The organism is Bariatricus sp. SGI.154 (assembly GCF_050313795.1).
GTDB lineage: Bacteria > Bacillota > Clostridia > Lachnospirales > Lachnospiraceae > CAMBRQ01.
The window spans coordinates 1-57671 of the sequence record NZ_JBNPMC010000018.1; the positions used below are offsets into that span (position 1 = coordinate 1).

General features: G+C 43.1%; 57 protein-coding genes, 1 other RNA gene, 2 pseudogenes and 1 other annotated feature (1 of these 61 running past the window's edge). Of the genes and pseudogenes, 56 read left to right on the forward strand and 4 right to left on the reverse strand.

What is annotated here, in order from left to right; translation table 11 throughout:
* Positions 1-106: 106 nt before the first annotated feature.
* Together ACQRBN_RS09525 and ACQRBN_RS09530 are read right to left on the reverse strand one after the other, a co-directional pair.
* Positions 107-532, reverse strand: coding sequence for an Hsp20/alpha crystallin family protein (locus ACQRBN_RS09525; RefSeq protein ID WP_427738733.1), 426 nt, complete (start codon positions 530-532; stop codon positions 107-109).
* Between the two features lie 654 nt (positions 533-1186).
* Positions 1187-2569: a citrate/2-methylcitrate synthase gene (locus tag ACQRBN_RS09530; protein WP_427738734.1), complete on the reverse strand. Its 1383-nt coding sequence runs from the start codon at positions 2567-2569 to the stop codon at positions 1187-1189.
* A 338-nt stretch (positions 2570-2907) separates the two neighbouring features.
* Here ACQRBN_RS09530 and leuC point away from each other — a divergent pair, with 338 nt between their 5' ends.
* The 7 genes from leuC to ACQRBN_RS09565 all read left to right on the forward strand — a co-directional run bounded on the left by leuC (position 2908) and on the right by ACQRBN_RS09565 (position 11628).
* On the forward strand, positions 2908-4182 hold the full coding sequence (gene leuC, locus ACQRBN_RS09535; protein ID WP_427738735.1) for a 3-isopropylmalate dehydratase large subunit: 1275 nt from the start codon (positions 2908-2910) through the stop codon (positions 4180-4182).
* Positions 4182-4676 (forward strand): 3-isopropylmalate dehydratase small subunit, encoded by a 495-nt coding sequence (gene leuD, locus ACQRBN_RS09540; RefSeq protein WP_427738736.1) that lies wholly within the window; start codon positions 4182-4184, stop codon positions 4674-4676. The genes leuC and leuD overlap by 1 nt, the downstream gene beginning before the upstream one ends.
* A gap of 24 nt (positions 4677-4700) precedes the next feature.
* Positions 4701-6188 (forward strand): threonine synthase, encoded by a 1488-nt coding sequence (gene thrC / locus ACQRBN_RS09545; RefSeq protein WP_427738737.1) that lies wholly within the window; start codon positions 4701-4703, stop codon positions 6186-6188.
* 302 nt (positions 6189-6490) lie between these two features.
* A complete protein-coding gene (gene pckA, locus ACQRBN_RS09550) occupies positions 6491-8095 on the forward strand; it encodes a phosphoenolpyruvate carboxykinase (ATP) (RefSeq protein WP_427738738.1) in 1605 nt (534 codons plus the stop codon).
* Positions 8096-8414: 319 nt separating this feature from the next.
* Positions 8415-9803 (forward strand): alanine/glycine:cation symporter family protein, encoded by a 1389-nt coding sequence (locus tag ACQRBN_RS09555; RefSeq protein ID WP_427738740.1) that lies wholly within the window; start codon positions 8415-8417, stop codon positions 9801-9803.
* Positions 9804-9885: 82 nt separating this feature from the next.
* Positions 9886-10067, forward strand: a non-coding RNA gene (gene ssrS, locus ACQRBN_RS09560) — 6S RNA.
* Positions 10068-10245: 178 nt separating this feature from the next.
* Positions 10246-11628 carry a SpoIID/LytB domain-containing protein gene (locus tag ACQRBN_RS09565; RefSeq protein ID WP_427738741.1) on the forward strand — a complete coding sequence of 461 codons (1383 nt, stop codon included), beginning with the start codon at positions 10246-10248 and terminating at the stop codon, positions 11626-11628.
* A 53-nt stretch (positions 11629-11681) separates the two neighbouring features.
* Here the strand turns inward: ACQRBN_RS09565 and ACQRBN_RS09570 are convergent, their stop codons facing one another.
* Positions 11682-12548: a LysR family transcriptional regulator gene (locus ACQRBN_RS09570; protein WP_427738742.1), complete on the reverse strand. Its 867-nt coding sequence runs from the start codon at positions 12546-12548 to the stop codon at positions 11682-11684.
* 251 nt (positions 12549-12799) lie between these two features.
* On the opposite strand from ACQRBN_RS09570, the gene ilvD reads away from it, so the two are divergent.
* Together ilvD and ACQRBN_RS09580 are read left to right on the forward strand one after the other, a co-directional pair.
* Positions 12800-14467, forward strand: coding sequence for a dihydroxy-acid dehydratase (gene ilvD, locus ACQRBN_RS09575; protein WP_427738743.1), 1668 nt, complete (start codon positions 12800-12802; stop codon positions 14465-14467).
* A 53-nt stretch (positions 14468-14520) separates the two neighbouring features.
* Entirely contained in the window at positions 14521-15507 is a 987-nt protein-coding gene (locus tag ACQRBN_RS09580) for an ornithine cyclodeaminase family protein (RefSeq protein ID WP_427738744.1), read from the forward strand.
* Positions 15508-15695: 188 nt separating this feature from the next.
* Here ACQRBN_RS09580 and ACQRBN_RS09585 read toward each other — a convergent pair whose 3' ends face one another.
* Positions 15696-16265 carry a xanthine phosphoribosyltransferase gene (locus ACQRBN_RS09585; protein ID WP_427738745.1) on the reverse strand — a complete coding sequence of 190 codons (570 nt, stop codon included), beginning with the start codon at positions 16263-16265 and terminating at the stop codon, positions 15696-15698.
* A gap of 121 nt (positions 16266-16386) precedes the next feature.
* Here ACQRBN_RS09585 and ACQRBN_RS09590 point away from each other — a divergent pair, with 121 nt between their 5' ends.
* From ACQRBN_RS09590 to ACQRBN_RS09820, 47 genes and pseudogenes are all read left to right on the forward strand, one after another.
* The gene (locus tag ACQRBN_RS09590; protein WP_427738746.1) at positions 16387-17223 is read left to right on the forward strand and encodes a YihY/virulence factor BrkB family protein; all 837 of its coding nucleotides are present in this window, start codon (positions 16387-16389) and stop codon (positions 17221-17223) included.
* A gap of 31 nt (positions 17224-17254) precedes the next feature.
* Positions 17255-17308: a KxYKxGKxW signal peptide domain-containing protein gene (locus ACQRBN_RS09595; RefSeq protein ID WP_427738796.1), complete on the forward strand. Its 54-nt coding sequence runs from the start codon at positions 17255-17257 to the stop codon at positions 17306-17308.
* 87 nt (positions 17309-17395) lie between these two features.
* Positions 17396-17624: a binding site (T-box leader), on the forward strand.
* Positions 17625-17750: 126 nt separating this feature from the next.
* Positions 17751-18770 (forward strand): phenylalanine--tRNA ligase subunit alpha, encoded by a 1020-nt coding sequence (gene pheS, locus ACQRBN_RS09600; protein WP_427738747.1) that lies wholly within the window; start codon positions 17751-17753, stop codon positions 18768-18770.
* Between the two features lie 38 nt (positions 18771-18808).
* Positions 18809-21229, forward strand: a complete 2421-nt coding sequence (gene pheT, locus ACQRBN_RS09605; RefSeq protein ID WP_427738748.1) for a phenylalanine--tRNA ligase subunit beta — start codon at positions 18809-18811, stop codon at positions 21227-21229.
* 18 nt (positions 21230-21247) lie between these two features.
* Positions 21248-22225 (forward strand): signal peptide peptidase SppA, encoded by a 978-nt coding sequence (gene sppA, locus ACQRBN_RS09610; RefSeq protein WP_427738749.1) that lies wholly within the window; start codon positions 21248-21250, stop codon positions 22223-22225.
* On the forward strand, positions 22206-22862 hold the full coding sequence (locus tag ACQRBN_RS09615; RefSeq protein ID WP_427738750.1) for an RDD family protein: 657 nt from the start codon (positions 22206-22208) through the stop codon (positions 22860-22862). The genes sppA and ACQRBN_RS09615 overlap by 20 nt, the downstream gene beginning before the upstream one ends.
* Before the next feature lie 183 nt (positions 22863-23045).
* Positions 23046-24071 carry a tRNA preQ1(34) S-adenosylmethionine ribosyltransferase-isomerase QueA gene (gene queA / locus ACQRBN_RS09620; protein WP_427738751.1) on the forward strand — a complete coding sequence of 342 codons (1026 nt, stop codon included), beginning with the start codon at positions 23046-23048 and terminating at the stop codon, positions 24069-24071.
* 69 nt (positions 24072-24140) lie between these two features.
* Positions 24141-24605 carry a superoxide dismutase family protein gene (locus tag ACQRBN_RS09625; protein WP_427738752.1) on the forward strand — a complete coding sequence of 155 codons (465 nt, stop codon included), beginning with the start codon at positions 24141-24143 and terminating at the stop codon, positions 24603-24605.
* Between the two features lie 267 nt (positions 24606-24872).
* On the forward strand, positions 24873-25292 hold the full coding sequence (locus tag ACQRBN_RS09630; RefSeq protein ID WP_427738753.1) for a MarR family winged helix-turn-helix transcriptional regulator: 420 nt from the start codon (positions 24873-24875) through the stop codon (positions 25290-25292).
* 96 nt (positions 25293-25388) lie between these two features.
* Positions 25389-25607 carry a DUF2148 domain-containing protein gene (locus ACQRBN_RS09635; RefSeq protein WP_427738754.1) on the forward strand — a complete coding sequence of 73 codons (219 nt, stop codon included), beginning with the start codon at positions 25389-25391 and terminating at the stop codon, positions 25605-25607.
* 474 nt (positions 25608-26081) lie between these two features.
* Positions 26082-26510, forward strand: coding sequence for a hypothetical protein (locus tag ACQRBN_RS09640; protein ID WP_427738755.1), 429 nt, complete (start codon positions 26082-26084; stop codon positions 26508-26510).
* Positions 26511-26546: 36 nt separating this feature from the next.
* Positions 26547-26928 (forward strand): annotated as a pseudogene (locus tag ACQRBN_RS09645) (DUF3795 domain-containing protein).
* A 146-nt stretch (positions 26929-27074) separates the two neighbouring features.
* Positions 27075-27845: an alpha/beta hydrolase gene (locus ACQRBN_RS09650; RefSeq protein ID WP_427738756.1), complete on the forward strand. Its 771-nt coding sequence runs from the start codon at positions 27075-27077 to the stop codon at positions 27843-27845.
* 248 nt (positions 27846-28093) lie between these two features.
* Positions 28094-29245 carry a cobalt-precorrin-5B (C(1))-methyltransferase CbiD gene (gene cbiD / locus ACQRBN_RS09655; RefSeq protein ID WP_427738757.1) on the forward strand — a complete coding sequence of 384 codons (1152 nt, stop codon included), beginning with the start codon at positions 28094-28096 and terminating at the stop codon, positions 29243-29245.
* Positions 29242-30009, forward strand: a complete 768-nt coding sequence (cobM, locus tag ACQRBN_RS09660; RefSeq protein WP_427738758.1) for a precorrin-4 C(11)-methyltransferase — start codon at positions 29242-29244, stop codon at positions 30007-30009. The genes cbiD and cobM overlap by 4 nt, the downstream gene beginning before the upstream one ends.
* Before the next feature lie 53 nt (positions 30010-30062).
* The gene (locus ACQRBN_RS09665) at positions 30063-31142 is read left to right on the forward strand and encodes a cobalt-precorrin 5A hydrolase (protein ID WP_427738759.1); all 1080 of its coding nucleotides are present in this window, start codon (positions 30063-30065) and stop codon (positions 31140-31142) included.
* Entirely contained in the window at positions 31135-31872 is a 738-nt protein-coding gene (gene cobJ / locus ACQRBN_RS09670) for a precorrin-3B C(17)-methyltransferase (RefSeq protein WP_427738760.1), read from the forward strand. The genes ACQRBN_RS09665 and cobJ overlap by 8 nt, the downstream gene beginning before the upstream one ends.
* Positions 31859-33841, forward strand: coding sequence for a precorrin-6A reductase (gene cobK / locus ACQRBN_RS09675; protein ID WP_427738761.1), 1983 nt, complete (start codon positions 31859-31861; stop codon positions 33839-33841). Before cobJ ends, cobK begins: the two co-directional genes overlap by 14 nt.
* Before the next feature lie 5 nt (positions 33842-33846).
* Positions 33847-35370: a cobyrinate a,c-diamide synthase gene (locus tag ACQRBN_RS09680; RefSeq protein WP_427738762.1), complete on the forward strand. Its 1524-nt coding sequence runs from the start codon at positions 33847-33849 to the stop codon at positions 35368-35370.
* Positions 35367-36422: a nicotinate-nucleotide--dimethylbenzimidazole phosphoribosyltransferase gene (gene cobT / locus ACQRBN_RS09685; RefSeq protein ID WP_427738763.1), complete on the forward strand. Its 1056-nt coding sequence runs from the start codon at positions 35367-35369 to the stop codon at positions 36420-36422. The genes ACQRBN_RS09680 and cobT overlap by 4 nt, the downstream gene beginning before the upstream one ends.
* Positions 36422-37009 carry a bifunctional adenosylcobinamide kinase/adenosylcobinamide-phosphate guanylyltransferase gene (locus ACQRBN_RS09690; protein ID WP_427738764.1) on the forward strand — a complete coding sequence of 196 codons (588 nt, stop codon included), beginning with the start codon at positions 36422-36424 and terminating at the stop codon, positions 37007-37009. Before cobT ends, ACQRBN_RS09690 begins: the two co-directional genes overlap by 1 nt.
* On the forward strand, positions 36990-37769 hold the full coding sequence (cobS, locus tag ACQRBN_RS09695; protein ID WP_427738765.1) for an adenosylcobinamide-GDP ribazoletransferase: 780 nt from the start codon (positions 36990-36992) through the stop codon (positions 37767-37769). Before ACQRBN_RS09690 ends, cobS begins: the two co-directional genes overlap by 20 nt.
* Before the next feature lie 45 nt (positions 37770-37814).
* A complete protein-coding gene (locus tag ACQRBN_RS09700; protein ID WP_427738766.1) occupies positions 37815-38192 on the forward strand; it encodes a bifunctional adenosylcobinamide kinase/adenosylcobinamide-phosphate guanylyltransferase in 378 nt (125 codons plus the stop codon).
* The gene (locus ACQRBN_RS09705) at positions 38189-38863 is read left to right on the forward strand and encodes a histidine phosphatase family protein (RefSeq protein ID WP_427738767.1); all 675 of its coding nucleotides are present in this window, start codon (positions 38189-38191) and stop codon (positions 38861-38863) included. Before ACQRBN_RS09700 ends, ACQRBN_RS09705 begins: the two co-directional genes overlap by 4 nt.
* The gene (gene cbiB / locus ACQRBN_RS09710; protein ID WP_427738797.1) at positions 38766-39689 is read left to right on the forward strand and encodes an adenosylcobinamide-phosphate synthase CbiB; all 924 of its coding nucleotides are present in this window, start codon (positions 38766-38768) and stop codon (positions 39687-39689) included. The genes ACQRBN_RS09705 and cbiB overlap by 98 nt, the downstream gene beginning before the upstream one ends.
* On the forward strand, positions 39677-40747 hold the full coding sequence (locus ACQRBN_RS09715; RefSeq protein WP_427738768.1) for a pyridoxal phosphate-dependent aminotransferase: 1071 nt from the start codon (positions 39677-39679) through the stop codon (positions 40745-40747). The genes cbiB and ACQRBN_RS09715 overlap by 13 nt, the downstream gene beginning before the upstream one ends.
* Positions 40729-42264 carry a cobyric acid synthase gene (locus tag ACQRBN_RS09720; protein ID WP_427738769.1) on the forward strand — a complete coding sequence of 512 codons (1536 nt, stop codon included), beginning with the start codon at positions 40729-40731 and terminating at the stop codon, positions 42262-42264. Before ACQRBN_RS09715 ends, ACQRBN_RS09720 begins: the two co-directional genes overlap by 19 nt.
* Positions 42265-42269: 5 nt before the next feature.
* Positions 42270-42911 carry a precorrin-8X methylmutase gene (locus ACQRBN_RS09725; RefSeq protein WP_427738770.1) on the forward strand — a complete coding sequence of 214 codons (642 nt, stop codon included), beginning with the start codon at positions 42270-42272 and terminating at the stop codon, positions 42909-42911.
* 1213 nt (positions 42912-44124) lie between these two features.
* Complete coding sequence (locus ACQRBN_RS09730; protein ID WP_427738771.1) at positions 44125-44547, forward strand: Yae1 family protein; 423 nt, start codon at positions 44125-44127, stop codon at positions 44545-44547.
* 174 nt (positions 44548-44721) lie between these two features.
* Positions 44722-45342 (forward strand): helix-turn-helix domain-containing protein, encoded by a 621-nt coding sequence (locus tag ACQRBN_RS09735; protein WP_427738772.1) that lies wholly within the window; start codon positions 44722-44724, stop codon positions 45340-45342.
* Positions 45343-45368: 26 nt separating this feature from the next.
* Positions 45369-45965, forward strand: coding sequence for an HD domain-containing protein (locus tag ACQRBN_RS09740; protein WP_427738773.1), 597 nt, complete (start codon positions 45369-45371; stop codon positions 45963-45965).
* Positions 45966-46268: 303 nt separating this feature from the next.
* A complete protein-coding gene (locus ACQRBN_RS09745; RefSeq protein WP_427738774.1) occupies positions 46269-47936 on the forward strand; it encodes an ATP-binding cassette domain-containing protein in 1668 nt (555 codons plus the stop codon).
* A 10-nt stretch (positions 47937-47946) separates the two neighbouring features.
* On the forward strand, positions 47947-48720 hold the full coding sequence (locus ACQRBN_RS09750) for a hypothetical protein (protein WP_427738775.1): 774 nt from the start codon (positions 47947-47949) through the stop codon (positions 48718-48720).
* Between the two features lie 181 nt (positions 48721-48901).
* Positions 48902-49039 carry a hypothetical protein gene (locus ACQRBN_RS09755; RefSeq protein ID WP_427738776.1) on the forward strand — a complete coding sequence of 46 codons (138 nt, stop codon included), beginning with the start codon at positions 48902-48904 and terminating at the stop codon, positions 49037-49039.
* A gap of 132 nt (positions 49040-49171) precedes the next feature.
* Complete coding sequence (locus ACQRBN_RS09760; protein ID WP_427738777.1) at positions 49172-49768, forward strand: N-acetyltransferase family protein; 597 nt, start codon at positions 49172-49174, stop codon at positions 49766-49768.
* 156 nt (positions 49769-49924) lie between these two features.
* Entirely contained in the window at positions 49925-50365 is a 441-nt protein-coding gene (locus ACQRBN_RS09765) for a GNAT family N-acetyltransferase (RefSeq protein ID WP_427738778.1), read from the forward strand.
* Positions 50366-50486: 121 nt separating this feature from the next.
* Complete coding sequence (locus ACQRBN_RS09770; protein WP_427738779.1) at positions 50487-51533, forward strand: DUF4241 domain-containing protein; 1047 nt, start codon at positions 50487-50489, stop codon at positions 51531-51533.
* Complete coding sequence (locus ACQRBN_RS09775; RefSeq protein ID WP_427738780.1) at positions 51533-51769, forward strand: hypothetical protein; 237 nt, start codon at positions 51533-51535, stop codon at positions 51767-51769. Before ACQRBN_RS09770 ends, ACQRBN_RS09775 begins: the two co-directional genes overlap by 1 nt.
* 398 nt (positions 51770-52167) lie before the next feature.
* A complete protein-coding gene (locus ACQRBN_RS09780; protein WP_427738781.1) occupies positions 52168-52794 on the forward strand; it encodes a DUF1349 domain-containing protein in 627 nt (208 codons plus the stop codon).
* A gap of 83 nt (positions 52795-52877) precedes the next feature.
* On the forward strand, positions 52878-53312 hold the full coding sequence (locus tag ACQRBN_RS09785) for an N-acetyltransferase (RefSeq protein ID WP_427738782.1): 435 nt from the start codon (positions 52878-52880) through the stop codon (positions 53310-53312).
* Positions 53313-53361: 49 nt separating this feature from the next.
* The gene (locus ACQRBN_RS09790) at positions 53362-53862 is read left to right on the forward strand and encodes a hypothetical protein (RefSeq protein WP_427738783.1); all 501 of its coding nucleotides are present in this window, start codon (positions 53362-53364) and stop codon (positions 53860-53862) included.
* Positions 53863-53892: 30 nt separating this feature from the next.
* Positions 53893-54345 carry a GNAT family N-acetyltransferase gene (locus ACQRBN_RS09795; RefSeq protein ID WP_427738784.1) on the forward strand — a complete coding sequence of 151 codons (453 nt, stop codon included), beginning with the start codon at positions 53893-53895 and terminating at the stop codon, positions 54343-54345.
* A 101-nt stretch (positions 54346-54446) separates the two neighbouring features.
* Complete coding sequence (locus ACQRBN_RS09800; protein WP_427738785.1) at positions 54447-54719, forward strand: hypothetical protein; 273 nt, start codon at positions 54447-54449, stop codon at positions 54717-54719.
* 22 nt (positions 54720-54741) lie between these two features.
* On the forward strand, positions 54742-55110 hold the full coding sequence (locus ACQRBN_RS09805) for a zinc ribbon domain-containing protein (protein ID WP_427738786.1): 369 nt from the start codon (positions 54742-54744) through the stop codon (positions 55108-55110).
* A gap of 277 nt (positions 55111-55387) precedes the next feature.
* Entirely contained in the window at positions 55388-55963 is a 576-nt protein-coding gene (locus ACQRBN_RS09810; protein ID WP_427738787.1) for a hypothetical protein, read from the forward strand.
* Between the two features lie 52 nt (positions 55964-56015).
* Positions 56016-56129: pseudogene (locus ACQRBN_RS09815) on the forward strand (transposase); the annotation flags it as partial.
* Between the two features lie 448 nt (positions 56130-56577).
* On the forward strand, positions 56578-57671 hold the 5' portion of the coding sequence (locus tag ACQRBN_RS09820; RefSeq protein WP_427738788.1) for a beta-galactosidase. Its footprint extends 940 nt past the window's final position; only the first 1094 of its 2034 coding nucleotides appear in the window; its start codon is at positions 56578-56580; the stop codon falls past the right edge of the window.

Sequence of the window (57671 nt, forward strand, 5' to 3'; positions counted from 1 at the left end):
TATAAATATTACACAAGATAGGATGATTTATATAAAAGGGAATATTCCCTGACAACATGGGACCGAGCCCCTCTATAATGAAAATAGTGTGTTGGTTAGGTAAAGATTATTCAATTGTAATCAGTTTAGGCTGCTCTTCCTGTTTCTGTATTTCTTTTGGAAATCTCAGATGAAGAACTCCGTCTTTGAAAGCAGCTTTGATATCTTCCTGGGTGAGAGCATCACCTACGTAGAAACTTCTGTTGCAGGTTCCTGTATAACGCTCTTTGTGAACGCAGTTGCCTTTCGCATCTTTCTCTTCTTTGGTCTCATTCTTATGAGCGGTAATGGTAAGATAGCCATCCTTCAGATCCGCTTTGATATCCTCTTTCGCATATCCCGGAAGTTCCATCTCGATCAGATAGTTGCCGTCTTTTTCATGAATGTCTGTCTTCATAATCTGAGCAGATGAACGGTCATAAGAATGTGTAAAGAATGGATCACTGAACATATCATCGAATAAATTGTTAAAACCTCTGTTTGCAAGTAACATAAAACATTCCTCCTTAAAATAGTCCCTTATTGTGATTAGTATATCCAATAAGGTATGTGAATTATTAATTGTTTTATTTGCTATAGTTATTATATAACACATATTTTGGCACTCGTCAAGTGTGAGTGCTAATAAAATTGTGAAAAAAGTGTGAATTTAATTCATGAAGAGTAATTCGTAAGGTGTACGGCAGAGAGGGGCAGTATGGGAGTTCACATCCGGCTCCTCTCTGCCTGATATACTTATGTGTAACTCTTAATGAACTGGGAGTTTTCTTTATTCCCCTACACTTCCAATCTGTTATCCCGCCGACACCGCTCCACACATATTTCCACCGGAATCCCCCCAATGGAGATAATCTTGAGATTTCGGAGATGTCAGGTGCAAGGGCAGGGAAGGTGTGGGCTGTAGCCGTATCATGAGCCTTAGACCCCGTTACAGAAAAAGATACCGTCAGTTCGTACGAAACCAGGACCACAAGTCCTGGTTTCGAGGGCATCTGAGTCGTAAGGCCATCAAGGGCTTACGGCGAATATGCCCGGTTAGAACCGACGGTATCTTTTTCTGTAACGAGGTCTTGGCGAAATGATCCGGTTACAGTTTACACCTTCCCTGCCCTTGCACCGTACATTTTCAAAAATCTATTTTTCTACATTAAATTCGCTCTTCAATCGGAAGAAAACTTCCATGCGCCCCAACGTATTTGTAAGCCGGACGAATAATCTTGCTTGCATTGATTAATTCCTCCAGGCGGTGAGCGCTCCATCCCGGCATACGTGCAATAGCGAAGATCGGAGTGAACAACTCCTGCGGGATGCCAAGCATTGTATATACAAAACCACTGTAAAAGTCTACATTGGCACAGACATTCTTGAATAACCTGCGGTGTTCCATGATCAACTGACCAGCAAGACGTTCTACCAATTCATAGAGAGCGAATTCCTCCATTAATCCCTTTTCTTCTGCCAGAGCTTTGGCATATCTCTTTAGGATTACCTCACGGGGATCAGACAGTGTATAGACAGCATGTCCCATACCATAGATCAGACCGGAGCGGTCGAATGCATCTTTATTCAGGATTTTTTTAAGGTAAGAAGCAACTTCTTCTTCATCCGTCCAGTTCTGGATGTGCGCTTTGATATCGGCGAACATATTCTGCACTTTCAGATTAGCACCGCCATGGCGGGGACCTTTCAGTGAGCCGATCGAAGCAGCGACAGAAGAATAAGTGTCTGTTCCGGAGGAGGTTACTACATGTGTTGTGAAAGTTGAGTTGTTACCACCGCCATGTTCAGCATGGAGAATCAAAGCGATATCCAATACCTTCGCTTCAAGTTCCGTATACACACTGTCAGGACGCAGCATAAGTAATATATTTTCAGCGAGTGATAGTCCTTTTTGTGGATTGCGGATGAATAGCGTTTCATCCCTGCGGAAATGCCGATAAGAATGATAGGAATAAACCGCAATCAATGGGAGTTTGGCAATCAGTTCCAGTGACTGTCGCAGTACATTGCCGGCAGCAATGCTTTCAGGATCGGAATCATATGTATATAATGTAAGGATACACCGCTGCATAGCATTCATGATATTTTCATTCGAAGCCTTCATGACAACGTCACGGACAAAGCGTCCGCCTAACTCTTGTAATTCGAACATAACGTCAAGAAACATGTTAAGTTCCTGCTGTGTTGGCAATTTGCCGAACAAAAGCAGGTAGATTGTTTCCTCGAATCCATATTTCCGTCCTTCTAATCCGGCAACAATATCAGTCACGTCAATTCCCTGATAATATAACTTCCCTTCCGCAGGAATCTGACGCCCATTCACCAGATTATAAGCACAGACATCTGAGATCTCCGTAAGTCCTGTTAACACACCTTTTCCGGCAGAATCACGCAGCCCCCTCTTTACATCATATTCAATATAAAGATTAGGGTCGATCCGATGATTCTTCATCAACTCTTCCTCAAGCCTGTCAAATCCCTCTTTTAAAATTCCATTCTCCTCCACATTCTGCATTCCATTCTCTCCCATAGATACCTCCATCTTCCAAAAAACAAAAAACACCTATTACATTACATCCTTGTAACTAATTGGTGTTGATTAACAAATACATGAATTCTCACCTATTCTACACGAAAACTTGCCATAATACAAGAATTTTTTTCCGCTTTATACATTTTCCTGCATTTTTATACTCTTGCTGCAAACATCACATCTTCCATATGCATTAGTTTCTGCACTGCATACACTGTCCGGAATAAAAAATCCTTGATAGTTCTTACCTTCTTCCAGATTCTTTCTTGCATCACAATATTTACCTGTGTTAGAATAGCACGTAAGATTAATCAGAAGAATAGGAGGTTGTCGTGATGGGAATGACAATGACGCAGAAAATATTGGCGGCTCATGCAGGACTTGACTCTGTGGTAGCCGGACAATTAATAGAAGCGAAATTAGACGTAGTTATGGCGAATGATATTACCGGACCAATGGCACTGCCAATTTTCAGAGAGATGGCTGAGAATGTATTTGATAAGGATAAAGTTGTACTGGTACCGGATCATTTTACACCGAATAAGGATATCAAATCAGCAGAGAATTCCAAATCCATCAGAGAATTCGCAAGAGAGCAGGGACTTACCTGGTACTTTGAGCAGGGGAAATCCGGTGTGGAACATGCGATTCTGCCGGAGGCAGGAGTCGTAGTTGGCGGAGAGTGTATTATCGGTGCTGACTCACATACATGTACATATGGAGCATTAGGAGCATTCTCAACGGGTGTTGGAACTACTGATATTGCAACAGGAATGGCAACCGGAGAATTATGGTTCAAGGTTCCAAGTGCGCTGAAGTTTGTCCTGACCGGAAAACCGGGACCGTATGTCAGTGGTAAAGATGTAATTATTCATATCATTGGCAAGATTGGCGTAGACGGAGCACTGTATAAGTCTATGGAATTTGTTGGAGACGGTATTGCGAACCTGTCTATGGATGATCGTTTTACTATGGCGAATATGGCAATTGAAGCTGGCGCTAAGAATGGAATCTTCCCGATTGATGAGAAAGCAGAAGCATATATGAAGGAGCATTCTAAGAAAGAATATAAGATCTATACAGCAGATGAAGACGCTGAATATGATGAGGTTATTGAGATTGATCTGTCAGAAGTCCGTCCGACCGTTGCGTTTCCGCATCTTCCAGGCAATGCTAAGACGATTGATGAGATCGAGGCAATGGATCCAATTAAGATCAATCAGGTAGTGATCGGTTCCTGTACCAATGGAAGAATGGAAGATATGAGAAAGGCGGCGGCAATCCTTAAGGGACATACGGTTCATGAGGATGTGCGTGTTATGGTAATTCCGGCAACACAGAAGATCTATAAGCAGTGTATTGCAGAAGGGCTCCTGGACATCTTCGTAGACGCCGGATGTGCAGTTAATACACCGAGCTGCGGACCTTGTATGGGTGGTCATATGGGTGTTATGGCAGCAGGCGAGAGATGTGTGTCCACGACGAACCGTAACTTTGTAGGAAGAATGGGACATGTGGATTCCCTAATCTATCTTGCTTCTCCAGAAGTGGCAGCGGCAAGCGCAATCGCAGGATGTATTGCGAATCCAGAGAAAGTAGGTGACAGATAATGAAGGCATTAGGACATGTATTTAAATATGGCGATAACGTAGATACAGACGTTATCATTCCGGCAAGATATCTGAATTCTTTTGATGCACAGGAACTGGCAAGCCATGCAATGGCTGATATTGATCCGGAATTCGTGAATAAGGTGAAACCAGGGGATCTGATTGTGGCGGATAAGAATTTTGGATGCGGTTCTTCCAGAGAACATGCGCCGCTTTGCTTGAAGACAGCGGGAGTTAGTTGCGTAATTGCGGAGACATTTGCCAGAATCTTCTACAGAAATGCAATCAATATCGGACTCCCGATCATCGAATGTCCGGAAGCAGCGAAAGGTATTGAAGCAGGAGATGAAGTGGAAGTGGACTTTGACAGCGGCAAGATCTATAACCGTACCAAAGGAACCCAGTTCCAGGGTCAGCCATTCCCGGAATTCATGCAGAAACTGATTGCGGCAGGCGGACTAGTGAAGTATACTAATAGCAAAAAAGCGGACTAAAGAATGATAGAAGGGTGAAAAAAGATGAATCTACATTACAAAAGTACAAGAAATTCGAATCTTAAGGTAACAGCTTCTGAAGCGATTCTGACAGGGCTTGCTCCGGACGGAGGATTGTTTGTGCCGGAAGAGCTTCCGGTTCTGGATGTCTCTATGGATCAGTTGAAGGATATGTCTTATCAGGAAACTGCATATGCGGTTATGAAGCAGTTCCTGACTGACTTTACAGAGGAAGAATTGAAGAACTGTATTGGTAAGGCTTATGACAGCAAGTTTGATACGGAAGAGATTGCGCCTCTGGTAAAAGTAGATGATACGTATTATCTGGAATTGTTCCACGGAGCAACGATTGCATTCAAGGACATGGCATTATCCATCCTGCCACATCTTCTGACTACATCTGCGAAGAAGAATCATGTGGAGAATGAGATTGTAATCCTGACTGCAACTTCAGGAGATACCGGCAAGGCGGCTATGGCAGGATTCGCGGATGTGGAAGGGACCAGAATTATTGTATTCTATCCTAAGAATGGTGTCAGCAAGGTACAGGAACTCCAGATGGTGACGCAAAAGGGAAGTAATGTAGACGTTGTTGCAATTCACGGTAATTTTGACCATGCGCAGAGTGGCGTGAAAGCCATGTTCGAGAATCAGGAACTTGCAAAGGAACTGGCGGGCAAGGGCTACCAGTTCTCTTCTGCGAATTCTATTAATATCGGACGTCTGGTTCCGCAGGTGGCATATTATGTCTACGCTTATGCGAAACTTCTGGCGAATGAAGAGATTGCTGACGGAGAGAAGATCAATGTAGTGGTTCCGACAGGGAATTTTGGTAATATTCTGGCTGCTTATTATGCGAAGCAGATGGGAGTGCCGATTGATAAGCTGATCTGTGCTTCGAATGAGAATAAAGTTCTGTTTGATTTCTTTGAGACGGGCACTTATGACAAGAACAGGGAGTTCATGCTTACATCATCCCCGTCTATGGATATTTTGATTTCCAGCAATCTGGAACGTCTGATTTATCTGATCGCAGGTGAAGATTCAGAGAAGACGAAGGAACTGATGGAAGAATTGAAGAATGGCGGAAGTTATACCATTACATCTGATATGAAGGATAGACTTGCTGATTTTGCAGCAGGCTTCGCTTCAGAAGAGAAGACAGCAGAGAGTATCAAGGCAGTATATGACAAGACCGGATATGTTATGGATACGCATACTGCAGTTGCTTCCTATGTCTGCGGACAATACAAAGAAGAGAGTAAAGATGGGCGGAAGTGCGTGATTGCCTCTACTGCAAGTCCATACAAATTTGTGAAGAGCGTTATGACTGCAATTGATGATAAATATGCATCAGCGGATGAATTCAGGTTGTTAGAGGAACTGCAGAGTGTCTCAGGGGTTACCATGCCTCAGGCAATTAAGGACATTCTGGATGCACAGGTGCTTCATACTCTGGAATGTGATGCAGACAAGATGGAAGAGACGGTAAAAGGAATTCTTAAACTGTAAGTGCCAGTAGTCTATCTGTGTCCGTAAAAGGATTGGAAAAAACTGATAAAAATTTTTGCACATAAAAATGCAAGATTGGGATGTGAATCTTGCATTTTTATTGATTTTTGGCATAATTATAAAGAACGTTTATATTATAAATGAATTATAACTATAATTGACCTTCGCGAAAACATTGTTAAAGTATTGACTTTTCTATGGGGAAATGCGATAATAAAGCAAATGTCGCTGTGGAAGTATATTGATACAAAGATACGATGACATAGCGAAAGTGAATATGAAAGAAAAGAGGTTAGATGAAGATGGCGAAAATCGATTTAAGCAAGTACGGTATTTCCGGAACCACAGAGATTGTACACAATCCTTCTTATGAATTATTATTTGAGGAAGAGACGAAAGCCGATCTGGAAGGTTTCGAAAAAGGTCAGGAGAGTGAACTTGGAGCAGTGAATGTAATGACAGGTGTATACACAGGACGTTCACCTAAAGATAAATTCATTGTAATGGATGAAAACTCTAAGGACACTGTATGGTGGACTTCTGATGAATATAAGAATGACAACCATCCGGCTTCTGAGGAAACATGGGCTGTAGTAAAGGATATCGCAATCAAGGAACTTTGCGACAAGAAACTTTATGTAGTAGATGCTTTCTGTGGAGCAAACGAAGATACTCGTATGGCTATCCGTTTCATCATGGAAGTAGCATGGCAGGCTCATTTTGTTAAGAATATGTTTATCCAGCCTACAGAAGAAGAACTCGAGAAGTTTGAGCCAGACTTCGTTGTTTACAACGCTTCTAAAGCAAAAGTAGAGAACTATGAAGAGTTAGGTCTGAATTCAGAGACAGCAGTCGTATTCAATATCACAAGCCGTGAGCAGGTTATCATCAATACATGGTACGGCGGAGAGATGAAGAAAGGTATGTTCTCTATGATGAACTACTATCTGCCACTGAAGGGTATCGCTTCTATGCACTGTTCTGCAAATACAGATATGAACGGCGAGAATACAGCAATCTTCTTCGGACTTTCCGGAACAGGTAAGACAACTCTGTCTACAGATCCTAAGCGTCTCCTGATCGGTGATGATGAGCACGGCTGGGATGACAATGGTGTCTTCAACTTTGAGGGCGGATGCTATGCTAAGGTTATCAACCTGGACAAAGAGTCTGAGCCAGATATCTACAATGCAATTAAGCGTAATGCTCTTCTTGAGAACGTAACATTAGATGCTGAAGGTAAGATTGATTTTGCAGATAAGAGTGTAACAGAGAATACACGTGTATCTTATCCAATCGATCATATCGAGAAGATCGTTCGTCCGGTATCAGCAGCACCGGCAGCACAGAACGTAATCTTCCTGTCTGCAGACGCTTTCGGTGTACTTCCTCCGGTATCTGTATTGACACCAGAGCAGACACAGTACTACTTCCTGTCAGGATTTACAGCAAAACTTGCTGGTACAGAGCGTGGTATTACAGAGCCAACACCTACATTCTCTGCTTGCTTTGGACAGGCATTCCTGGAACTGCATCCTACAAAATATGCAGAAGAACTTGTTAAGAGAATGGAGAAGAGCGGCGCTAAGGCATATCTGGTTAACACAGGATGGAACGGAACAGGCAAACGTATCTCTATTAAGGATACACGTGGTATCATCGATGCAATCCTGAATGGTGATATCCTGAATGCACCAACGAAGAAGATTCCATACTTCAACGTTGAAGTACCAACAGAACTTCCGGGTGTAGATCCGGCAATCCTTGATCCTCGTGACACTTATGCAGATGCTGCTGAGTGGGAAGAGAAAGCTAAGGATCTGGCAGGAAGATTTATCAAGAACTTTGCAAAATACGAAGGAAACGAAGCTGGTAAGGCATTAGTTTCTGCTGGTCCTCAGTTATAAGAAGAGGTTAGAACTGAAAGGGTTCTTTGAACTTCTAAGAAGTAATATAATTCAAGCGTGAATATTAAGGAGTGATTTCGAGGAGGAATCACTCCTTTTTGGCTGCCAATGCATCCGGATGGAACTGATAGTGGCAAGTCCTGTAGGTATGTTTCTCTATTGTGAAAAATTTGTTGAATGTGCTGTAAAAATCATAAAAGATTGTACAAAAAATATCATTCATGACTAAAAAATATCAATTGTATACAATTTGAGAATTATATGATATTGTTAGATTAACAGGTATCGTTATCAAAAATATGAAAGAGAGGAACAAACTATGTTACAAACCATTGAGGCTGTTAATTCAGCGATTAACGACTTTGTCTGGGGAGTGCCAGCAATGGTCTGCATCATTGGCGTAGGGCTTGTGTTAAGCTGCCGTACCGGATTCATCCAATTCCGTAAGTTTGGGTATGCACTGAAGAATTCTATTGGAAAGATTTTCTCAAAGGAAGAGGCAAAAGAGGGAAGTATTACTCCATTCCAGGCAGTTTGTACTGCGCTTGCGGCTACCGTAGGAACGGGAAATATTGCGGGTGTAGCTGGAGCCATTGCAATCGGAGGTCCGGGAGCTGTTTTCTGGATGTGGGTATCTGCACTTCTGGGTATGTGTACGAAGTTTTCAGAGGTTACGCTTGCTGTACACTTCCGTGAGAAGAATGCAGAAGGCGACTATGTTGGCGGTCCTATGTATTACATTAAGAATGGACTTGGAAAGAATTGGTACTGGATGGCAGTCATCTATGCAGCACTTGGTTCATTAACTGTATTGGGAACAGGTAATGCGACTCAGGTAAATACCATTACAGCATCCATTGATTCTGCCCTTCTTAACTATGGTATCATTGGGGATGGACAGGTAGGAACGGTTAATCTGATCATCGGTATCGTAATCGCTATTCTGGTAGCAATCGTGCTTCTTGGCGGCGTGAAGCGTATCGGAAGCGTAACAGAAAAACTGGTGCCGTTTATGGCTGTTTTCTATATTATCCTTGCTCTTGGAGTTGTTTTCATGCACATTGGTTCTGTACCGGCAGTATTTGAATCAATCTTTGTTGGTGCATTCAATCCATCAGCATTTACAGGTGGTGTGGTAGGAAGTCTCTTTGTAAGTATGAGAAGAGGCGTATCACGTGGTATCTTCTCTAACGAGGCTGGTATTGGTACCGGATCTATCGCTCATGCATGTGCAGATACAGACCAGCCGGTAAAACAGGGCATGTTCGGTATCTTTGAAGTATTTGCTGATACGATTGTTATCTGTACACTTACAGCCCTTGTAATCCTGCTTGGCGGCGAAGGTATTGAGTGGGGAGCAGCAGCAGGTGCGGAACTTACGATCTCCGGATTTACATCCAGTTATGGTAACTGGGTATCTATCTTTACAGCAATTGCGATGTGCTGTTTCGCATTCTCAACGATTCTTGGATGGGGACTTTATGGCGCACGTTGTATTGAGTTCGTATTTTCAACTAAGATTGTAAAACCATTCTTTATCGTTTATTCACTGGTAGCAATTCTTGGTGCAACAGTAGATCTCGGAATCATCTGGGGAATTGCAGATACATGTAACGGACTGATGTCTATCCCGAACTTAGTTGCATTGTTCTTGTTATCAGGAACTGTTGTGAAACTGGTGCGCGAGCATTTTGCAAAAGAAAAATAATCGTACATAGATGATACATTTTTTCTGGATTTTCAGAGAAGCAGTTGTAAATTCTATGTAAATAGGTTATAATATCCTCAGTAACAACCTGGGATGCTCGATAACTTCTGTAATTTTGAACCTACAAAACTTTAAACGGGACTCTTATATCTCCGTAATATGTCAAGCCTCCGAACGTGCAGTGGAAGGCAGAAAAGCGGATGCGGACACCCACCTGGCTACGGCTAGGAGTCAAAATACAGAAACCGGCATTTTGGGGGACATACAAAAGATGAAGGACAGTCGTTTATCGGCTGTCTTTTTAATATATACTATTAGGGATGGATATCATTGGGAGTATGATTTTCTGAGATAGTGGTGATGCGAAAGTAAATGACGGTATATTATACCGGGACAAAGCATACATTGAGAAAAGAGCATTGGACAAGAGGATATCGATAGATTGAGTAGATATTACAGAAAGAAGACGAATAGAAGATCTGGAAATAGATGGAAGAGTTGGAACAACTGGAATCGGTATGGAGGAGAGCGTATCTTTCTATATGGATTGCTTGTATGTGTCAGCCTGCTAATTGTCGGCAGCCTGTTGTCGGCAGTGATGCCGGGAAAGCCTGAACTACATAAAAGGGTAGAGAGGAAGAAGGAAGAGGAAGTGCAGGAACCGAAACAGGAGATCGACAATCCGAATATCAGAGTGCTGATTATGACGAATGGATATGCGAACATTGTACATCCAAGTGTGGTATTATCCTCAGAGACTGGATTGACCGTTACATGTGGAGAGGAGCAACAAGAGATAGAAGCCGGACAGATGCTTGCGATTGTACCGGATGACGAGAGATTCCAAAGTGGCAGCATACGTATCTGTGCACATGACGGAGGGGAAGTTGCTATACATAGTATACAGAGAGGGTACGGAACGCCGTCTTATGCCGGAACACTGGAACTTCGGACTACAGCGGAAGGAATTGCAGTGATCAATGAATTGCCGGTGGAGACCTATCTATGTAAGGTGGTGCCAAGTGAGATGCCGGCATCTTACGAATTAGAAGCGTTAAAAGCCCAGGTGGTGTGTGCAAGAAGTTATGCCTATCAGCAGATGCAGGACTATGCGTACCCAGAATACGAGGCACATGTGAATGACAGCACGGATTATCAGGTGTATGGGAACTCTCCGGCTCAGGAATCATCCAGTCAGGCGGTAAAGGAGACGGCGGGACAGGTTGTGCGGTATCAGGGACAGGTTGCCACAACTTATTATTATTCTACTTCCTGTGGAAGGACTACAAGTCCGGAAGCATGGGGAACGGCAGGTAATGAGGGGAATCAGTATCTTCAGGCGGTGGAAGTGAAAGATGAAGATGGAGACTATGAGAAAGAACTGCCGTGGTATCGTTGGACGGCGGTGGTACCGGTGGAGACGCTTTCGAACCTGATAGGGTTGAATACGGGGAAGGATGTCGGAACCTTGCAGAGTGTGGAAGTTACGAAAACCGGGCCTGGGGATGTGGCGCTTCAGATCTGTGCAACAGGAGACAAGGGGACGGTAACAGTAGATACGGAGAATAAGATTCGAAGAGCCTTTGGCGGCAGTGGATATGAGATCTGCAAGCAGGATGGGACGACGGTGCCCAGTTCTGCGTTACTTCCAAGCGCATTTTTTACAATCCGAAGAGAAGGAGATGCTTTCGTGATAGAAGGCGGCGGGTATGGTCACGGGATTGGAATGAGCCAGAATGGGGCCAATGAGATGGCGAAAAAAGGAAAGAATTATGTGGATATATTAACGTTGTTCTTTTGTGATATAACAATTGAGGGGCTATAGATTCAGAAGGAATCATAGCCCCTTTCGCTGATATACCGGTACATTTGCAAGAATCAATGTGACAATTCTAACTTTTTTACATAGTCAAGGAATTTCAAAAGTGCAAGTGATGGAGGAATATCTTTGGACCATGCCACGCCAAGTACTCGTGAAAAATGTTCGGTAAAGGATCTGACACATACATCAAACGGTGCGTTGTGAAGCAATAACTTTGGAAGAATTGTAATGCCGAATCCTTTTTCCACCATCTTGAGTGCGGCAAAATCCTCGTTTAATTGATATCGAATCTTAGGGTGGATATTATTCATTTCGAAGATTTTTCCGGTTTCAAAATCCAATTTATCGGCTGAAAGGACGAAATCCTCCTTGTCAATATCTGCCAGGGAGATGGAGAGTTTTTCTGCCAAAGGATGATTCCTGGGTGTTGCCAGCATCAGTTCATCCTTCATAATCGGAACAAAGTTTGCGGATGGTATGGCAAATTTTGAGGTGAAGATACAATCTAATTGTCCGGAGTTCAAAGAGTCTGTCAGCGGCTGGAAATCCTGAACTATAATGTCAAATGTGATATTCGGATATGTATCGGAAAATAGCCGTAGTATATCTGGGAGAATATGGTAAGAGATACTTTGGATTGTTCCGATGCGGATATAGCCGCTGTCAAGGCTTGTAAGATTCGAGGCAATCTGTTGTATCTGATTTTGTGCGTCGCAGATGATACGAAGCTGTTCGATGATTGACTCCGTATTTGGCAGCAGTTCCATGCCGGTTTTAGAACGATTGAATATGGAAAGTCCGATTTCCTGTTCAAAATTCTTAATACACTGGCTGACAGCGGAACGGGTATAATTTAATTTTTTTGCTGTTTTCGAGATGTTTTTCGTCTCGCAGACGTCTAAAATAATCTGATATTTGTCCACAATCATTATCCTCTTATCAATGTTAGATGATAGTCATAAAAAATGAACAGGAACGTAAAAAAAATTGGACGACTGTATGGTTTTGTTCATAAAAGTACTAAAACACATACATATGTTAAAGAAATTTAACAGTTCGTCAATTTTCAATTACTTTTTCAATTCATTTTTTTATAGATATATTATACACAAAAGATAAATAATTGTCATTCGGTATCGTGAAGAAAGAATAATGTATATTAGGAGGAAGTGCTATGGGTAAGGAGTATTGGAATGGAGCAGATGCGGCGCACAGGCGTGTCATGATGAAAGCGGCTGGGTATTCGGATGAAGATATCCGGAAAAAGCCGCATATCGGTGTGCCGAACTCCTATATGGAAGGATCGCCGGGAACTGCACATTTAAGAAGAATCTGTGATGCGGTCAAAGAAGGAATCTGGGCAGCAGGCGGTGTACCGGTGGAGTTCGGGATTCCGGCAACCTGTGGGAATGTTGCAAATGGAAGTGATGAGATGAAATACGAACAGATTGGGCGTGATATCGTGGCTATGTCTGTGGAGTTCGTATCTCGGGTTCATCATTTTGACGGACTGGCAATGATTGCTTCCTGTGATCTTATTATTGCGGGATGTTATCTTGTGGCAATGCGTCTCGATATACCGGCAATGGTGGTGACGGGTGGGTCTATGATGGCTGGTCAGTACTGTGGAAAGACGGTAGTGGAAGCGGATCTTGATGCAGCTCGTTTTTCCGGTGCAAAAGAAAGCGAACTTTTTGACCTGGAAGAGAGTGTGTGCCCATCCTATGGTGCATGTCCATCCATGGGGACTGCCAATACGATGCAGATGTTAGGCGAGGTGCTGAATCTTGTACTCCCGGGAACTGCGACGACACCAGCGGCGGATAACGCAAGAATCCGGCTTGCAAGAAGTGCCGGGAAATATATCGTAGAGATGGTGAAGACGGATATGCGGCCATCCAAATTGATTACGAAAGAAGTTCTGTTGAATGCTATTATGTTTGATATGGCGGTTGCCGGATCTACAAATGCGGTGCTGCATCTGCTTGCCTATGCGTATGAGATGGGAATCAAACTTACGTATGAAGATTTTGATAAATATGCCCAGGAGATCAAATGTATCAATGCTGTGATTCCAAGTGGTCCTTATACGGTCGTTGATTTCCACTATGCTGGCGGAGTGATGCAGGTGATGAAGCAGTTGGAAGGCAAGATATTTACGGATGCGCCGGGAATGTATGGCACGACATGGGGAGAAATGCTTGCAAAAGTAGAATCGAAGCCGAATAAAGTGATTCACTCGCTTGAGAATCCGGTATCCGAACTTCCGGGGCTTAAGATTATGTATGGCAATCTTTGCGGCAAGGGTGCAATCGTAAGACCTACCGCTGTTTATGATGAAGTGAGATATATAAAGGGGAAAGCGAAGGTCTATGAGGGAGATTATCCGGCATTCGTTGCGATTCAGGAAGGTGAGATTGTCGCGGGTGATATCATTGTGATTCGTTACGAAGGATGTAAAGGGGCGCCGGATATGAAGGAATTGATGCTCAGTATTGATGCTTTGATTGCCAAAGGGCTGGATAAGAGTTGTGGCCTTATCACGGATGCAAGATTTTCGGGGTTCAATTTTGGGGCGATTATCGGACATGTATCGCCAGAGGCTTACGATGGCGGTGTAATCGCGCTGGTGGAGAATGGAGACGAGATTGAGATTGATATTCCTGGCGGAACCGTGAATCTGCTGGTATCCGATGAAGAATTGGAAGAGAGGAGAAAAAATTGGGTACAGCCACAACTGAAGCAGCAGAAAGGATGCCTGAATATTTATGCCCAGATGTGCCGACCGGCAGAAGAAGGCGGGGCGATGCAGCCATGGCCGCTGGATGCAAAATATACTTAAGAATTATCGATTAGAGATAGATGGGAAAACGAAAAGAATAGGAGAATGAGAATATGTTATTATTGAATCGGGAAGACATTAAAAAGGTATTTTCTATGAAAGACGCGATTGAGGCGGATAAGAAAGCATTTACATTGGTGGTAGAAGGGAAATGCGATGCGCCGCTTCGCACCAATATCCAGGCGCCAAGATATGAAGGGTGTTTTTTATTCATGCCGGCTTATGTGGAAGAGATGGATACGGCATCTCTGAAGATTATTAATATCTTCCCACATAATATTGATGAAGGGCTTCCGTCTTCTCCGGCGCAGGTATTGTTGATTGATGGCAAGACTGGCATCGTAACGGCAGTGCTGGATGGAACCTATGTAACGCAGATGCGTACCGGGGCGGCATCAGGAGCAGCGTTTGATGTGCTTGCCAAAAAAGATTGTAAGATTGGCGCTTTGATTGGAACAGGCGGACAGGCAGCCACTCAGCTTGAGGCTATGCTGGCAGCCAGAAAATTGGAAGAAGTCCGCGTATATGATTTGAATTACGACCGTACAGAAGTGTTTGCCAGGAAGATGCAGGAGGAACTTGCTTCTTATGGAGCGAAGATTACCGCAGTCAAGTCTTCGGATGAGGCAATTGACGATGCAGACCTTCTGATTACCGTTACTCCTTCGTCGACACCAGTATTTGATGGGACGAAGATTAAGAAAGGTGCGACAATCAGTTGCGTTGGCGCATATCAGCATCATATGCAGGAGATGGATCCGGCGATTCTTCCAAGAGCATCTAAGATTTATTTTGATTCTAAGGATGCAGTCTTGTCTGAGTCGGGTGATATTCTGATTCCGTTGGAAGAGGGAATCATTACAGAAGATGATTTTACAGGAGATCTGGGAAGTGTCATTAAAGGAGAACTTGTTGGCCGTGAGAATGATGATGAGATTATTGTGTTCGAGACGGTTGGTGTTGCAACACAGGATCTTATGGCGGCAAAGACGATCTATGATAGGGCGGTGGCAGCAGGTGTTGGTATCGACTGGAAATAATTATGGCATATACGAAAACTAATTGATAAACGCAATAAAGATGAATTGTATGTAGAAATTATTTTTTAAGGAGTAAGAAAGAGGGCTATAGGTTCATGGGTTTGAACGGCAGCCCTCTTTTTATGCTTTGTTATCAATGATATCGGTTCTTTGACAAACTTTCTCTTTTATCTGAAATTGTGGGAAGATTAAGCAAATGTCAGACCTGTATCAGTCATGGATTCTATGATTGCCAGCGACTCCAGATGGATTCCGCTGTCACGGATGATCTTTCCTCCCTGCTGGAATCCTTTTTCGATTACGATTCCTGCGCCTTCAATGCTGGCACCAGCCTCATGGATCAGATCGATCAATCCAAGCAAGGCGCAGCCATTGGCAAGAAAATCATCAATGATCAGTACATGATCGTCTGCGCTTAAGAATTTCTTGGATAATATGACATCATAGACCTTCTTGTGGGTGAATGATTCTACTTTTGTGTGATAGACATCTCCGTCAATATTAATACTTTGTGCCTTTTTGGCAAATACTACCGGTACATTGAAATACTGGGCAGCAATACAGGCAATGCCGATTCCAGAGGCTTCAATCGTCAGGATCTTTGTGATCTTATCACTGGGGAAGCGTCTTCGGAATTCCTTGCCAATCTCATTGATCAGGTCGATATCCATCTGATGATTCAGGAAACTATCAACCTTCAGTACATTTCCTGGCTTAACAAGTCCGTCTTTCAATATGCGTTCTTTTAAGAGTTCCATTGCTCATACCTTCCTTAAGTAATATTATATACAACTTATAGTAACTGATTAGAGTGTGTTTTTCAATAGACAAACGGGGAAAAATCGGGTAAAATATAGAGCAAATGTATTGGAGAATAAGATGAAGAGAGTAAAAGATAGTTACCAGAGGATTATGAATATAGCCGCAGATGTATCGGCGGATCATGTGGGAGCATATGCTGCTCAGTCAGCATATTTCTTTATGTTGTGTATGATTCCGATTATACTGCTGCTTCTGACCATGGTGCAGTACACGCCGGTTACCAAGGCAGATGTGATGACGGCAGTGATACAGGTATTCCCGTCGTCGGTGGATTCTATGATCACGTCTATTGTGAACCAGGTATATAACCAGTCAACCGGAGTCATCCCGATTACGATTATCGTAGCGCTCTGGTCTGCGGGCAAGGGTGTGCTTGCGGTGACATCCGGGCTGAACTGTGTATATAAGTGCAATGAGACGCGTAATTATATTGTGCTTCGTATCCGTGCTACCTTTTATACGGTACTGTTTATTCTGGTTATCATTCTGTTGCTGGTACTGGCGGTATTCGGTAATACGTTGAATATCTTCATTGCGGAGCATATACCGATTCTGGAGAATGTGGCGGATCGGCTGATTGAGGCGAGAGTGGTCATTGCGCCCGCAGTTTTGGTTGTGTTCTTGCTGTTCCTTTATAAATTCCTGCCAAACAGAAAGGATAAGATTCGCAATCAGTTGCCGGGAGCAGTATTTGCTACGATTGGGTGGATGGTTATTTCATGGATATTCTCTGTTTACCTGGATATTTTCAAAGGATTTTCCAATATGTATGGAAGCCTTACTACGATTGTGCTGATTATGCTGTGGCTGTATTTCTGCATGTATTGTATTCTGCTTGGCGGTGAAGTGAATGTGCTGGTCGGCGATAAGATATTCTTGGGGAATAAAAAATAGCAGTTATACGGGCTGGATGATATGAGAGGAATTGTGGAAATCAGGGAAGAATTTCTTGACATCGGGAATACTTATGGTACAATAATTAGGTATTCATACTCATTCGAGCATCCCGTAATACATGCCTTCGGCTGGCGGGCTATGCCCGATAACGTATAGATAGAAATGATAGATAAAAGCAATGACCGTGTAAGTAGAGAACCATTTTCCGATAGAGAGAGGAGATCACTGGCTGGAAGTCTTCTTGGGTTCAGATGGTAATCGAATTTCCCACGTGAGCTGCATTTTTGAAAATAATAGTAGGAAATGCCGTAAGATGCACGTTACGCAAGAATGAGTGCCTGCATTGTGAAGAGATGCAGGAATCAGGGTGGTACCACGGGTTATACCTCGTCCCTTTTAGGGGCGGGGTTTTTTATCATTATAAACATCGTTCCCTATCGCATAATCTGGGAGGTGCATGAAAGTGCACGGACTGTCAGGCTGAACTCTGGCAGCAAGTAAAGTATAAGAAAGGAAGAAAAAAGATGAAAGACAGATTGCAGAACATCAAAGATGAAGCATTGAAGGCGATTGAAGCGGCCGATATGCCGGAAAAATTGAATGATGTGCGTGTAAGATTCCTGGGTAAGAAAGGAGAACTTACCGCGGTCTTAAAAGGAATGAAAGATGTTGCACCAGAAGACAGACCGAAAGTCGGCCAATTGGTGAATGAGACAAGAGCGGCTATTGAGTCAGTTCTTGAAGAGAGTAAGGCGAAGATGGAGAGAGCCATCCGTGAAGAGCGGATGAAGCAGGAAGTCATCGATGTAACGCTTCCATCTAAGAAGAATATGGTGGGACATCGTCATCCGAATACGATTGCATTGGAAGAAGTTGAGAGAATCTTCGTAGGCATGGGATATGAGGTTGTAGAAGGACCGGAAGTAGAGTACGATCTGTATAACTTTGAAAAATTGAATATCCCGGATGGTCATCCGGCAAAAGATGAGCAGGATACATTCTATGTTAATAAGGAAATCGTGCTGCGTACTCAGACATCACCGGTACAGGCGCGTGTGATGGAACAGGGGAAACTTCCGATCCGTATGATTGCACCGGGACGTGTATTCCGTTCCGATGAAGTGGATGCTACCCATTCTCCATCCTTCCATCAGATCGAAGGACTGGTCATTGATAAGAATATTTCCTTCGCTGATTTGAAAGGAACACTGGAAGTATTTGCCAAGGAATTGTTCGGACCAGAGACTAAGACAAAGTTTCGTCCGCATCATTTCCCGTTCACCGAGCCAAGCGCAGAGGTAGATGTAACCTGCTTCAAGTGCGGTGGAAAAGGCTGCCGGTTCTGCAAGGGATCTGGATGGATCGAGATCCTTGGTTGTGGTATGGTACATCCTCATGTATTAGAGATGTGCGGAATCGACCCGAATGAATATACGGGATTCGCATTCGGCGTAGGTTTGGAGCGTATCGCACTGTTGAAATATGAGATCGACGACATGCGGTTGTTGTATGAGAATGACGTGAGATTTTTGAAGCAGTTCTAAATGGGGACAGGTACGTCCCCAATGAAAGGAGAAGTAAGATGAATACATCATTATCATGGATAAAGGCATATGTTCCTGACTTGGATGTGACTGCTCAGGAATATACAGATGCAATGACATTATCCGGAACAAAGGTAGAAGGATATGAAGTGTTAGACGCAGATCTGGACAAAATTGTAATTGGTCAGATTGACAAGATTGAGAAGCACCCGGACGCAGATAAACTGATTGTGTGTCAGGTAAATATTGGAAATGAAACCATACAGATCGTAACCGGTGCTAAGAATGTGAATGAAGGTGACAAGATTCCGGTTGTGTTAGACGGCGGTCGTGTTGCCGGCGGACATGAGCCGGGCAGCCGTGTGGCAGGTGGAATCAAGATTAAGAAGGGCAAACTTAGAGGTGTTCCGAGTAACGGTATGATGTGCTCTATCGAAGAACTTGGCTCTAACCGTGACATGTATCCGGAAGCGCCGGAAGAGGGAATCTATATCTTCCCGGAAGATGCGGAAGTTGGAGCAAGCGCAATTGAGGCACTTGGGTTAAACGATGTCGTATTCGAGTACGAAGTAACCTCTAACAGAGTAGATTGCTTTAGTGTGGTTGGCATTGCAAGAGAGGCGGCAGCAACATTTGGTAAAGAGTTCCATCCTCCGGTAGTGACCGAGACTGGTAATGACGAGGATGTGAATGACTACATCAAAGTAACAGTAAAAGACAATGACTTATGCCCGAGATACTGTGCAAGAGTAGTAAAGAATATTAAGATTGGACCATCTCCGAAGTGGATGCAGAGACGTCTTGCTTCTGTCGGAATCCGCCCAATCAATAACCTGGTTGATATTACCAATTATGTTATGGAGGAATATGGCCAGCCGATGCATGCCTATGACCTGGATACAATCGCAGATCATGAGATTGTAGTGCGTACGGCAGCCAAGGGAGAGAAATTCACCACTTTAGATGGACAGGAAAGAGAGATGGATGAATCTGTCTTAATGATCTGTGACGGTAAGAAATCCATCGGTATCGCAGGTATCATGGGTGGAGAGAATTCTATGATTACGGATGATGTTAAGACCATGCTCTTCGAGGCGGCTTGCTTCGATGGAACGAACATCCGTAAGTCCAGCAAGAAGATCGGTCTTCGTACAGATGCTTCTGGCAAATTTGAGAAAGGTCTTGACCCGAATAATGCACAGGCAGCCATTGACCGTGCATGCCAGTTGGTAGAAGAATTAGGCGCCGGTGAAGTAGTAGGTGGAATGGTTGATGTTTATGGCAAGAAGAAAGAGCCTGTCAGAGTGCCATTTGACCAGGATGAGATTAACAGACTTCTTGGAACCGATATTTCCAAAGAAGATATGTTAGGATATTTCAAGAAAATTGATCTTGAGTACGATGAAGAGACCAATGAAGTGATTGCACCGACTTTCCGTCATGACCTGTTCCGTATGGCAGATCTGGCAGAAGAAGTTGCAAGATTCTACGGATATGACAATATTCCAACTACGCTTCCAAAGGGCGAGGCTACCACTGGTAAATTGTCCTTCAAGCTTCGCGTAGAAGAAGTTGCTCGTGATATTGCAGAGTTCTGTGGATTCAGCCAGGGTATGACTTATTCTTTCGAAAGCCCGAAGGTGTTCGATAAATTAATGATTCCGGCAGATTCACCGCTTCGTCAGACGGTTGAGATTATGAATCCACTTGGAGAAGACTATAGTATTATGCGTACTACTTCTCTGAACGGAATGCTGACTTCACTTGCAACCAACTATAATAGAAGAAATAAGAATGTAAGACTCTATGAACTGGGGAATGTATATATTCCAAAGGCACTGCCGCTTACTGAACTTCCGGAAGAAAGAATGCAGTTTACACTTGGTATGTACGGAGACGGTGATTTCTTCAGTATGAAGGGCGTGGTTGAGGAATTCTTCGAAAAGGTCGGTATGAGCAAGAAAGAGATTTATGATCCGAATGCCGGCAAGCCATATCTGCATCCGGGACGCCAGGCAAATATCATCTATGAAGGGGAAGTTGTAGGATACTTAGGAGAACTTCATCCGGATGTTGCAGATACGTACGGTATCGGAACGAAAGCATATATTGCAGTAATTGACATGCCTGAGATTGTTAAGAGAGCATCCTTCGATCGAAAATACACAGGAATTGCGAAATTCCCGGCAGTCACCCGTGATATCAGTATGGTAATGCCAAAAGAGATTCTGGTCGGACAGATTGAGGAAGTGATCGAAAAGAAGGGCGGAGCATATCTGGAGAGTTATGCACTGTTCGATATCTATGAAGGAGCACAGATTAAAGACGGATATAAATCTGTTGCATATTCTATCGTATTCCGTGCAAAGGATAAGACACTTGAAGACGCAGAAGTTACAGAGGCTATGGACAGAATTCTGAAGGCATTAGAAGGTATGGGTATCGAACTTCGTAAATAATAAGTGAAAGGACAGAACATGAATAAAAAGCAGATAGGCGGTCTGGTGATAGCAGTTGTTCTCTTTATTGTCGTTGGGGTAAGCAGCGTTTTGACCAATGCATTCTCACAGGGAATCCTGGAAGAGAGCGCGGGAGAATTGTTAACAGGCAAATTCGAATTCAATCCACCTGCAGATGACTATATCGCAGTTGTGCGAGTGGAGGGAACCATTCAGGAGCAGACAAAAACCAGTGCATTTGAAGTGGCGGCTGGCTATCAACATACTACGACTCTGGAATATATTGACAATCTGATGTATGATGAAAATAATCAGGGGATTCTCTTGTATGTGGATTCCCCTGGTGGAACCGTCTACGAGTCAGAAGAATTGTATTTAAAACTTCAAGAATATAAGGAATATACTGGGCGACCGGTCTGGGACTATATGGCACATTATGCAGCATCCGGGGGCTATATGATCTCAATGGCAGCGGATAAGATCTATGCCAATCCGAACACGACAACAGGTTCTATCGGTGTGATCATGTCCGGTTATGATCTGACAGGATTATATGAGAAATTAGGAATCCGCTATGTCAGTATTACCAGTGGAGTTAATAAGGATAGTTCTAAACTGACGGATGAGCAGATCGCGATTTATCAGGATCAGGTAGATGAGTACTATTCCAAGTTCGTTGATATCGTGTCAAAAGGACGAGGAATGTCAGAAGATGAGGTAAAGGCACTTGCGGATGGAAGAACATATACTGCGAATCAGGCGCTGGATAACGGTCTGATTGATGAGATTAGCCTGTATGATGATATGACATCAGATATGAGTTATGAATTGGGGACAACTAAATTCTATGAATTGAAACAACCGTCGAATGTTCTGGCTTCTTTATTTGTAGAAGTAAAAAGTATGATTCCAAAATCAGAAGCCCAGATACTGACTGAAACCGCAGCAGATATGGAAAGCGGGGTGCCGATGTACTATGCAGAACAGTTACAATAGCCAGAAGGCAGAATACGCAGGCTTCTGGGTACGTCTGGCGGCCTACTGTATCGACAGCGCAGTCGTATGGATTGGACTCATCTTTGTGAAACTGGTGATAGGAATGCTGTCATTGTCGGGCGGAACGATTTTTCGGGCAAATATATTGTTCCATTATACGCTAAAAGACATTATTCTGTATGTGTTTCAAATATTGTATTTTGTGATATTTACATATAATACCGGAACCACTCTTGGGAAAAAAGCATTGAATCTGAGGGTGATTCATGCGGATGGCAGTCAGAGGCTAAGTTTGATTAACGTGTTGTATCGTGAGACGATCGGAAGATTCCTGTGTGGTCTGTCTATCGGGATTGGTTATATTATGGCAGGTGTTGACAAGGAAAAAAGAGGACTTCACGATATGCTCTGTGATACGAGAGTCGTTTATGCTAAGAAGATTAAGGTGTATCCAGTATATCAGGCGCCACAGGGGCGACCGATGCCTCCGATGGGTGGACAGATGCCGCCACAAGGACCGGGAACAGTGCCGCCATGGAATCCGAGTGTGATGCCACCGCAGGGACCGGGAACAATGCCGCCAATGCAGCAGGCATCATCACAAGAGAATGTGTCTACAACAGAATCAGAAAGTTAGAGTGAAAGCTTGTAAGATTGGGAACTCCCAATCTTACAAGCTTAATTTCGTGATAGGATGCGAATAGATAGAACTCAAAATAGAAAAAGGCAGGGTTGAATTATATTGCACCAAAGGATATAATGAATCAATGACATTAGAAATCAAGAAACAAGAATATAGGATAAAAGGGGATTCATAATTATGAAGCGTCAGGATTTTTATTATGAGTTGCCGGAAGAATTAATTGCACAGGACCCGTTGGAGGATCGTTCCAGTTCCAGGCTTCTTGTACTAGACAAGGAGTCTGGAACTGTTTCCCATCATGTATTCAAAGAGATTATCGACTATCTGCATGAGGGAGACTGTCTGGTAATTAATGACACGAAGGTAATTCCGGCAAGATTGATCGGTTCAAAGATAGGAACCGATGCAAAGATAGAAGTATTATTGTTGAAGAGGAAAGAAAATAATATCTGGGAGACTCTGGTAAAGCCTGGGAAGAAAGCGAAGGTCGGAACCAGGATTCGTTTTGGCGGGGGACTTCTTGTGGGAGAAGTTGTTGATATTGTAGAAGAAGGTAACCGTCTGATTCAGTTCACATATGAAGGCATCTTTGAGGAAATACTGGATCAGTTGGGACAGATGCCGCTCCCTCCATATATCACGCATCAGTTGGAGGATAAGAACCGTTATCAGACGGTGTATGCAAAACATACCGGTTCTGCTGCGGCGCCGACGGCAGGGCTGCATTTTACTCCGGAACTGTTAAAAGCGATTGAGGCGAAGGGGATAGAGGTTGCTAGAGTTACATTGCATGTAGGACTCGGAACATTCCGCCCGGTGAAGGTGGATGAGATTACAGATCATCATATGCATTCGGAATTCTATCAGATCGATGAAGAGGCGGCAAAGAAGATTAATCATGCGAAGGATGCCGGACATAGAGTGATCTGTGTAGGAACGACAAGCTGCAGGACGATAGAATCTGCGGCGGATGAGACCGGGCATCTTAAGGCTTCCAGTGGCTGGACGGAGATATTCATCTATCCGGGATATCAGTTCAAGATCTTGGATTGCCTGATTACGAACTTTCATCTGCCGGAGTCTACATTGATCATGCTGGTATCTGCATTGGCGGGAAGAGAGCATGTGTTGGCGGCTTATGAGGAGGCTGTGAGAGAACGGTATCGATTCTTCTCATTTGGAGATGCAATGTTTATACAATAAAGTATGGATAGAACATAAATAATTCCTGCATTCACTGCATAGAATGCCACAAGGAGTGTGATGGCATATATGAAGAGATTGGAAGAGAATCCTGCGGCATACGCAGAGATAGCAAGAAGCAAAAAATATCCGGACCTAAGAGGAAGGGTTGATCTGTACGATACATATGAAGGAACGTTATTAGTTATATCAGTTCGTGGGATTACAGATGCACAGGGAAAGAGTAGTCAGTCATTTCATGGTTTTCATATTCATGCAGGTGATGCGTGTACGGGAAATGCAGAAGAGCCATTTGCTGGTGCAGAGGGGCATTATAATCCCGGTAATGCGCAGCATCCAAATCATGCGGGAGATCTTCCGCCCCTTTTAAGTAATCATGGGTGTGCATGGATGTCGGTATATACGGATCGGTTCTATCCTGAGGATGTGATTGGACATACGGTGATTATTCATGCGATGCCGGATGACTTCCGTACGCAGCCTTCGGGTGATGCGGGGGAGATGATTGCGTGCGGAGTAATTGTGTCCGGGTGAGAATTCGTGTTATTTTCATGAAATGTGGCGGCGGTAACGAGGGAACTCGTTGCCGCCGTAGTTTGTTCGCACACCATGGGCGCACTTTAACGTGTGAAAGTCCCGAACATGCCTAGGCAACGAGGGAATTATAGTGTATATACATCAAACGAAAAACTATTTGATTTTATACTTTGTTTTATAGAGGGCTAAGTTTGCAGGCAAAGATTATGGTAGTCTGGAAATGTAACAGGTGTATTATATATTACAAGTAGGGAGAGAAATGAATTGAACAATTTTACGAAGATTAATTGCTATTGTATTAAGTTACGGCGTGCTGCCAATATTGTATCTGATATATATGATCACTGTCTCGATTCGATGGGGCTTTCAATTACACAGTATTCTTTATTAGGCAATTTACAGAAGATTGAAAGTTGTAGCGTAACAGATCTTGCTAATTATATTGGTCTTGAACGGACGACAGTTGTGAGGACAATACGTCCGCTTTTTTCTAAAGGCTTGATTTCTGATGCATCTGCGCCAAATCAGAGGAATAAAATTTTACAGTTGACGGAAAAAGGTGAAAAAATTTTAGAACAGTGTAAGATTTTGTGGCGGGATGCTCAGGAGGAGGTAGAAAAGCGTATTGGAAAAGAGAATGCAGATATGTTGATGAAAATTTTAGATCAGATCAATGATGGGTAATTTTTTAGCCTAATTCGTGTACATACATCAAACATAGATTCTGCTTTCAAAGTGGAATTATGTGAATAAAAGTTTAATCAGAGAGGAGAAAGAAATATGTTATATGGAAGCAATGAAATGGAAGGAAAGGCTTTGTTACAAGTTGCAGCAGAGATGTGCGCAGCGGCCGATGCGCGAGTAGATAACCGTGTTATGATGTCAATCGGAAAGGCGACTGAAGAGATGAAATATTCGGAGGAAGATATTTTCTGGCACGGTATCCCATTAAGCATCACAGGAAAGAATGTATTTTTTGATCGTGGTAAAGAGCATTGACGCATTTTTCATTTTGTAACTTTCAGGATAACTTCCTTTGTGAACAGATGGGTGAGCATCGCCGTGAAAAAGGGCGCTATGGAAATGATCACACCTACGTTGGAGGCCATGGGAGGAGTAAAAAAAGGCTTACGTGGTTGGAAGCCTGTGAAATAAAAATCAATTATCTGAGAAAAACTGCGAAAGCAGATAATCAATATCCGTTGAGAATTGTGGATGGTACCCGTTGGCATATGCGTCAAGATATGTCTGGGAGGTAACGCAAAATACTGCTCATAACAATGATATCCTCCCGTAAAATAAAGGACCTGCCTTGCGGCAAGCCCTTCTACATGTAAGCGATATTCTACGCTTTGCAGCACCCCGTCGTTTGCGGAAGCTAAACATACCGTGTTGATTAGGAGTGGGAAAATTCATAGATATATGGTAGAATGAAGGTCAATGACAGATTTGTATTTGGTGGAGAGAAATATCATGGGTATCATTGAGAAATTACAAGATAAGAATAACACTGTTGCTTATAGATTCCTTTTGGAACTTGAAACTACGTCTGCGGAATCAGATGAGTTGTATAACTACTTTGAGGATTTTCTAAAACTGCTTTCTCATAAAAGTTCGTTTGTTCGTGTAAGAGGTTTCCGTATGTGCTGCGCACAAGCACAGTGGGACTCAAAAAATAAACTGGAACATTATATAGATAAACTACTTACAATATTGGATGATGACAAGCCGACCGCAGTAAGGCAATGCTTGTCTGCGCTTCATACCATAATCCTTTATAAACCTGATTTATGTGGAAGAATAGAAGAAAAACTAAGGACATTGAATCTGGAAAAATATAAGGACAGTATGCGTCCGCTTATTGAAAAAGATATTGAAGAATTGAGAAAAGCATTTGCGTAAGTTGGGCTTCCCCGGAATGAATTGGAGGTACAGCGTATGAAAGGTTTTTATAGAGACAATCAGTTATTTTCCCTTTGTGGTTTGGATTGTGGATTATGTTCTATGCATTTGAATAAATATTGTCCCGGCTGCGGTGGTGGAGAGGGGAATCAGTCTTGTGAAATTGCAAAGTGTAGAAAAAACGGAAATATTGAATTTCCTATTAGTTAATTATAACGATGGCAGGAAAAAGAATCTTTTTTGTGTGGCGGTCAATCTTTTGGAATTGCAGGAGATAAAAGGGATACTCATGCAAATTGAGAGCAATCCGGAACTGGAGAAATTCACATTCAAAGAAAAATGTTCTTTTGTTGCAGGTTTGTTTCAAAACGCAGCAAAGCAAAAGAATATCGAACTAAAACTCCGTAAGAAAAAATAATTTCAAGAGAATATCTTTCTAAATTAAGGGGAATTCATGGGAAAAGTAGTGTCCGGTTGAACAAATAGAATTTCATAGAAAGGTAGAGAGAATATGAAAATGATTATATGTAAATTTATAGTGATAAAAAAGGGGCATGTCTATAAATGAAATACAAAAATCTTATCCGTTCTGAATTAAAGCACATAGCAAGAAATGTGCCATATAATAGGATGATAATAAAGTGCGCTAATATCTTTCAGATCATATCCTTTCATTTTACAATGATTCCCAAGGAAGTTGTTCATAGAACGATTGCGCTGCAAGGATATGAAGGGATGAAAGTTAAGGTAGAAGTATTTGAGCCTTCGAATATAAAGGAAAAACTACCCTGTTTGATTTATGTGCATGGAGGCGCGTTTAGTTATAAGGCTTCTGCCTATCATAAAAAACTTGTGTGTGTGTATGCGATGAAGGCAAACTGCAGGGTTTATTTTCCAGAGTATCATCTGACACCTAAGTATCCATATTCAGCCGCATATGGTGATGTTTTGGCGTTATATAAACACATTATGAAACATTCAGAAGAACTTGAAATTGATGATGAAAAGATTGGAATAGCTGGAGATAGTGCGGGTGCAGCTCTTGCGGCGCTGATTTGCAATCGGTATGAACAAGAAAACTTAAAACCACCCTGTATTCAAATGCTTGTATATATCGAAACCGCCGAATATGACTGTTTACATGATGAAGGCATTCTGTATGGAAAGAAATTGCGGGAAGCGGGAGCAAAGGTTGAAATAAATGAAACTAGAGGAACCATCCATGGATATGACTCGGTCATAACTACCCAAATAGCAATTCGTAATATCCAAAAACGCATTACATTTTTGCAGAAAGGGTTCCTGGTGCATCCCCTGACACAGAAAACGCCCTAACCATGGGCGTTTTCGTATACTCAAAAAACGATAGCCGTCTTTTTAAAATTGTATCAAGTTGATTACGCAATACGATGTGAAAGGTACGAATTTTTCAATCAAGAGAAATTCCTTCTATTCGATTTTATAACACAGATTAAGAACAAATTTTTCAGAAGGAAATAAGGTTTGACATGCCTAAGTCAAACGAATAGAATAGATGGTAACGTAAGCAAGATAATATTCAGATAGATTAAAGGAGAAGTAGGATGCCGCAAAAAAAACTTGCAAAGGGTTACACAACCGGAACATGCGCCCAGGCAGCAACCAAAGCGGCTATGAGAATGCTGCTGACCGGAAGAAAAACAGAACAGATCGAAGTAGAACTGCCAAAAGGCAAGCGCCTGCAGTTGGACATTCAGGATATTCAGATGCAATATCAGGATGCCACAAAGAAGTGCCCGGTTAGCGTATCCTGTGCAGTAAAGAAAGACAGTGGTGACGATCCTGACATTACGAATGGTGTTCTTGTATACAGCAGGGTGGAAAGGACGGATACCGGGGAGGTCATTCTGGAAGGCGGCAAGGGAATCGGAAGGGTCACGAAGCCGGGACTGGAACAGCCGGTGGGAGGTGCTGCCATCAATCGTGTCCCAAGGCAGATGATTCTAAGGGAAGTACGAGAAGCCTGTGAAGAGATTGGATATGACCAGGGAATCCGCGTGGAGATATCCATTCCCGCGGGTGTGGAACTGGCTGCAAAGACCTTCAATCCAAGACTTGGGATTGAAGGGGGATTGTCCATACTTGGGACAAGCGGTATCGTGGAACCCATGAGCGAACAGGCTTTGATTGATACGATTCGACTGGAGATGCAAGTGAAACTGGCAGCAGGGAAAGAATATCTGATTGTGACTCCGGGAAATTATGGTCTCGATTTCTTGAAGACTGCATATGGAATCAAAGAACAAGAGATTGTAAAATGCAGCAATTATATTGGACAGACTCTGGATATGGCGGTAGAACGAGATTGCAAAGGTCTTCTGTTGGTAGGGCATGTCGGGAAATTAATCAAGGTTGCCGGGGGAATTATGAATACACATTCAAGGTGGGCAGACTGCCGGATGGAACTGCTGGCCGCAGCGGCGCTGCGAGCAGGAATTCCGGGAGATAAGGCCTGTGAACTGTTGGAATGTGTAACGACGGATGATGCATTGGAGAAATGTTCAGAAGAAGAGCGGCATCGTGTTATGGAGCAGATTATGAAGCAGATTGAAAAATATCTGAATTATCGGACAGGTGGGCAGATGCAGGCAGGCGCAATTGTATTTTCGAATGTATATGGAATTCTTGGGAAGACAGAAGCGGCAGAAGATTTGTTGAAAGGATATTTCGTGAGAGAAGAAGGAGGAGCGGTATGATACATTTTGTAGGAGCAGGACCGGGAGCGGCAGACCTGATTACGGTTCGGGGCCAGCGGCTGCTTGAACAGGCGGATGTCGTGATCTATGCAGGTTCTCTGGTGAATCCGCAATTATTGGAATCTGTAAAAGATGGATGCAGGATCTATAACAGTGCTGTCATGACATTAGAAGAAGTGATGGAAGTGATGGAGGAAGCGGAAGCAGAGGGGTTTAAGACGGTCAGACTTCATACAGGAGATCCGTGCCTGTATGGCGCGATACGAGAGCAGATGGACTTATTGGATGAAAAACAGATTCCGTATGAGTCTTGTCCTGGTGTAAGTTCTTTCTGCGGAGCGGCAGCAGCGCTGAATTTGGAGTATACTTTACCTGATGTGTCCCAAAGTGTGGTGATAACAAGAACAGAAGGCAGAACGCCGGTTCCTGAGAAGGAAAGTGTGGAAGCATTCGCAGCGCATGGAGCGACAATGGTGCTGTTCTTAAGTACAGGATTGCTTGGAAAATTAACGAGTGAATTGATACGGGGCGGCTACGCGCCGGATACACCGGCAGCGATTGTGTATAAGGCAACCTGGCCGGAAGAAGAGACGCATATCTGTACGGTAGAGACATTGGAAGAAACTGCCGACCAACACGGGATCAGAAAGACGGCATTGATTATCGTGGGAGACGTGGTGAGTCATCATCACTATCAGCGGTCAAAATTATATGATCCGGCATTTACGACAGAATATCGGATGGGAACGGATCAATCGAACTAAGAATGAACCGGAAATGAATCAGGATGATGCAGAACGGATAGAGGAAATCGGGAATGAATATTGCGGTTATTAGTTTTACTCAGAATGGGCGATTGCTTGCCAGGCGGATTGCTGGCTATTTGGAAAATGGGAATCATAATGTAAGCATAGATATGAAGTGTGCTAGTTCAAAGGATTCTATAAAGTATACACTGTCAGAATGGACAGACAGGCAGTTCCAGAAGAAAGATGCCCTCATTTTTGTCGGAGCGGTTGGAATTGCTGTTCGTGCAATTGCGCCTTATGTGAGATCGAAAGTTACAGATCCGGCGGTTCTGGTGATTGATGAGAAGGGGAATTACTGCATTCCATTGCTATCCGGGCATATTGGCGGGGCGAATGAACTGGCTGCTTATATCTGCAAAGGGATACAGGCGATACCGGTGATTACGACTGCAACAGATCTTAATCAGAAATGGGCAGTAGATGTGTTTGCATCAAAGAATGGATTGCATATTCAGAATATGCAGAGGGCGAAAGAGATATCAGCAAGGATTCTGGAAGGCGAGAAGATAGGGATTGAATTCCAGAATCCGGAATCGACACCTGATATGGAGGGAAGATTGCCGGAAGGAATCTTTTTATGGTCTGAATCAAAATCTGATTACCAGGAGTGTTCTCGCCAGGAGCCGGATATTTCCATAGGAATCTATAAGAGACCGGAGTATCAGCGGACATTATCTCTCATTCCCAAGGCTGTAACCGTAGGAATCGGGTGCAGAAAAGGGACGTCCGCTGATCAGATAGAATCCGCTGTGAATAAAGTACTGCTAAGAGAAGGAATCTGGAAGGAAAGTATCCTTAAAGCAGCAAGTATTGACCTTAAGGCGGAGGAACCTGGAATTCTGGAATATTGCAGGAGGCAGAAAATTGAATTTTCTGTCTATAGTGCGGATGAATTACGAAGAGTAGAAGGGCATTTTTCGGAATCGGATTTTGTAAAGCGAACTACAGGAATCGGGAATGTCTGTGAAAGGAGTGCAGTCTGTGCAGGTGATTCGGGCAATCAGGGGCAACTGATTGTCAGAAAACAGGCGGAGGATGGCGTTACAGTAGCATTGGCAGCAAGAGAATGGAGGGTATATTTTGAATAAGATCTATGTGATAGGAATTGGACCGGGTGCTTATGAACAGATGACGGTAAAAGCAGCAGAAGCATTAAAGGAATGTGAAGTAATTGTGGGATATACGGTGTATGTGGATCTTCTGCGGGAGCATTTTGGCGAGAAGGAATTCTTAACAACTCCCATGCGGCAGGAAGTAAAGCGGTGCGAGATGGCTTTTTTGGAGGCGGCAAAAGGGCGGAAAACTGCGATGGTTTGTAGTGGGGATGCCGGAATCTACGGAATGGCGGGTCTGATGTATGAGATTGGCGAGAAATATCCTGATGTAGAACTTGAGATCATCCCAGGGGTTACGGCTGCAATTGGCGGTGCTGCGGTACTGGGGGCGCCTATGAGCCATGACTGTTGTCTGATTAGTTTAAGTGATCTTCTGACACCGTGGGAAACCATTGAAAAGAGGGTGAAGGCAGCAGCAGAGGCGGATTTTGTTATCTGCCTGTACAATCCTTCCAGTAAGAAGCGGGGAACATATCTGAATCAGGCATGTACCCTGATGTTGCAATATAAGCCGGAAGATACGGTATGCGGAATCGTCAGAAATATAGCAAGAGATGGGGAAGAGATGGAGATTCTTACGCTAGAGGAACTGAAAGAGACTCCGGTAGATATGTTCTCTACTGTATTTGTGGGGAATCAGGATACGAAAGTGATTGGCGGGAAGATGGTTACACCGAGAGGATATCGCTATGAGAGAGACTAAGATATTGATCTATGCAGGCACAACAGAGGGAAGAAGACTTGCGGAGTATCTGGTGCGGAGAAAGGTAAGAGTGCATGTCTGTGTTGCAACTGCTTATGGAGAGAGCCTTCTGCCGGAAGAAGCGTGTATTACCGTTACGCATGAACGGATGGATTGTGAAGAAATGCAGAACTTCATAAAGGAGTATGACCCTTTGTATGTCATTGATGCGACACACCCTTATGCCAAAGAAGTTACAGAGAATCTGAAAATGGCATGTGAGCAGTGCAAGGTTTCTTACCTGAGACTGATCAGAAGGCCGGAAGAGATACAGGATTGTATCTGTGTGGAGAATGTAGAAGCGGCCGTTCGTTATCTGGAAGGAACGAAGGGAAACATTCTGGTAACTACCGGCAGTAAGGAACTGGAAGCCTATACGCATCTGACAGATTATCAGGAGCGTGTCTATGCAAGGGTGCTGTCAGTGAAAAGCGTGGCAGCAAAGTGCGAAGATCTTGGATTCGCGGGCAGGCATCTGATCTGTATGCAAGGTCCGTTTTCTGTGGAAATGAATCTGGCGATGATAAGAGAATATGGGATTGATTATCTGGTTACGAAGGAGTCGGGTGTCGCAGGAGGATATCCTGAGAAATGCCAGGCAGCATACATGGCAGGTGCAAAACTTGTGGTCATAGGGAGACCTTTACTGGAAGATGGATATACATATGATGAAATAATTAGATTTTTAAAGAAAGAAATTAATTTACAAGATAAATGGAAAGTGACACTTGTAGGAATCGGTATGGGATCGGAGGATGTGTTTACGATAGAGGGAAAGAGAGCCTGCCAGAGCGCACAACTGCTGATTGGAGCAAAGCGTATGCTGGAAGCCGCATCCAGTGCCGGGCAGCCTACATATGCCGCATATAAACCAGATGAGATCCTTCAGTATATCAAAACACATCCGGAGTATGAGGAAGTAGCCATTGCATTATCCGGAGATGTAGGGTTCTACAGTGGTGCAAGACGACTGCTGAGTCTGCTTAAAAAGGAACCGCAGGTAGAGGTGAAAGTAATTCCGGGTATCTCATCGGTTGCCTATCTTAGTGCCAGACTTGGAGTCTCCTGGGAGGATGCTGCACTTGTCAGCGTTCATGGAAGAAAAGAGAACCTGATCTCTGTGGTATGCAATTCGAAGAAGACGATTGCGCTGGTAGGAACAGCAGATGGTGTACGGGATATCTGTAGGAAACTGGTAGAATTCGGTTATGGTCATCTTACGGTATGCGTTGGAACGGAACTGGCTTATGACACAGAAAAGATTGTAGATGGAACCGCGGGGTCTTTGGTAGATTATCAGGGAGGAGATCTGGCTGTGGTATATATAGAGAATCCGGATGGTGGAGAGGGGACGGTGACGCAGGGCTTGCCGGACCAGGCATTCATCCGCGGGGATGTCCCTATGACGAAGGAAGAAGTGCGGTGCGTCAGCATTGCCAAACTTAGGCTGCGAAGAGATTCGATTGTCTATGATGTGGGAGCAGGAACCGGATCAGTTGCCGTAGAAGCGGCACTTAAGGCTGACCGGGGATGGGTATATGCGATTGAAATCAAGGAAGAAGCAGCAACCCTGATTCGGGAGAATCAAAAGAAGATGAGAGTGGATAATCTCACGGTTGTTAAAGGAGAAGCACCGGGTGTGCTTCAGGAACTTCCCGCTCCTGACTGCGTATTCATCGGAGGAAGCAAAGGTCATCTGAAAGAGATATTGCAGATGGTCGCTAAGAAGAATCCCAAAGCACGCGTTGTGATCAATGCAATCGCATTGGAGACACTGGCAGAGGCGATTGCCTGTATAAAGGAACTGTCGATTGCAGAGGAAGAGATTGTGCAGATTGCGGTTGCGAAAACAAGGAATATAGGACACTATCATATGATGATGGGACAGAATCCGGTATTTGTCATTAGTTTCACCTTGAAGGGAGAGTAACCAGAATGCATATTCCAAGAATATTGATTACTGCACCAGCCAGCGGCACTGGAAAGACACTTGTTACCTGTGGGATTCTGCAGGTATTGAAAAGCAGGGGAATGAAGACGGCTGCATTTAAGTGCGGACCAGATTATATTGATCCGATGTTCCATAGAGAGGTATTGGGGATTCCCAGTTACAATCTGGATACTTTCTTATGTGGAAAAGAAGGAGTAAGGAACCTTCTTGTTAAGAATGCAAAAAACGCGGAGATTGCAGTATTGGAAGGTGTGATGGGATATTATGACGGTCTTGCAGGGATCTCGACGGAAGGCAGTGCGTATGACGTTGCAGATACCACGGATACGCCAGCGATTCTGGTGGTGGACTGTAAAGGAGTCAGTGTATCGGTGGTGCCTTATATCCAAGGATTCCTTCATTATCGGGCTCAGAAAGACGAAAAACGTCATCGCAATAGCCACATTGCTGGCGTGATTCTCAACCGTTTATCTCCGATGATGTACGGACGCATGAAGCAGATGATTGAAGAAGAGACGGATATCAAAGTCCTGGGATATGTTCCGGTTATGAAAGATTGTGTACTGGAGAGCCGGCATCTGGGGCTTAAGATGCCAGGAGAGGTGGATTCACTTCAATTACGGATCATGGAGTTGGGAAAGAAACTGGAGGAAACAATTGATATTGATGGGTTGTTGGAGATTGCCAGAAGAACCACAGAATTAACACCGGGAGTTGTTGGTGGAATGGATGGAAAAGTACCCATGTGTGAGGAAACGACTGCATATGGGAATATAACTTTCGCTGAGGAAAGCGGGTGCCGATGCGGTGCAGATAGCCCATATCAGGGGCTTCGAATCGGCGTTGCAAAGGATGAAGCCTTCTGTTTTATGTATCAGGATAATCTGGATCTTATTGAAAGCATGGGTGTGAGGCTGATTCCTTTCTCCCCGATATCAGATAAGCATCTTCCGGAGCGATTGGACGGCTTGCTTTTATACGGGGGATACCCGGAATTGTATGCGGATAGACTAAGCCAGAATGAAAGTATGCGTATGGAGATTAGAGAGGCGATTGAAAATGGTCTGCCCTGTATTGCGGAATGTGGCGGCTTTATGTATCTTCAGGAGAGTATTACGGATGAAGAAGGACATACATATCCTATGGTTGGGGCGTTGAAGGGGAAGAGTTACTACACGCCTTCTCTTAAGCGGTTCGGATATATTACCTTATCAGGCGGCACTAAGACAGACGATATAGCGCAAAATGGCGCAGGAGTTAATGTGATAGGAAGTGGAAAGGTATTTGGCAAGGAAGTAGGAGAGATTCCGGCACATGAATTCCATTATTATGATTCAGATGAATGCGGCAGCTCATTTACTGTGAAGAAACCATTGTCCCAGAGAAGTTGGAAGTGTATCATTAGTACAGAGACCTTGCTGGCGGGATATCCCCATATTCATTATTATGGAAACTTGAATGTGATAAGGGCATTTTTAGATACATGCAGAAAAGAGGAGAAGGAATGACATTAGAGCAGATCATAGAAGGAATAAAACCGATAGATAGACATGCAGTGGAACTGGCTAAGAAAAAATGGAATTCTATTGCCAAGCCACTGCACAGCCTGGGGAAATTAGAAGAGCATATCATCAGAATTGCAGGAATGACCGGAACCATCAATGTGGAAATGGATAAGAAAGCATTAATTGTAATGTGTGCGGATAATGGCGTAGTAGAAGAGGGAGTAACCCAGACCGGACAGGAAGTAACGGCGATTGTGGCAGAGAATTTCCTTGACTGTAATGCCAGTGCGGCGATTATGTGTAAAAGAGCGGGGGTAGATATCTATCCCATTGACATTGGAATGGTGGCAGATACCAGAGTGCCGAATTACAAAGTGGCGTATGGTACCAGGAATATGACCAAAGAGCCTGCCATGACGAGAGAAGAAGCAATGCAGGCAGTTCTGACGGGAATCGAACTGGTAAAAGCAAGGAAAGAAGAGGGCTATCAGATCATTGCAACCGGAGAGATGGGGATTGGCAATACGACGACCAGCAGTGCGGTGGCATCAGTGCTTCTGAACCGACCGGTAGACGTGATGACCGGACGAGGGGCAGGGCTTACCAGTGAAGGACTGAAACGTAAGATTCGGGCAATTGAGAAGGCAATCGAGATGAATCGCCCGGATGCAGAAGATGCGTTGGATGTGCTTGCCAAGGTGGGAGGATTCGATCTGGCAGGGCTTGCGGGAGTCTATCTGGGAGGCGCTTATTACCGGCTTCCGGTGGTGATTGATGGATTCATTTCGGCAGTGGCAGCACTGGCAGCAGTCCGTTTATGCCCTGTGTCAAGGGAATATATGCTCGCATCCCATGTGTCGAAAGAGCCGGGAACGCAGATGATACTGGATGAACTCGGAATGTCTGCATCCCTGACCTGTGATATGTGTCTGGGAGAGGGAACCGGAGCAGTTGCGTTCTTGCCGGTGCTTGAGATGGCGCTGGAAGTGTATCAGAAAATGAGTACATTTTCGGAAAATAATATTGAAGATTATGAGGAACTTGGTGATAAATAATGATACATATGGTAACCGGCGGCAGTGGCAGTGGAAAGTCGGCATATGCGGAGGACTGGCTTCTGAAGAGGCAAAAAGAGAATCCGTGTACGCAATATGGTAAGGAATATAAAGAGAACAAGCTGCCGCTTCTTTATATCGCTACGATGATCCCATATGGGGAAGAGGCGAAGAAGAAGATTGAACGGCATCATCAGCTCCGGGCAGGGAAAGGATTCTCTACAATCGAGCGCTATACAGATCTGAAAGGACTTGAGATTCCTGCGAATTCAGGGATTCTGCTGGAATGTGTATCGAATCTTGCAGCAAATGAATTCTACTGTGAAGACGGAACTATGAAGGAGAGAAAGGAGACACTGGATCGGATCATTGAGGGAATACAGCATCTGTCCCGGGAGACCTGCTGTTTTACGATTGTGACGAATGAAGTGCATTCGGATATCAATGGCTACAGTCCTGAGACGGAAAAGTACCGGGAACTGCTGGGAATGGTGAATCAGCGGATTGCGGAGTTGGCAGATCGGGTGACAGAAGTGGTGTATGGGATTCCAGTGTGTATAAAAAGTGATGAGCAGAGTATGGAATAGTTTTAAAATAGCATTCGCTATGTATAGCAGAATTCCTATGCCAAGAAGTGAATGGACGGAGGAAAATATATCGTATGCTATGTGTTTCTTCCCGTGGGTAGGGGTAGTGATAGGAGCGGTATCTTACGGAATCTTTTGCCTGAAAGGTCTGGCATGTGAGCAGGGGATTCTTCTGAATGATCTGTTCTGGACGGCGTTGTTGGTATTAGTGCCGATCTTTATTACTGGTGGAATTCATATGGATGGATTCTTGGATACTCAGGATGCTTTGAGTTCTTATCAGCCGAAAGAAAGGCGCCTGGAAATTCTGAAAGATTCCCACGCGGGAGCATTCGCGATTATCTCTTGTGCGGTGTATATGGTGTTGTACCTGGGGGTCTATTCATCGCTTACCAAGGCGAGTATCGAGGTGATCGCCCTAAGTTTTATGTTGTCCCGGACTCTAAGTGGATTATCGGTTCTTACATTTCCACAGGCAAGGAAGAAAGGGCTTGTGGCGACATTTTCCCAGAATGCGGCGAAGCGGACATCAAAAATGATGCTGATGGGGTATCTGGTGATTCTGTGTGTGGTAATGGTATTCGTAGGAAGATGGATGGGTCTGGCTGCATTGGTGGCGGCGGGACTAACGTTCCTGTATTATTATCGGATGTCAATGGAGAAGTTCGGGGGGATTACCGGAGATCTGGCAGGATATTTTTTGCAAATATGTGAATTACTTATGGCGCTGGCAGTGGTGATTGTGGATTCTTTGGTTTGATAGTGTAAGATAGATTTGGGGCTGCTATCAGAAGAGGAGGAGAAGATGGTCTTGATTATAGGTGGTGCGTATCAGGGGAAACTTAGGTATGCACGGAAAGAATATCCGGAGATTGGATGGGTTGATGGGAGAGAGTGTGGAGAAGAGGATCTGTACGTGTGCCAGGGGATTCATCATTTCCATGCTTATATTGAGCGGATGATGAGAGAAGGACGATGTGTGGATGATCTTGCCGGGAGAATATCTCTGCGGAATCCGGAAGTGGTGATTATCAGTGATGAGATTGGTTATGGGATTGTTCCTGTAGATCCGTTTGAACGGGAATATAGGGAGATGACAGGAAGGATATGTACAGAACTGGCGGCAGATGCTAAGAAGGTGTGCCGTGTAGTCTGCGGAATCGGGACGGTAATAAAAGGATGAAGATATATTTGATACGCCATTCTATGACGGAGGGAAACCGCTTAAAGCGGTATATTGGAACAACGGATGAAGACCTGTGTGAAGAAGGGATTGTGTTGCTGAGAGGCAGAAAATATCCGGAGGTGCAAGAGATTTATGTCAGTCCGATGAAACGTTGCTGTCAGACTGCCGATATGATCTATCCGGGACAGATTTATACTGTGGTAGAGGAATTGGCGGAGTGTGATTTCGGACTCTTTGAGAATAAAAATTATCAGGAACTGGCGGACTGTGTGCAGTATCAGGAGTGGATTGACAGTAATGGGACGCTTCCATTCCCGGAGGGGGAGGGCAGAGAGGCATTCATCGAACGAAGTCTTCGGGGATTTGAAAAAGTTGTGAAGCAGTGCAGGGAATCGGGCATTCATACGGCAGCGCTTGTCGTACATGGTGGGACGATTATGAGTATTATGGAGCGATATGCGTATCCATTGGGAGATTATTACAATTATCAGGTAGGAAACGGAGAAGGATATGAACTTATTTTGGAAGATGACAATTCCGGTGTGCGTAGGATTCGTACTGGATCTGATCTTGGGAGATCCCAGGTGGCTGTATCATCCGGTGCGTCTGATCGGGCATCTGATTACGGTGTCGGAAAGAATTATAAGAGGTTGTTTCCCAAAGTCTAAGGCGGGAGAAAGGATTGGTGGAGGGCTGCTGGTTCTGATTGTTGTCAGTATAAGCACTGCGGTTCCGGCTTTGATTCTATCTGCTGCTTATGGATATGCATGGCAGCTTGGAATGGTAATTGAAAGTTTCATGTGTTATCAGATTCTTGCGACCAAGTCTTTGAAGGTAGAAAGCGATAAAGTGTACCGGGCGTTAAAGACGGAAGGGCTTGAGCAGGCAAGAAAAGCAGTATCCATGATCGTAGGAAGAGATACGAAGAGTCTTACGGAAGAAGGCGTGACGAAAGCGGCAGTAGAGACGGTGGCAGAGAATACTTCGGATGGAATTATCGCCCCGCTATTCTATATGATGATTGGCGGAGCGGTGCTGGGATTTGGTTACAAGGCTGTCAATACGATGGATTCCATGGTAGGATATAAGAATGACAAATATCTGTATTTTGGAACGGCAGCGGCGAAATTGGATGATGTGGTGAATTATATCCCGGCGAGGCTGTCGGCATGGTTCATGATCCTGTCGGCAGCGGTAACAGGGATGGACTGGAAGAATGCAGGATATATCTACCGGAGAGACCGGTTCAACCATAAAAGCCCGAATGCGGCGCAGACAGAGTCGGTGATGGCGGGAGCGCTTGATGTCCAACTGGCGGGGAATGCATGGTATTTTGGCAAACTATATGAGAAGCCGACCATTGGAGATCCGATTCGAAAGATTGAAGCAGAGGATATCCGAAGAGCACATACGCTGCTGTATGTAACGGCAGTCTTGGCGTTGCTCTTGATGAGTGTAGTGAAGATGGGGGTATTTGGAGTGTGTGGAATCTGAATGAGAAAGTGGAGCAGAAGATGAGAGAGCAGATTCATGGCGGAGATATTTACCGGAATAGGGATGTGATAGATTTCTCAGTGAACAGCAATCCTTTGGGACCACCAAAATCGGTATTGGAGACAATCCGGGAACAGGCAGGTAAGATCGTTCATTATCCTGATATTTTGTGCAGTGAGCTGCGGGATGCAATCGGTTGGTTTGAGGGAGTAGACAGCGAACAGATCTTATGCGGCAATGGTGCGGCAGAGTTGTTCTTCTCAGCGGTACTGGCGGTTAAGCCGGAACATGCGCTGTTGATTGCACCGACATTTGCAGAATATGAAAAGGCATTGAACGTGGTGGATGCTCAGATTGATTATTATGAATTGAAGGAAGAGCAGCAGTTTCAGGTACAGAAGGATATCCTGGAGCAAATCACTTCAGATGTGGATATAATGTTCCTATGCAATCCCAATAATCCGACCGGACAGTTGATGTCAAAGGAAATGATCAGGGATATCTTAATGAAGTGTAGGGAGTGCGATACCTGGCTTGTGTTGGATGAATGTTTTATTGATTTCCTGGACTGTCCGGAAATGTATGAAGTGAAGGAACTGATATGCGAGTATGAGAATCTTCTGATCGTTAAGGCATTTACGAAGGTTTTCTGTATGCCGGGACTCAGGCTTGGATATGCCATGAGCGATAACCGGAAATTGCTTCGGAAGATGGCTTTGGTATTGCAGCCATGGAATGTGTCAATACTGGCACAGGCTGGTGGCATAGCGGCACTTTCTGGGTGTGAAGAATATATTTCAAAGACAAGACAATTTATCAAAGATGAAAGATTGATTATGATACAAGCATTAGAAGATCTGGGATATTGCGTGTACGGTTCGAAAGCAAACTATGTATTTTTTCAGGGGAAATCGGGATTATATGAGCAGGCATTAGCAGCAGGATTCTTGATTCGTGACTGTCAGAATTACCGTGGACTGTCAGAAGGATATTACCGGATTGCAGTTCGGACAAAAAGTGAGAATGAGAGGTTGATTGCATGGCTAAGACAATTATGATACAGGGAACCATGTCTAATGCGGGGAAGAGCCTGATCTGTGCGGGGCTGTGCAGAATCTTCCGGCAGGATGGGTATAAGGTGGCGCCTTTTAAATCCCAGAATATGGCACTGAATTCCTTTATTACAGAGGACGGGTTCGAGATGGGGAGAGCCCAGGTAGTTCAGGCAGAGGCGGCAGGTGTCTCGCCCAGAGTGGAGATGAATCCGATTCTGCTTAAGCCGACCAATGATACCGGCTCTCAGGTGATTGTGAATGGAGAAGTACTAAGTCATATGAGTGCCAGAGAGTATTTTGCATATAAGAAGCAGCTGATTCCTGACATTATGAAGGCGTTCCATACTCTGGAAGAGGAATATAATATCATTGTGATTGAGGGGGCAGGAAGTCCGGCAGAGATTAACCTGAAACAGGACGATATTGTGAACATGGGAATGGCGAAGATGGCAAAGGCGCCGGTGCTTCTGGTAGGAGATATTGACAGGGGCGGTGTATTCGCCCAGCTGCTTGGTACGCTGATGCTTCTGGAAGAAGACGAAAAAGAAATGGTAAAAGGTCTGATTATTAATAAGTTCCGTGGTGATAAGACAATCTTAGATCCGGGAATCGATATGCTGGAAGAACGGGGTGGCATCCCGGTGGTGGGCGTTACTCCCTATCTACAGGTGGAAATCGAAGATGAAGATAGCCTGACGGAGAGATTTGGCGGGCGAAATGAAGCGGGATTGATTGATATTGCTGTCATACGGACTCCAAGAATCTCTAATTTTACAGATTTCCTATTGTTGGAGAATCAGGAATATATATCCCTCCGGTATGTGAAGAACCGGTCAGAGTTAGGACATCCTGATATGATCATCCTTCCGGGAACGAAGAATACCATGGGAGATCTGCTGTGGATGCGGCAGAATGGACTGGAGGCAGAGATCTTAAAGGCTGCGGCCAAGGGAACGGTAATCTGGGGAATCTGTGGAGGCTATCAGATGCTGGGAGAATGCTTAAGTGATCCGCAAGGCATAGAAGAGGGGGGAAGTATGAAAGGAATGGGGCTTCTTCCAATCGAGACAATATTTGCCGGGCAGAAGACGAGAACCAGAGTTCAGGGAAGATTTCAGCATGTGGAAGGTTTGCTGGCAGGATTAGAAGGAATTGGCTTCGAAGGCTATGAGATACATATGGGCGAGACGATTCTTAAAAGTCCGGCTGTGAACGGGAAGAATTATGATATGAATGTAATAAAAGATTCTGTAAAAGATGCAAAGGGGCTGGATGGATGTTCAAAAGGAAATATATATGGAACCTATATCCATGGCATATTCGATAAAGAAGAAGTGGTCAGGGCAATTGTCAGGGCATTGGCAGAGAAAAAGGGGATTGCGCTTGAAGATAAGAAGGGCATGGATTTGAAAGCGTTTAAAGAGACCCAGTATGATCTTCTGGCCGACAGTTTAAGGCAGCATTTGGATATGGAAAGAATCTATAAGATTATGGGCTTGGGGATTGAAGCGAGGGATTGAGAAGAATGAAGATTGAGATAGAAAATGTACTTCCATCAGAGATAGAGAAGCGGAGTTTTGAGATGATTACAGAGGAATTAGAGGCAGAGGGAATCTTACTTCCGGATGAAACGGCTCCTGTTATTAAGAGGTGCATTCATACCAGCGCTGATTTTGATTATGCGAGAAATCTGGTGTTTTCCGATGCGGCTGTAGAGCGGGCAATGGAAGCAATTCGTGGTGGTGCTTCGATTGTGACCGATACCCAGATGGGACGTTCCGGGATTAACAAGAAGAGACTGGAAGCCTATGGAGGGAAGGTCTATTGTTTCATGTCTGATGAAGATGTGGCAGAGGATGCTAAGAAAAATGGAACGACAAGGGCAGTTGCCAGTATGGAGAAGGCGTGTACGCTGGATGAAAAACTGATCTTTGCCATCGGAAATGCACCGACCGCGCTGATTCGTCTGTATGAACTGATCCAGGAAGGGAAGATTCGCCCGGAACTGGTGATTGGCGTGCCGGTGGGGTTCGTGAATGTAGTGCAGTCAAAAGAGTTGATTCTGACGCTTCAGGATACGCCTTATATTGTGGCGAGAGGGCGCAAGGGCGGGAGTAATATTGCGGCTTGTATTTGTAATGCGTTGTTGTATATGATGGGAATTTAGTTCTTGAAGAGTTGTTCAAGAGTGTACGGCAGAGAGGGGAGATTGGGTGGTTCAGTGTCGACTCCAGTCGCCTACAATCCGTAGATTCAAAATAGATCTAAAATCAGGAACCGAATGTAATCACCGGACAAATCTGAAGATTTCTCCGGCTCAGACATTCTTGAATTCTGTGCTGGTGGCACAGAATTCATCCTGATTTTAGATCTATTTTTCATCAACGGCTTGTACGGCTCTTCTACGACACTGAACCACCCAATCTACCCTCTCTGCCTGATATTCTCCGTGTGTAACTCTTAATGAACGGGGAGGATTCCTGACGGAGCGTGCGTGGAACGTTTTGGATAGATAACAGGGTGTGTACGTGGAGAAGCACTTTATGGAAGATAGCAGAGTGGGCGTGTAAAGAGAGCAGGGAGAGTGAGGTGATTCTATTCTCTTTTACATACCTCGTTCGCATGAAAATGTTCGACGGTATATAATATAGGGCGATTAGAAGTGTATTTCCATGTATTTTTACATACCTTATCACAATAAACTTGTCCTGCAGTATGTAATATGGTGCAAATTGCAGGTTAATCTACGCATTTATGCATACCTTGCCCAAAAAGAAGCGTTCTGCGGTATGTAATGACCAAGAAGAAAACTTCTGTATACTTTATGAATATAAATCTGTTCCACTCCCAATCTGTTACCCATCCAACACCGTTCCACACGCATCCTCCGCCAGGAATCCTCCCGGTGGAGAAAACTCTGAGATTCCGAAAATGTCAGGCGAAGCAGAAGCGGATGGCTGGCTCTGGGACCGTTAAGTAAGTTTTACAAGGCGTTAGCGTGAGAATCCCCGTAAATTGGCATGAGTCTTTGACTTCACGTCAAAGGCGAAAGAGTACTCTGACTGCGAAATCATCAAGATTTCGGAGTGAGTGTACTCGGTTGCCAATTTACGGGGATTCTCACGCTTACACCTTGTTAACGAAACGTCCCGGTTTCAGAGCCAGCCATCCGCTTCTGCTTTGCCGTACACTTTCGAAAATCTACTTTTCTACATTAAATTCCCATGTTAGTTTTTTATGATATGTTTTATTATGGAGATATTTTGCGTGATCAGGATGTGGTCAAAAAATATATTGCAAATTATCACATTAATCTTATTGATGTGGGGAATATGGGGGATTTGAAGAAGTTTAGGAGCGATTTACAAGTGATTTTCGGCATGTTACAATATAGAAATCAGAAAGATGAATTGTTACAGTATATCGAAGCGAATAGAGGGTATTTTTCAGAAGTAGATTTGGAGACTTATCAGGCGATTCGAGAACTTTTGCATTCTCGGAAGAAGTTGAAAGCAGATGTAGAAGAAAAGAAGGGTAAGGGAGTGAAGGTCAATATGTGTAAAGCGTTGGAAGATATTTACAAAGAAGGAAGAGAAGAAGGAAGGGAAGAAGGAAAAGAAGAAGGAAGGGAAGAAGGAAGGGAAGAAGGTATTGAAAAGGGAATAAGAATTTTAGTAGGTACTTATAAGGAATTTAAAGTAGCAAAAGAAGAGGTAATCAGTCAAATCGAAAAGAAGTATTCGATATCTTTAGAGGATGCCAAAGAGCATGTGAACAAGTATTGGGAGGAGCCGGAAGAATGATTGCTCGGGAATACTGTTAGAGAATTGTTATATGGAAAAGATAAACTAGGATGCTCGAATGGGTATGATTAGCAATAGCAACCAGCCGTTGACATAATTCAACCAGCGTTTGGTAGCAATGCAACCAAAGGAAAGAGTAGTATGACACTATCAAAATGAAAGGAAGTGTCGAGTATGAATATTGCAGACAGAATACAGAATCTAAGAAAGATGAAAGGAATCTCCCAGGAAGAATTGGCTGGCAGGATGGGAGTATCCCGGCAGGCGGTATCCAAATGGGAAAGTGAGCAGAGTCTTCCGGATCTGGAGAAGATTGTCCTTATGAGCGAATATTTCGACGTAACAACGGATTATATTTTGAAGGGGATTGAGACAACAGAACAATCGGAGAAGAAGACGGATGCGAATATCTTCGTTATTGTGGCAACAGTTCTTGATTTCATAGGTCTTATCATTACTTGTGCCGTGTGGTATGAAAGGCAGGTTGCAACAGCAATTGTGATAGGTCTGGTATTCATGGCTCTGGGGTGTATGGTGTATGGAATTGGGATGCTGGATTCAGCGAAGAATACGAAGGCAAAGGGAGCGTTTTATTTCTGGGTGATTAATATTTGGATGCTGGTATTTATACCTCTTTCCGTTATTTATAATCTATTAGTAGTGGGATTGGTTGCCCCATATCCGATGATTGTTCATCCGTTGATCGCATATCTTGTATTCTGGATGACGTATATTGCAATATGTTTGGGCGTGACATTGGTAATGCGAAAAAGGCGGATGAAATTCCGGAATTAAAATAAATAAGAGGAGTGAACAAAGATATGGAAAAGAGCAGATTAGAACAGCAATTTGATTTCTTCAGGGAAATCGACAAAGAGAAATTCATCGGCAGGCAGACGTATCTGACGGATGCCCAAAGGAAGGAAAATGATGCAGAGCATGCCTGGCACATGGCGATTATGACCATTCTCTTAAGCGAGTATGCCAATGAACAGATTGATGTATTGAAGACCGTGACAATGCTGTTGATTCATGATCTGGTTGAGATTGATGCTGGTGATACTTATGCATATGATGTGGAGGGAAATCAGACGAAACGGCAGCGTGAAGTGGCAGCGGCAGATCGGATCTTTGGATTATTGCCGGAAGATCAAGGGGAGAAGATGCGTGCACTGTGGGATGAATTCGAGGCATGGGAGACGCCGGAAGCAAGATTCGCCCATACGATGGATTGTATACAGCCGTTGATGCTGAATGCGGCGACGGATGGAAAGAGCTGGGTAGAGCATGGAGTCCACTTAAGTCAGGTGCTTGGAAGGAATCAGAATACTGCAAGTGGTTCGAAAACTTTGTGGGAGCATGCATATAATGATTTTATCGCTCCAAATGTTGAAAAGGGAAGGCTTAAGAACGATTGACAAACGACTGCTTCCACCTTATAATGAAGCCATGTGAAAAAAGAGAGAGGTGAAAAGATGAGGAGATAATTTACTTTTGAAAACATGAAATGCTTACTCATATCATCCTGCATAGACAGGAGGATATATATTTTGTGTTGCCAAAAGTGGATTATGTTCTCATAACCTCTCTTTTTTGGTTGCTATGCATTCGGAGGGAACTGTCAGTGGCAGGTCCTGTAGATGGAAAAATGAATAGTTCTATATATTTTGAGGTTATTTACGGCATAACTTCCTTTGGCAGCAGTTTAAGGAGGAATTAGAATGGCACAAATAAACGTAAATAATCTCACTTTTTATTATGAGGGAAGTTCGGATCATATATTTGAAAATGTATCGTTCTCGATTGATACGGATTGGAAACTGGGATTCATCGGGAGGAATGGGAAAGGGAAGACGACCTTTTTGAATCTGCTGCTTGGAAAATACGAATACACAGGTTCTATCAGCATGAACACAGTCTTCGATTATTTCCCATATCGGATAAAAAGTGAATATCTGGATCTGCCCGCTGCAGAATTCGTGGAAGAATTAAAACTGGGATGTGAGCAATGGCGTATCATATGCGAGTTAGACAAGTTGGGGCTGGATGCAGAGGTTCTGTACCGTCCGTTTGATACGCTCAGTCTTGGAGAACGGACGAAGGTTATGCTGGCAGTACTATTTTCCGGGGAAAATGATTTCCTGCTGATTGATGAGCCGACCAATCATCTGGATCAGGAATCCAGAGAAATGGTCAAGGCATATCTGGCGAAGAAAAAGGGATTTATACTGGTATCTCATGACCGAGATCTGTTGGATGCCTGTATTGATCATGTGTTAGTGCTGAATCGACATTCGATAGAGGTGCAGTCTGGCAATTTCTCCAGTTGGTGGGAGAATAAGAGCCGCAAAGATGCATTTGCTCAGATGGAAAATGAGAAGCATAGGAAGGAGATTGTCAAATTAAGGGCGGCCAGTGAACGGACGAGACGATGGGCAGACAAAAATGAAAGTACAAAGATAGGGTTTGATCCGGTGAAAGAGCCTGACCGATGTAAAGGTACGAGGGCATATATTGGAGCAAAGACTAAGAAGATGCAAAGCAGAGTGAAGCAGATGGAGGTGCGAATTCACCAGGAAATCGAAGAGAAGGAGGGGCTGCTGCAGGATATAGAGAATCCAGTGAATCTGAAGATGCTGCCCATGAATCATTATAAGAAGATGCTGATTATGGCGGATCACTATGGTTTGAAATATACAGATGCAGCGGATGTTCTTTTTGATGGGTTGAATTTTGACATTTATCAAGGAGAGCGTGTATTTTTGAAAGGTGCGAATGGATGCGGCAAGTCGAGTTTGATCAAAACTATTTTATACAAGGCAGCAGATGCAGAACATGGACTATGTCAGACGGAGTATGGAGGAGAATTATATCTGGCAGAGGAGATGGATCTGACGGAAAAAAAGAGGCTGGCAGGGGAAATGAGTCTATCAGGGGAAGCAAGTCTGAGAGAAAGCGGAACACTTCGGATTGCATCCGGGTTAAGGATTTCTTATATTAATCAGGATATCTCGTTTCTACATGGCAGTATCAAAGAGTTCTGCAAGAAGCGGAATCTGGATGAGAGCCTGTTCTGTGCCATTCTTCGGCAATTAGATATGGAAAGAGTTCAGTTCGCAAAAAATATTGAGGATTATTCTGAAGGACAGAAAAAGAAGGTTCTGATCGCGGCAAGTCTGCTTACGCCGGCACATCTGTATATCTGGGATGAACCGCTGAACTATATTGATGTGTTTTCGAGAATGCAGATAGAAAGATTGTTGCTTGCATATCATCCGACGATGCTGGTTGTGGAACATGATGAAAGATTCCGGGAGAAGATTGCAACAAAAACTATTGAAATAAAAAAGAAAGCAGATGAAAAGCAGAAGACGATTAGAATGAAATAGGAGAATGTGTATGAATATTTTTATAGAAGGTCTTCAAGGAATGGGCAAGACAACGCTGTTGCAGAGATTATCACAGAGATATCCAACATACCATGTATTCCGGGAAGGAGATTATTGTCCGGTGGAACTGTCATGGTGTACCTATATGACGAAGAATGAATATGCAGCGGCGGTTCGCCGGTATCCCTCGTTGACGGAAGAGATAAAGCGGTGGACGACCAGGGAAGAGGAGCATTACATTGTAGCATATACCCGTATCCTTACGGATGAACCGGGATTCCATAAGTATATGGAGCAGTTCGAGATCTATAACGGGAGAAGAAAAAGGGATGATTTCGAGCGTATTATTTTGAAACGGTATCGGAATCTTCCGACAGAAAATGCAGGGAATCTGTTTGAGTGTGCTTTCTTTCAGAACATTATGGAGGAATTGCTTCTGTTCCAGCAGATGAATGATGACCAAATCTGCGCATTTTATAAGAAATTAATGCGTGTAATGCCAAAAAAGGATTTCCGGCTGTACTATCTTTATAGTGAGAATGTTGAGGAAACGATCATGCAGATTCGGAAAGAACGTTCGGATGAGCAGGGAAATCAGTGGTGGTATCCGTTGATGCTGGGGTATCTGAGGGAGTCGCCGTATGGAAAGGCACATCATGTCCAGGGATTCGAGGATCTGATCGTACATCTCAGACACAGGCAAGAATTGGAGATGCGGATCATAAGGGAATGTCTTGGAGATTGCGCGAATGTGCTTTTGGCGAGGCAGTATGGGGATGAGTAGTTGAGAAACTCTTGTAAAAAAACGTGCATATTTGATCATTATAATTGGTAGAGCGGGCAGACCATTTCAAAATGGGAGACGGATGAAACGGTTCCGGATATCCGGCAGTCGAAGAGGAGGGTGATATTATACAACGTATATCGACTGGACAAATGTATGGGGGGAAAAATATCCGATTCTGTTGAAATATCAAGAGGTTGTGAATATTCCGAATTATGCCCGGAGGCTAAATGTTATACTGGATGAAATAGAGCAGGAATATCAGTTTAGTGAATTGGATACGATGTTAGTGCTGAAAGATATTTTGGATCATGTATGAAAAAAACGCAAGAATGGAAGGAAGGACTCAGCCTCATCATGATAAATTGTGATATACTGTAGAAGTGGTGGAAAACGTAAGTCGAGTTAAGAAAAGGTGATGAAAAAAATGAAAGATGAGGAGTCAAAATCAATGATAAAAATAGAGCGAGTCAATATAGAAGACGCAGAAGAACTTCTTTCCATATATGCGCCATATGTCCGTGATACGGCCATATCATTTGAATATGAAGTCCCTTCGGCGGAGGAATTTCGGGAAAGAATCTGGCGTATTTCATCATGTTTTCCCTATATCAAAGCAGTAGAAGGTGATCGAATCCTGGGATATGCGTATGCTGATAAATTCAAGGATCGGAAAGCATACGATTGGTCTGTGGAAGTGACGGTCTATGTGAGGAAAGACGCAAGAAAGACAGGGATTGGAAGTCTGTTATATGGTGCATTAGAGGATTCTCTGCGTCGTATGGGAGTTCTGAATATGAATGCGTGTATAGCGATTTCCAAAGAAGAGGATGAACATCTAAGCAATGACAGTTATCATTTTCATAAGAAGATGGGATATCGTTTCGTGGGGACATTTCATAATAGTGGGTATAAGTTCGATACCTGGTATGATATGATATGGATGGAAAAGATGATCGGAGAGCATAAGAACTGCCAGGAAGGCGTGAAGTATGGGGAGTGGACGATTGCTGGTCAAGAGAAGAATTCCAGCAGCGCTGTGTCCTAGACTTCGTCAAAATGTATGTGTTGTGTAGAACTGTTTCAGAGACTGTACAGTGAAGACAGCACCAAGGAGCGGGAAAGTGAGAGGGGTGTTTTGATGAACTGTCCAGACAGATTGAACAGGAACTTTTGGCGGAGTAGGTAAGGTGGAGTTTATAACATGAGCGAAAATATAGAAATAAAAGAGGAACGAATAACTGCGGAGGAATATATTGATTTTTTGAAAAGGACGGATTTAGGTTCACAATATCCAAAAGAACGGTTTGCGGAAAGAATATCTAAACTTGTAAACAATGTTTCGATAAGTCTTGTTGCAAGAAATAAGGATGGCTTAATCGTGGGCGTTTTATTTGGATTAACAGACTATGTATATTGGCTTTATGTGACAGATTTAGGGGTTGACAGAGATTATGAGGGGCAAGGGATTGGTAGTCAACTTATGAAGACTGCACATGATAAAGCAGGGGGTGAAAAGAATATTGCCGTATATCTGATAGCAAATGAAAATGCTATTCCATTTTATGAGAAACTTGGTATGAAAAAAGCAGAAGATGTTATGCAATATAACCATATAGAATGGACTGGATTTACAGTGCAATAGAAACCCCTAATTCCAGATTGTCGGAGTCAAAATCTGAAAGTATTAGAAACATATGGATTTCAAGAACGAGTAGTCTGCAAAGTAGAAATAAATAATAACGGATAAAAAGGAGGCAAAAATCATGAATATGCAACAACGCAAAGCAGCCGAACAATCAATGATAGAATGGCTATCACATCCCAATGAACTTGGAAAAGTTCCCGTAAAAATAGAGTGTACGAAAGAATTTGATTTACATGGTCTACATTATTATGTCTTCAGGTTTAAAGCAAAGCGCTTGGGCGAATGGATGCTGGCGGTTTGTGGTGGCTATGAAGGAGATGAACTGGAACATTGCGGGCATATTTACAGTAACATGGGAAAATACAATGATAAGACATCTATTGAAGATGCTACTGCGATGGTTGAAGCGATTCGCACTTACTGGATAGAAAGAGCACGTGAACAGGAAGATTTTCAGACGAAATTCAGAATGAACACGGACTTCAGAACGCAAGAAGAAATCAGCGCAGAAGAGATTGAAAGTCAGTTCATAAAATCCGAAAGCAGATATTTCCTGACGGTTGGTGAGATAGATTGTCCTACAGGCCAGATTGTGGTAGCGGATCCGTTGGCGTATTTGCCAAGTGTCAAGTTCTCCCCTGTTTTGGCTGAAAGTATTCCTGTCGGCAAATACCCTGTGGAGGTCTCGATATGCAGACAAAATGATATTGGTATCCGTATGTGTACGGCGAAACTGAAGATTACAGATGCAAAGGCTGTAAAATATAAGAAGACGGCGTCTACGGATTCCACAGGGATTAAGTTCAAGGATGGTGTTATGGAAGGCTTCCCTGTTGATGCCGGAATGATGGCATTTTGTGATGTGAAAGTTGCTGAAGAATATAGAGCATTCCTGGATAAATGGCATGAATCCAATCCGGAGGGTAATCACTATGATGATTATTTTGCAGTTTATTTTGCAGAAAGTTATAAAGCATTGCCGGCTTACCAGAGAGAGGGCGGGGATTTCATCGAATGGGCGAATCCCGACACTGGTAATAAGATGGTTATGGTCGCTTCCGGTTTTGGAGACGGTTTTTATAATAGTTATTACGGTTATGATTTGGATGGACAACTCTGCCAGATTATAGTACCGATGGTAAATCCGTCTATTTTTATAGAATAATGGCAGGAAAGAGGAGAAAATTACAATCGTCTAAGTATGGAAAAGGCATGGAGATTATTCCGGCTTCCAAATACAGAGAAGGTGATATGGTAGAATTGCGGGTTTACATAGACAAGCCGGAGTATGCGATTGTCAATGATGAGAAAAATATTAAATTGCCATTATATCTGGGGATTCCACTTACTCTTTTGGGGATTGGGATTTTCGTGATAGCGATACAATTGACAAGGGGGTAACGCATGAATTTAACATTAAAATTGAACGCCAGATTCCAACCAAAACATAGATTTGAGTTAGAAGATGCCTTGCAGGAAATATGCATATTATTCAAACGGAGTTGATTTACCTGCTGAAATTTATCAGACCTGTGATATAAATTATGTGATTGAACGAATGGAACAAGCGATAGAAGGAATAGGCAGAATGTATAGTTATTGGGAAGGGAATACATATACTGCTCTCTATTTTATGGCACTTCTTTTTCTGAAATGAAAGAGAAAATAGCACCTTTTATTGCGGAATATCCGCTATGCCAGAAGTGCCGCATAGAACAGGTTGCTTAAATACAGTTTTTAAAACCAGATAAATCGAAGATATATATGAAAAAATTGCAAATATGTGGAGGATTGTGAACATGGATTTGAATAATTTTAAATGGATACGTGAGCCGGAAAGTTACAAAATATGTGATGATAAAATTGAAATTGTTACAAAGCCGCATACGGATTTGTGGCAAAAGACATATTATCATTTTCAAAATGATAATGCTCCGGTTTTACAGATAGAAACGGATGAAAAATATTTTAGTTTTGTCGTAAAAACAGACTTTACTGAAAGCCATCATAGATTCGACCAATGTGGGATAGTTATGTATTTGGACAGTGAAAATTGGTTAAAGGGTTCAGTAGAATATGAAAATAATGAATATCAGCATTTGGGAAGTGTGGTAACCAATCACGGATATTCAGATTGGGCTACTACGGCGATAGATGCGTCTATCAAATCCATGTGGTATCGTTTCAGCAGAAGAGAGGATGATTATTGTATAGAATGTTCTTCTGATGGAGTGGTCTTTAGCCAGATGCGAATATGCCATATGTTTAAAGGTGGCGGAAAAATTACTTTTGGTATTTATGCTTGTTCACCGGAGGATTCCTCGTTCAAGGCGGTATTTACTCATATGCAGATCATGGAGTGCCAGTGGAAGGCTCATGAGGGGCAGAAACCAGATATAATCATAGATTCTTCACCATTGATGTAAATACGAATGCAGATGATACAGGCTGGCAAGGGAATCTGGCGCTAAAAGGGTTTTGGGCTAATTAGAAGTTGTAGAGGAGAAATATGATAAGAATATTTAGGGAAAATGATTTAACTGCTGTTATACAGATATGGCTTGATACAAACATCAAAGCACATAACTTCATACCAAAAGAATATTGGATGAGTAATTATGCGATGGTAAAAGATACATTGCCACAAGCAGAAATATACGTGTATGTAGATGATGAGACTAAAGAAATAGATGGATTCATCGGATTAATGGACAATTATATTGCGGGAATCTTTGTAAAAGAAGCCGTTCAGTCAAAAGGCATTGGAAAACAATTATTGGATTATGTGAAAGAAATTAAATCAAATATGAGATTAAGTGTTTATCAAAAGAATACGCGGGCAATCGTTTTTTATCAGAGAGAACAGTTTGTGATTCAATCTGAAAATATCGATGATAGTACGAACGAAAAAGAGTTTATTATGGCTTGGAGTAAATCGGAATAGCCATAAAATGAGTGTAAGGACGTGAGAAGTTGAATAGGAGGCAGAAATCATGCAATCTTACTATTTATATAGATTGAGTTTCACAGGCGCAACGTTATGGAAGTATGTCAGAGCAGATCAGATTAACGAAATCGGGGAAAAATCGAATGATATGATGAGCGCCCTGGTAGTTCCGGATTATCCGATAGATATTGCTTCAAAACAATATGGCAATATAAGAAGTGAATTTGATTATGATTCGACATTAGTTCCGGGTTTAACGCGTTATGGAAGGTCGGAAAACCATACAGAAGTATTTGCATTACAATGGAAAGAAACGGAATATATACTGAAGGTAAGGGGATATTTGCCGATTCATATATCCGGAAAAGAAATAATAACTTTTACACAGGGAGACAAAGAAATCGCCAGGATGATATCTGCCCCGACAATACATATTGTTGATGAGTTTACGGAAGCGGTCAACGTAAAACAATTTGAAATAGATTCAGAATATATTCCGATTTTGGAAATTCTGGGCTCGTTTATGGAATTACAGTTTGTATTTTAATACGATTAGGTTGATAAGGAGGAACTACAGATGCAAGTAATAGAGTATTTTAACTGCGACAGACCAGAATATTGGTTGTTTCAAATAGGAAAAAGCGACTGGAGAGCTGGGCAATATCTATATGAACTATTAAGCGAAAACAAGTTTAAAAATGCTGTGGGTGAGAATTCAAAAGTACTGATGCTCGTAAATGGAAATGAACTCATCTCATTCTGTACCTATGCGGAGAAGGATGATATACAACCGACAGAGTTAACTCCATGGATAGGATTTGTGTATACTTTCCCGAAATATAGAGGACATCGTTATGTAGGGTATTTATTTCAGGAAATTGAGAAAATTGCTAAATCCGAGAAAGTACAAGATATTTTTATATCAACAAATCATACTGGATTATATGAAAAGTATGGATGTGTATTTTATCAGATGATGAACGATATGAATGGTGAACTTTCCAGAATCTATAGGAAACATGTAAATTAAAACAAAGGGTTCTTTTGATTATAGAAATGTGAATTGGATCGGGAGAAAGTATTTCGCGATTTTTATGAGGCAGTTATCATGAATTTCGAGGAGGAACGAATATGGAACAGATGGATCTGATTATCATTGCTTTTTGCAGTTTGGTAGCAGTCATAGGATTGCTTTTTGTGGTATTACAGAAAAAAGGAAAGATACATCCGGTATTGACCGTTACGCCTAATGGTTTTAATTTTACCAGTGGTGGAACAATAGTATTGCTTGGAGCAATACTAGGAGCAGTTATGATACATAAATATTCTGTTCCTTGGATGATCTTCTATTTGGTTATAATTGCAGGAATCTATGCTTTGATTCAAGTCATTTATCGAAAGTAGATTATAATGGAGTGGTAGAGAAATGTTTTTTATGATGGGAATTACGGACGGGAGAAAAGAACTAAAACATCATCAGGTAGTCATTTGTAATCGCTGTGGTGCTTATGGGCAATATGCTGTATTTATGACATACACGGTACTTTCTTTATTTTTCATTCCCTGTTTTAAATGGAATCGCCAATATTTTGTCCGGACTACATGCTGTAATACGGTTTATCGGTTGAATCCGGAGATTGGGAGAAGGATTGAGAAAGGGGAAGATGTAGAGATATGTGAGGAGCATCTGCAGAGAGTAGATTGGACAGGTTCATGCTATAAAAGATGTGGCAACTGTGGTTTTACTACGACAGAAGACTTTGAATATTGTCCAAAATGCGGACAAAGATTCTAAGGATGATTATCGAATGTATAAGCAGGATTACAAAGATATTTTGTACTGGATTTTGTACAAGAAAAATCTTTGACAAAAAAATTCCTTTTTGATAAAATGTGAAGACCGTAAACGACACATGTATTACCTATGGTAAGTAAATCTGATCACGGAACGTGTACACCGTACAGATTCGCCAGGTAATACATGTGTTTTTTTGCGGTCAAAGCATCCGGAGGGAACTGCAGGTGGCAGGTCCTGTAGGTCTTTGAGAGAATAATGAAGGAGTGTGGTTATTATGCCAAAAAATCAATTTCAGAGGATGGTTTTCGCCTTCCTTACCGTACTGGTTACAGTACATGCTTATATTTTCTACAGTTTATATGTCGTAAATGGGAGCACATTGATGTCATTGACAGGAGAATCCAGCGTATTAAGCGCGATTAACACTCAGGGAGGAGTCTATATGTTTGGAAGATTCCTGCCAATCTGGGCAGTTGTTCTTGTAGAATTCTGTCTTGCGTATTTACTGGAGATTCTGATGGGAAGCCCTTGTTCTTTTAAACTTGCAGCCAAAGTGTTTGATCCTAAGGAGACGCATCCTGTTATGTTCGAGTCTGCAATTATTTGCGCAACGGTTGGATTGATGTGTCCGGCAATGAGTTTTCTTGCTGCATGGCTATATTATCCGTATTACTCAGGATTCAATCTTATAACATTGCTTGCAAACTGGATTAAATTGGTATGCTTCAACTTCCCATTTGCATTCTTTACGCAGATGTTCTTTATCCAGCCACTTATCAGAACTGTTTTTAAGGCGTTATTCTGTAGAAACACTGAGAAGCAGAATAATGAATGTGTGACTGCCATTTAAACTCTGGAGTGTTTTGCGCTATATCATCCCAGAGATTTTAAATTCTTACGGTATTCCGCCTAAGATGAGTGTTTCAAGCCTTATGGGATATTTAAAGGGTAAGTCGGCACTTATGATATTCGACAGACATACAAATCTAAAGTATAAGTTTGAAAACAGGCATTTCTAGTCAGAAGGATATTATGTTAGTGCGGCTTGTGATCGCGAATTTGCACTGAGTGCCCATGGGCTGTATCGCTGGCAATGATCTACCCAATCCCAGTGGGGCTTCCATCTTTGAATGGTATTATATGTGGTAGGATTCTCTATCCTGTTTTCTGATATCGCAGGGTGATCCTGCTGACACCGAGCATCTTTGCTAATCAATGACATAATCTTTTCTTTTATTGTTTTTTCTTTTCCTAGCCTCTAGCATACACTATTTTGGAGATAATTTCTATCCTATAAATTTCTTTTATTATTTATCTGACAGAGAATAGGATTGTCCATCAAATGAAATGATACATCATTTATTATTGTGGGAAAAGGCAATATAATTGATATCATAACATATGACTGCGTGGAATGGTAAGAGAGAGGATTCCATGCAGGAATAGGGATGATTCGGAGGCACTATGAATGATAGATATAACAGCCAATATTTGATAAAGGATGGGAAGCCGTGGTTTCCCGTGATGGGAGAGATGCATTATAGCCGGTTTCGTGAGACGTTCTGGGAAGAATCTTTGCGTAAGATCAAGGCAGGTGGAATTCAGATTGTAGCATCCTATGTGATCTGGATTCATCATGAAGAGGGAGAAGGAGAATTCGACTTTACAGGCTGCAGAGATCTGGGAAACTTTGTAAGATTATGCCAGAAAACAGGATTGAAACTATTCTTACGGCTTGGTCCATGGGCGCATGGAGAAGTGCGTAATGGCGGATTCCCGGACTGGCTTCTGAAAAAGCAGATTCCGCTCAGATGCAATGATCAATCCTATCTGGAATATGTCGAGATCTTCTGGAGAAAAGTCTATGGGCAGATTGAAGGATTCTTACATCAGGACGGCGGTCCGATTATTGGAGTACAGATTGAGAATGAATATGGACATGCAGGAGGTTTGCGGGGAGAAGAGGGCGAGGCTCATATGCGCGCTTTGACAACCCTGGCTAAGAAAATTGGATTCGATGTTCCGCTCTATACGGCAACTGGCTGGGGAGGGGCTGTGACCGGAGGTCTGCTTCCGGTGATGGGATGCTATTGTGACGCGCCCTGGGATCAAAGGATCTGCGAGATAGAGGCGAATGAAAATTATGTATTCAGCAGTAGGCGAAACGATGCTGGAATCGCTTCTGATTATCAGATCGAAGATTCCTTATCTTTTGATGCCGGGAAATATCCTTACCTGCTGGCAGAACTTGGTGGAGGACTGCAGCCTACGCATCACAGAAGACCGGTGATACAAGGTGCGGATATAGGAGCCATGTCGCTGTGCAAACTGGGATCAGGTGCCGCGCTTCTTGGATATTACATGTATCACGGCGGAAGTAATCCAAAAGGAAGATACTCTTCTTTACAAGAGAGCAGGGCGACTGGATATCCCAGTGACCTCCCTGAGATTAATTATGATTTTCAGGCGCCGATCCGCCAGTACGGGCAGATATCGGATGTCTACAAGGAGATAAAACTTCTAAGCCTGTTCTTAAATGATTTTGGAAATGAGATGGC

What these genes read in the sequence shown, in the direction of transcription:
- ACQRBN_RS09580 (WP_427738744.1), top strand. Translation starts at nt 14,521, where the DNA reads ATGTTATTATTGAATCGGGAAGACATTAAAAAGGTATTTTCTATGAAA.
- ACQRBN_RS09735 (WP_427738772.1), top strand. Translation starts at nt 44,722, where the DNA reads ATGAATATTGCAGACAGAATACAGAATCTAAGAAAGATGAAAGGAATC.
- ACQRBN_RS09700 (WP_427738766.1), top strand. Translation starts at nt 37,815, where the DNA reads ATGGTCTTGATTATAGGTGGTGCGTATCAGGGGAAACTTAGGTATGCA.
- ACQRBN_RS09640 (WP_427738755.1), top strand. Translation starts at nt 26,082, where the DNA reads ATGGGTATCATTGAGAAATTACAAGATAAGAATAACACTGTTGCTTAT.
- ACQRBN_RS09705 (WP_427738767.1), top strand. Translation starts at nt 38,189, where the DNA reads ATGAAGATATATTTGATACGCCATTCTATGACGGAGGGAAACCGCTTA.
- queA (WP_427738751.1), top strand. Translation starts at nt 23,046, where the DNA reads ATGAAGCGTCAGGATTTTTATTATGAGTTGCCGGAAGAATTAATTGCA.
- ACQRBN_RS09525 (WP_427738733.1), bottom strand. Translation starts at nt 532, where the DNA reads ATGTTACTTGCAAACAGAGGTTTTAACAATTTATTCGATGATATGTTC.
- ACQRBN_RS09785 (WP_427738782.1), top strand. Translation starts at nt 52,878, where the DNA reads ATGATAAGAATATTTAGGGAAAATGATTTAACTGCTGTTATACAGATA.
- cobM (WP_427738758.1), top strand. Translation starts at nt 29,242, where the DNA reads ATGATACATTTTGTAGGAGCAGGACCGGGAGCGGCAGACCTGATTACG.
- ACQRBN_RS09765 (WP_427738778.1), top strand. Translation starts at nt 49,925, where the DNA reads ATGAGCGAAAATATAGAAATAAAAGAGGAACGAATAACTGCGGAGGAA.
- ACQRBN_RS09750 (WP_427738775.1), top strand. Translation starts at nt 47,947, where the DNA reads ATGAATATTTTTATAGAAGGTCTTCAAGGAATGGGCAAGACAACGCTG.
- ACQRBN_RS09725 (WP_427738770.1), top strand. Translation starts at nt 42,270, where the DNA reads ATGAAGATTGAGATAGAAAATGTACTTCCATCAGAGATAGAGAAGCGG.
- leuC (WP_427738735.1), top strand. Translation starts at nt 2,908, where the DNA reads ATGGGAATGACAATGACGCAGAAAATATTGGCGGCTCATGCAGGACTT.
- ACQRBN_RS09810 (WP_427738787.1), top strand. Translation starts at nt 55,388, where the DNA reads ATGCCAAAAAATCAATTTCAGAGGATGGTTTTCGCCTTCCTTACCGTA.
- ACQRBN_RS09760 (WP_427738777.1), top strand. Translation starts at nt 49,172, where the DNA reads ATGATAAAAATAGAGCGAGTCAATATAGAAGACGCAGAAGAACTTCTT.
- ACQRBN_RS09745 (WP_427738774.1), top strand. Translation starts at nt 46,269, where the DNA reads ATGGCACAAATAAACGTAAATAATCTCACTTTTTATTATGAGGGAAGT.
- ACQRBN_RS09650 (WP_427738756.1), top strand. Translation starts at nt 27,075, where the DNA reads ATGAAATACAAAAATCTTATCCGTTCTGAATTAAAGCACATAGCAAGA.
- sppA (WP_427738749.1), top strand. Translation starts at nt 21,248, where the DNA reads ATGAATAAAAAGCAGATAGGCGGTCTGGTGATAGCAGTTGTTCTCTTT.
- ACQRBN_RS09795 (WP_427738784.1), top strand. Translation starts at nt 53,893, where the DNA reads ATGCAAGTAATAGAGTATTTTAACTGCGACAGACCAGAATATTGGTTG.
- leuD (WP_427738736.1), top strand. Translation starts at nt 4,182, where the DNA reads ATGAAGGCATTAGGACATGTATTTAAATATGGCGATAACGTAGATACA.
- thrC (WP_427738737.1), top strand. Translation starts at nt 4,701, where the DNA reads ATGAATCTACATTACAAAAGTACAAGAAATTCGAATCTTAAGGTAACA.
- ACQRBN_RS09790 (WP_427738783.1), top strand. Translation starts at nt 53,362, where the DNA reads ATGCAATCTTACTATTTATATAGATTGAGTTTCACAGGCGCAACGTTA.
- pheS (WP_427738747.1), top strand. Translation starts at nt 17,751, where the DNA reads ATGAAAGACAGATTGCAGAACATCAAAGATGAAGCATTGAAGGCGATT.
- ACQRBN_RS09635 (WP_427738754.1), top strand. Translation starts at nt 25,389, where the DNA reads ATGTTATATGGAAGCAATGAAATGGAAGGAAAGGCTTTGTTACAAGTT.
- ACQRBN_RS09625 (WP_427738752.1), top strand. Translation starts at nt 24,141, where the DNA reads ATGAAGAGATTGGAAGAGAATCCTGCGGCATACGCAGAGATAGCAAGA.
- ACQRBN_RS09740 (WP_427738773.1), top strand. Translation starts at nt 45,369, where the DNA reads ATGGAAAAGAGCAGATTAGAACAGCAATTTGATTTCTTCAGGGAAATC.
- pckA (WP_427738738.1), top strand. Translation starts at nt 6,491, where the DNA reads ATGGCGAAAATCGATTTAAGCAAGTACGGTATTTCCGGAACCACAGAG.
- ACQRBN_RS09720 (WP_427738769.1), top strand. Translation starts at nt 40,729, where the DNA reads ATGGCTAAGACAATTATGATACAGGGAACCATGTCTAATGCGGGGAAG.
- ACQRBN_RS09690 (WP_427738764.1), top strand. Translation starts at nt 36,422, where the DNA reads ATGATACATATGGTAACCGGCGGCAGTGGCAGTGGAAAGTCGGCATAT.
- pheT (WP_427738748.1), top strand. Translation starts at nt 18,809, where the DNA reads ATGAATACATCATTATCATGGATAAAGGCATATGTTCCTGACTTGGAT.
- ACQRBN_RS09530 (WP_427738734.1), bottom strand. Translation starts at nt 2,569, where the DNA reads ATGGGAGAGAATGGAATGCAGAATGTGGAGGAGAATGGAATTTTAAAA.
- ACQRBN_RS09590 (WP_427738746.1), top strand. Translation starts at nt 16,387, where the DNA reads ATGAAGAGAGTAAAAGATAGTTACCAGAGGATTATGAATATAGCCGCA.
- ilvD (WP_427738743.1), top strand. Translation starts at nt 12,800, where the DNA reads ATGGGTAAGGAGTATTGGAATGGAGCAGATGCGGCGCACAGGCGTGTC.
- cbiD (WP_427738757.1), top strand. Translation starts at nt 28,094, where the DNA reads ATGCCGCAAAAAAAACTTGCAAAGGGTTACACAACCGGAACATGCGCC.
- ACQRBN_RS09770 (WP_427738779.1), top strand. Translation starts at nt 50,487, where the DNA reads ATGAATATGCAACAACGCAAAGCAGCCGAACAATCAATGATAGAATGG.
- cobK (WP_427738761.1), top strand. Translation starts at nt 31,859, where the DNA reads ATGAGAGAGACTAAGATATTGATCTATGCAGGCACAACAGAGGGAAGA.
- cobT (WP_427738763.1), top strand. Translation starts at nt 35,367, where the DNA reads ATGACATTAGAGCAGATCATAGAAGGAATAAAACCGATAGATAGACAT.
- ACQRBN_RS09730 (WP_427738771.1), top strand. Translation starts at nt 44,125, where the DNA reads ATGTTACAATATAGAAATCAGAAAGATGAATTGTTACAGTATATCGAA.
- ACQRBN_RS09680 (WP_427738762.1), top strand. Translation starts at nt 33,847, where the DNA reads ATGCATATTCCAAGAATATTGATTACTGCACCAGCCAGCGGCACTGGA.
- ACQRBN_RS09800 (WP_427738785.1), top strand. Translation starts at nt 54,447, where the DNA reads ATGGAACAGATGGATCTGATTATCATTGCTTTTTGCAGTTTGGTAGCA.
- ACQRBN_RS09780 (WP_427738781.1), top strand. Translation starts at nt 52,168, where the DNA reads ATGGATTTGAATAATTTTAAATGGATACGTGAGCCGGAAAGTTACAAA.
- ACQRBN_RS09805 (WP_427738786.1), top strand. Translation starts at nt 54,742, where the DNA reads ATGTTTTTTATGATGGGAATTACGGACGGGAGAAAAGAACTAAAACAT.
- cobS (WP_427738765.1), top strand. Translation starts at nt 36,990, where the DNA reads ATGAGCAGAGTATGGAATAGTTTTAAAATAGCATTCGCTATGTATAGC.
- ACQRBN_RS09585 (WP_427738745.1), bottom strand. Translation starts at nt 16,265, where the DNA reads ATGGAACTCTTAAAAGAACGCATATTGAAAGACGGACTTGTTAAGCCA.
- ACQRBN_RS09555 (WP_427738740.1), top strand. Translation starts at nt 8,415, where the DNA reads ATGTTACAAACCATTGAGGCTGTTAATTCAGCGATTAACGACTTTGTC.
- ACQRBN_RS09615 (WP_427738750.1), top strand. Translation starts at nt 22,206, where the DNA reads ATGCAGAACAGTTACAATAGCCAGAAGGCAGAATACGCAGGCTTCTGG.
- ACQRBN_RS09775 (WP_427738780.1), top strand. Translation starts at nt 51,533, where the DNA reads ATGGCAGGAAAGAGGAGAAAATTACAATCGTCTAAGTATGGAAAAGGC.
- ACQRBN_RS09665 (WP_427738759.1), top strand. Translation starts at nt 30,063, where the DNA reads ATGAATATTGCGGTTATTAGTTTTACTCAGAATGGGCGATTGCTTGCC.